This window comes from Bacteroidia bacterium, assembly GCA_033391075.1.
Taxonomy (GTDB): Bacteria; Bacteroidota; Bacteroidia; order J057; family J057; genus JAWPMV01.
Window position 1 is genome coordinate 1555376 of sequence record JAWPMV010000001.1, and the last position, 57671, is coordinate 1613046.

Below are 57671 nucleotides of genomic sequence, written 5' to 3' on the forward strand. Positions count from 1 at the left end.
AATCCCACAGTAGGTAAAGTATAGGTAATCTCCTCCAGTCAATTTCTCTTTCTGTAAATTGTCTTCCTCTTCCTTTGGAGTGCGAACATTGGAGGCTTCTCTTTCTCCTTCCATAGAAGCCAGTTGGGAGCTTCCAAATTTCTCCCGCTCAGCTGTGAACATTACTCTCCAGATTTTGCCTTTTTCCGTTTCTGTAAGATATAAAGATCCATCCGGTCCTTCAGCAATTCCCATGGGACGGTAGACGGCATCATTTACATTGACAATGGGATCTACGCCTGCAAATCCATTGGCAAAGACTTCCCATGATCCACTGGGTTTCCCATCCTTGAAGGGAACAAAGGCCACAAAATAGCCGGACTGAGGATACGGGGCTCGGATAGTTGATCCATGCATGGCTATGAATGCCCCATGTTTATAGCGGGCAGGAAATTGATCCCCCTGATAAAAGTACAGATCATTGGGAGCCCAATGTCCGGGAAAGCCAATGAGTGGCTTTTCGTAGTCTCCGCATCTTCCTACCATTTCTCCATCTCCCCCATACTCCGGGGCCTGAACTTTTCTGCTGATCATTTGATCATAATAGCAATACGGCCATCCGAAATTATCTCCTTCCTGAACTCTGACAAACTCCTCAGAGGGAAGCATAGCACTTTCCCAGGGAGAATATAGTTCGGGGAATAATCGAACCAGATCATCTCGTCCATGGATAACCACATACAGATTTTCATCCTGTTTGTTCCAATCCATAGCTACCACAGAGCGAATGCCACTTGCGAACCTGCTTCCATCCTTTTGGGTTTGCCCCGGAGTTTCAGCGTCAAACTTCCAGATCCCCGCATGATCCTCCAATTGGGGACAGGGATCAAGCCCGGGCTGACCCGGTGTGCGTTTGGGCTCCTGACAGGCATTGGAAGGAGCTCCAAAGGGTACGTACATATTGCCATCATTGTCAAAAGAAACCGGTTTGGCTATATGCTCGTGCTCCTTATGTGCATGATCATCGATGACCATGATTTCCTTTGTAGTATCAGGAAGCAGTTGGCCAGGAATGAGTTTACTCCGGTAAACCGCCAATTCTGAACTATAATAAAGGTAGTCTTTGTAAATTCTGCTGGCAGATCCAAAGCCCCATTTCTTGCGATAATGTCCAAATGCTTTGAAGATATCTGCTTTACCGTCTCCATCTGTATCACGGAGCGCTATATTGCCCCCTTCAGGGGTCCTCTTTCGCATATTTACATAGATATCCCCATTTTTCCGTATGGCTAAATGCCGGGCCTGTCCGGGCAATTCTTCTGCAACAACCACCGCAGAAAATCCATCGGGAAGCCGTAAACCTCCGTTATCCGGATCAGCTGGAGGCAGCTCATAGGAAAGAGGGCTTTCACATTGTAAAAGGAATAAAGGCAGCAAAACTGCCGCAACGTAGTAGTAGTTAGTAAAACGCATGGTGTTAAAACATTAGGAAGTGGCCAGCATGCAAGGCTCATTATAAATTACCAGAGTTTTTAGTTCGGACAAAGTATTTCTGTAATTATTCTCTCTACAGGGATTTTTAAATTTCCTCAGGAATTAGAAATTGAAAGATTATATTGAACTTATCTACTGAAATTACTACAAAATATGCGATACGGATACCTGCTTATGCTGGCGTTCATGCTTTTCGCCTGCCAGCAAAAACAAGACCCCAAGCCTTCTATGCCCAATATCCTCTTTATCCTGACTGATGATCAGGGCTGGGGAGATTTGAGCATCAACGGCAATACCAATTTATCCACCCCGAATATAGATCAGCTCGCAAGGGATGGTGCTATGTTTGACCGCTTCTACGTGAGTCCGGTTTGCTCCCCAACGCGAGCAGAAATTCTGACGGGCCGCTATCATGTTCGAAGCGGGGTGTACGCAACTTCCGCAGGGGGGGAACGCATGGATCTGGATGAGACGACCATTGCCGAAATCTTTCAAAAAGCGGGATATCGAACGGCAGCCTATGGGAAATGGCATAATGGAATGCAATATCCTTATCATCCCAATGCCCGAGGCTTTGAAGAGTTTTATGGGTTCTGCTCCGGACATTGGGGCAATTATTTTAGTCCTATGCTGGAGCATAATGGGAAAATTATCAAAGGGAATGGCTTTGTAATAGATGATTTTACAGAACAGGCCATGACTTTTATGGAAGAGAATAAAGAGCAGCCATTCTTTGTCTACCTTCCTTACAACACTCCACATAGTCCTATGCAGGTCCCGGATGAATACTGGGAGAGGTTTAAGGATAAGGAACTGAAGATGCATAATCGGGAACCCGATAGAGAAAACCCGGATCACATAAAAGCTGCTTTGGCTATGTGTGAGAATATTGACTGGAATGTGGGCCGCCTTGTCTCGAAACTTCAGGAATTGAAGTTGGAGGAAAATACCATTATTGTTTACCTCTCAGATAATGGTCCCAATGGCGTTCGTTGGAATGATGGGATGAAAGGTCGAAAGGGATCAACAGACGAAGGAGGAGTTCGATCTCCATTGATTATGCAGTGGAAAGGAAAGATTAAGCCGGGAATAAATATTCCCCAAATTGCCAGTGCTATTGATTTTCTGCCGACCCTAACGGAAATGTCCGGGGTCGAATTTACAAGTGAGAAAAAGCTGGATGGGAAAAGTCTAGTCCCGCTCTTAATGGGCGAAAGTAAGGCATGGGAAGACCGCTATATTGTCAACCATTGGAGAGGGCGAACAAGTATACGCACGCAAAACTTTCGATTGGGATTTGAAGATCAATTGTTTGATATGCTCAATGATCCAGGTCAAACCCAGGATATTGCCGAAGAAAAAGAGGATACCTATACCGACCTGTTTGAATTCCGAGAAGAGTGGAGGAGGAATGTTTTCTCGGAGCTACCAGAAGAGGACAATCGTGCTTTTGTGGTAGGACATCCGGATTTTAAATACAATCAATTGCCAGCCCGCGATGCCCGGGTCACAGGAGAAATCCAAAGAAGCAATCGCTATCCCAATTGTTCCTTTTACACCAACTGGACCAGCACAGAGGAGAAAATATACTTCCCTATGGAAGTCTTGGAATCCGGCGAATTTGAAGCTATTCTCTATTATACCTGCTCAGAAGAAAATGTGGGATCGAAAATCAGACTGAGTTTTGGTAAGAGTCAGCTTGAGGGGCAAATTACGGAGGCCCATGATCCTCCTCTTTTCGGTATGGAAGAAGACAGAGATGAACGAATAGAGTCTTATGTGAAAGACTTTAAACCTATTTCATTGGGAAATATTTATCTGGAAAAAGGCGAAGGGGAACTTGCATTGGAAGCCCTTGAGATTTCTGGCAAAGAAGTACTCGATTTTCGCCTACTCATGCTTAATCGAACTGATTTATAGAAGATGGGAAAATATCAAGCGATTATAGATAAACTTCAGCAAGCGAGTCATTCACAATCCTGGGAAGATATGCTTGAGGCTGCCTCGGCTATTGACGAGGTTGATGAACTCAGTATAGATTTTCAGTTTGTCAAAGCCTTGGAGGAAGTTGGGGAATTATTTCCAGAGGAAAGGCTATCAAAAGGAAGTAGGAAACTCCGACATGCGATCTACCTGCTTAAAGAGGAACTAAAAGAGCCTGCATTCGAAGATCTTTCTCAATGCGTGGCTCGGCATGCAAAGGATCGCCCCGATACCCTCGCCATCAAAGACGATCGAACAGAGCTCACTTGGGCTAGCTTTGATACGCATGCTACCCAGGTGGCAAATGCCTTGTTGGCGCTGGAGATGAACAGCAATCAGAGAGTTGGGGTAATCGGCCATACCTGTCATGAATTCCTGGAGCTTTTTATTGGAACCTTGCGTGCAGCTCATTGTATAGTTCCCCTTTCGACTTTGGCCAGTCCGGGGACCCTGAAACTAATGGGAGATGATGCTGGTATTCATATCTGGTTTGTTTCAGAGCGTTACAAACATTTAGTAGAGCCATTTAAAGCGGAACTGAAACATAAAATTGCCCTGGATTTTGAAGAAGAGGGGTGGGAATCTTATGAAAGTTGGAGAGGTGGGGCTTCAAAGGAGGAAGTTCAAATAGCCTACGATCCAAATGCTGAATTCGATATCATGTATTCTTCGGGTACTACAGGCATTCCCAAAGGAATTGTTCACTCTCGAAGAGGCCGGCATAGCAGATATTCCAAAGGCCATAAATTGGGCTTTTGGACCGAAAGTATCAGTTTGATTTCGACTCCCCTTTACTCAAATACCACCATGGTCTCTGTACTGAGAACCCTGGCTCATGGAGGGCAATTCGTCCTGATGAAGAAGTTTCGGGAAAAAGAACTGTTGGCGCTCGCCGAAAGGGAAAAAACTACCCATGCGGTTTTGGTTCCTGTCCAATTACAGCGTCTCCTGGCTCATCCAGATTTCGATTCCTATGATCTGAGAAATTTCGAATTGGTGATGACGACCAGCGCGCCCTTGAGTGTTTCGATCAAGCAAGATATGGTCAGGCGTTGGCCGGGCAAGTTTATAGAGATTTATGGTTTGACGGAAGGAGGCCCGATCACGGTACTTGTTACCAATGATCATCCTGATAAATTGCATACAGTTGGCCAAACGGCTGATAATTCTGAGATCCTGGTAGTCGACGAAGAAGGGAAAGAAGTCCCCCGAGGAAGCATAGGAGAACTCATAGGTATTTCTGATAATCTGATGGATGGATACCACAATCGGCCCGATGCAAATAAAGAAGCTTTTGGCATTCAATTGCACGGCAGAACCTGGTTTAGAAGCGGAGATTATGGAGCCATGGATGAAGACGGCTTTATCACTTTGCATGGTAGGAAAAAGGAAACCATCATTTCTGGGGGATTCAATATTTATGCTGTTGATTTAGAGGAAATGCTCAAGCGGCATGAAGCTGTAAAAGAAGCCGCTGTATTTGGGATAGCGAGTGAAAGATGGGGCGAAACGCCGATGGCCCTGGTGGAAGTCATAAAGGGGAAAGAGGCTGATCCAGAAGAAATCCTTGCCTGGGCCAATGAACGACTAGGCAAAGCCCAGCGCATTTCCGGCCTTGAGATTCGAGAGGAACTGCCTAGAAGTCCTATTGGAAAGGTGCTGAAGAAGGTCTTGAAAGCTGAATTTGGGTAGGGAGATAAAGGGTGTTCACCTATTCTCGTGTTCTGGTGTTCGCGTATTCAGCTTTTGCAGAGTTCAAGAACACCCGAGCACCAGAACACTTCCCTAATCCGGCGCCTGTGCTAAATCCTCTTCCAAATACCTCGAACTGAGGTATAAAAAGATAGAAGCTATCAGGCTAAATCCTATCCCCAGACTCAATGCCCAACGGATACCTTCTGTACCCATATCGGCAGTGAAAAGATCACTGATAAACCCAAAAAATGTTGGACCTAATCCCAGACCAATAAAGTTGAGTACAAGGAATAGGACGGCAGAAGAAAGGGCTCGCATCCTAAGGCCCACCATGCCATGTGCCATAGCAATACAAGGGGCCAGATACATGGACCATAGGGCTTTGACTACAAAGTTTGTACTTACGACTACCAGCTTATTGGCAGAGAAAAGGACAATGAGGGTTAGCGGTATAGAGATCAATATGGCGATTGAAGGAATTAGCATATACCAGCTCTTTTTCACTTGCCCAAACTTATCTCCCAAATACCCTCCTAACCATACTCCTAAAGCCCCGCCGCCTCCTGATCCAATGGCTAGCCAGGTGCCAATTTCTCCTTTCCCCATTTCATGAATTCGGCTCAAAAAAGAAGGAAGGAAATTGCCCACTCCATAAACGACAAAAGCATTGATTCCTGCTGCAAGTGCAAGGAAGATGAAGGCCTTTCGATTCAGAAGCAATTTGAAGACATCCATCATGCTGTGTTCTTCGCCCGCTTCTCTTTTCCTTTTTTCAGAATAACCTCTGATCGGTTCTTTTACGGTGAAGTAGAAAAAAATCGCATAGAGGATGCCCGGTAATCCCAAGATGAGGAGAGAATTTCGCCAGCCGATATATTCATCCAACCAACCTCCGAATAAATAGCCAAAGAGAATCCCTATATAAATCCCCATCGAATAAACAGATAGAGCTGTAGCTCGCTTCTCTTCCGGATAATAATCGGATATCATAGAATGCGCGGGAGGACTTCCTCCAGCTTCACCAATACCAACCCCCATCCTTGCCAGGAGAAGCTGGATAAAATTTTGGGCCATGCCAGATAAAGCGGTCATGGCACTCCAAATTGTAAGAGAAATGGCGATGATGTTTTTTCTATTGGCCTTGTCGGCAAAGCGGGCGATAGGAAGTCCCAGGGTTACATAAAAGACCGCAAAAGCAAAACCTGTCAACAAACCCAATTGAAGATCGCTCAATCCCAGATCAGCTTTTATGCTTTCCTGGAGGATTACCAGAATCTGTCGATCAATAAAATTGAATATATAAACTCCGGTCAGGGCCAGGAGTACATAAGTTCGGTAGGAAGGACTGATCTGTTGATCAGCCACTGGTGCTTCGGGCTCTTTCATCCTTCAGAGTAGTAGTTTTCAATAAGATACAGCTTCACAGCTAAAAGCCCAATTTCGTTTGGCCTTGCTGTTTGTTTTATCATTTCTGCCAGATTCTATATAGCCGTAGGGTTTTCCTATTCAAAAGCCTACTATGAATTCCGATCGCAATTTTAAAAAGAGTATTAGACATAATGTAGACCAAATTTGAGTGGGATCTCCTACAAAGCTGCTGCTTTCCATTATCCCGGGCAAAAGCTATTCGAATGATTGAATTCAAAGTGAATAATTCAATTTCTGATAAACGATATGTCTAAAACTGATTACCTTAACTTGTTTAAATTTTTGAAAACTTTCCTGCTCCTCTTTCTCTCAATCCTTCTTTTCGTTCCCTCGGTTCTTGCTCATGGCACCGTTATTTCTCCACCCAGCCGGGTTTGGAATTGCTATCGGGAAAATCCGGAAAACCCTTCTTCTGCAGCCTGTATCTCAGCCGTTGCTTCACATGGTACTCAGCCCCTCTATGATTGGAATGAAATCAATCAGGCCAATGCAGATGGAAATCATAGTCAATTTGTGCCGGATGGAAAATTAGCGAGTGGGGGCAGGCAAAAATATGGAGGCATGGATCAGGTCAGGTCGGATTGGGTGGCGACTCCGGTTACTGCTGGACCAACAGCTATCATATGGAAAAATACAGCTCCCCATGCTACAGCCTATTATGATGTTTATATTACAAAAGAAAGCTGGCAACCCGATCAGGCCCTGCATTGGGACGATTTGGAATTGCTCGTCAGAACGGCTCCCAGTCCTGCTGAAAGTGAGGTGAGTATTCCGGTTACGCTTCCTCCCAGAGTTGGAAGACATGTGATCTACAGCCTTTGGCAGCGCTCAGATAGTCCCGAGGCATTTTACTCTACCAGTGATGTCGATTTTGGTGGAGGAACAACTTCTGTTCATCCCGAAGCCAGCCTCTACTTTGAGCTGGAGCAATGTTTTCCCAATCCCTTTAAATCTGCCTGTAAAATCATGTATCAATTGAAAAAGAGTGAATCCGTCAGTCTGAGGGTTTTTGATGTTGCAGGACAGGAAGTAGCAATTCTGGTAAATGAATTTCAGACTCCAGGAACGTATGACCTGGAATTTGATGGGTCAAATTTGCCTGGAGGTATATATTTCTATCGATTGCAGGTAGGAGATATGCTTGAAACTAAGCGGATGATTTTGGAGAAGTAAGGGAGTGATGTTTTCCTTTCCCTTTTTTTCTAAACGACAGTCTTGGCGAGCCGGAATCTTTGGCAAAGCAATCTCCTGGATACAAGCATTCATGTTAATCAAGGAGATTGCTTAGCTTGTCATTCAAGCTCGTAATAACAATTCTGTTGGAAGCTTTTTATATGCCTTACATCCCCAAGCGCTCTTGCAGCATATCCCGGATTATTTGCTCCTCTTTTTCCAAATTCCAGAGAAAGCCATTTACCAGAACGTAGGTGATTTTTCCTCCTTTTTTGAATAAAAGACTGGGTTCATAGCCTAAAGCTATCGGGGCCCTTTGACTAAATGGACCAGAAATATGTAGGGGTAAAGCTGCCGTAATCCAGGGATCGAGACTTTCTTTTAGCTTAATGCTGGTATAGCCTTCTTTCAGAAGTTCAATCGGATCCAGTTTGCTTAGTTTCTTCTGTTTCTTGATGAGTTTGGGGTAGCTCTTTCCCATTTCGACTTCATATCCTTCTGCATTAAATTCCTCATAGGCATGTGAAGTAGAAAGATCGCCGATATCTTGTATGCTGCTCCTCAAAAAGTATTTAGAGTTTCGATCATAATCTACTTCGAAGCGTCTAATCCCTAAATCCAAGGTATATGTTTTGCCATCTTTGGGTACGGCTACTTTGCGAAGGATGAGGTCATGAAGATGATTGTAGCTATTAAAAGGGATGCTTTCGTACACCCGTAATGGCATATCCCGATAGCTTCCTTCTGAAATGGAAGAAAAGGACTCCAATAATATGAGGAAATTCATTTTGCGCAGGACCTGTTTCTCCGGATCATTGGGATAGCCTCCGCTTTCGATCAGAATGGTTCTCGTTCCCCATTTCTGGATATTATCTCCAAACGCCCGGGGCTCAAAATCGTCATTGTATCGACCGATTCGATTGGGAATATGTGCTTGCAATACTTCATGCATGATTCCAATCAGCTGCATGGCATTGGCTCGATTTCCATTGATGTCTTTATTGTAATTGAAAGCAGGGGCAAGTACAGAGATCGAGGCCGTATAGGGACTTGGGCCAGCTGCATAGTATTTTCCCTGATCATGGAGGTTGAATCCCCAATCTGCATCCAAGCTATCTCTTACATCCTTGAGAATTTGAGCTTCCGGGTTTTGCAATCGAAGGGCATCTCGGTTCAAGTCCACTCCATTGGCGTTCCTTCTTTGAAATCGCTCCGCCCCATCTGGGTTTAGCATCGGTATAAAATGCAAAGTCAACTCCTGCTTTATGCGGGCTTTCACCTCCTCAAAATCATTCTCCTGACGAAAGAAATTAAAGATGTCCATGATCGCCATACTTGCGGTAGGCTCATTTCCATGCATTTGGGACCAAAGCAGAACCGAGGTTTCTCCACTGCCAATCGAGACCATAGAAATAGACCGCCCTTCAATAGATTCTCCCAGTTTCTTTACCCGAAATCCTTCTTCTCCTTTCACCTGCTCAATCAAGGGCTGTAAATCCTGATGTTTAAATCTTCTATGCCTAATGCTGCTTTCTTTAAACTGCTCATAGTTTTCAGAAAGACGCTCATGTAAAGGTGCCGACATATCCTGGGCCATAAGTGAGAATGAGAAAATACATAAGAAAGAAAGAGTAATAGTAGTGCGCATGGGGACAAATTAAGGGGAAATCGGATTATTTTCGTAATTGTAATTCTGGAATGAAGCTTTCGCAAACCAAACCGACATATTTGATGAAAAAGACTACCAAACTACTAATTCTATTAGGTTTATCTAGCATTATCTTTTCCTGTAAAGCTCCAGATCCCCTCCTGGAATTGGAAAGGGATATCAAAGAAGAGTTTTCGAATGGGACTGGTGATTTCGCCCTGGCTTTTAAAGACCTAAACGTGGGAACCGAGCTACTGATAGATGCTGGTGAAAAATTCCATGCAGCCAGTACGATGAAAACTCCTGTGATGATTGAAGTATATAAGCAGTCGAAAGAAGGATTATTTGAATTGGATGATTCTTTAGAGGTGAAAAACATCTTTTACAGCATTGTCGATAGTAGCCGCTACAGCTTGAATTCGGAGGACGATAGTGAACATGAACTCTATCAGGGCGTAGGCGAAAAACGGAGCATCCGGGATCTGGTGTATGATATGATCATTGTGAGTAGCAATCTGGCAACCAATATCGTGATTGATTTGGTGGATGCGCGGAAAGTTACCCAAAGTATGCGTGAGCTGGGAGCTATGGATATCGAAGTACTAAGAGGGGTAGAGGATATCAAGGCTTATCGGGCAGGTTTAAGCAATTCGACTACCGCCAAAGATTTGATGATCATTTTTGAAAAGTTGGCTAAAGGTGAAACGGTTGACCAAAGAGCTTCTTCAGAAATGATCGAAACCCTCCTGGATCAGAAATTCAATGACATCATTCCTGTCCATTTACCGGATGAAGTCAAGGTGGCACATAAAACGGGGAGCATCACAGCCTTACATCATGATTCCGGAATCGTCTTTCTTCCCGATGGTAGAAATTATGTATTGGTATTGTTGTCAAAAAATCTTGAAGACTTCGAAAAAGGGACCCAGACGCTGGCGAGGGTTTCTAAATTGATCTATGAATACATGACAAGAGAGCTAGAATAATATCAAGCAAAATTCGACTCCCTGACTTCCTGTTTTTTTATTTATTGCTCAAACTCTCAAATGGCTTGGCATCGCTGCGCTTGCCAGAAGTTTGGGATGACACATACCACTTGGCACCCAAATCCTTTCCCAAATAATTCCTATTTTGATCAAATGATCCTCGATAGAAGAAAATTCATGCTGGAAGAAGTTCCGGCTCTCCTTTCCAAGCTCACTCCAGATACCGAAGCCCGTTTTGGACTAATGACTGCTCAGCATATGGTAGAACATATCCTAAACGATGGCAACTATATGTACCATCGTTTGGGAGAAGTCCTAAGTCCTCCAACAGAGAAACAATTGGGCTTTCAGAAGTTTATTGACAATGGGGTGCAGATGAAACATCGACCCAGCGATAAGACCAAAGCAGATCTTCCGGAACTGAAATTTGATAGCCTGGAAGCTGCAGTTGCTGAAGTCGCTGCACTGACCCAAAATTTTTACGCCCATTTCGATGAGAATCCGGATTTTAAGGTCTACAATAAATTCATGGGAGAATTAGGCTTTGAAAAAGTCGAACTATTCTTCAGCCAGCATTGGCGATATCATCTTTGGCAATTCAAACTCCTCGATCAGTTTTCCTGATAAAAAAAAACCTGCTCAAATGTACCGCACACTTTTCATTTCACTTAGCCTGCTGTTCCTTTTATCCTGTCAATCGGAAAAAAAGGAAAAAGCCCGTCCCAATGTCTTATTCATCTTGGCGGATGATTATGGGTTTCACGATTCGGGTGTGATGGGCAGTACCTATTACGATACTCCCAATATAGATGCGATAGCCCTGAATGGGATGATCTTCGAAAATGGCTATGCCGCCTGCCAGGTATGTAGTCCTTCCCGGGCAGCTATCATGACGGGTAAAGCTCCGGCAAGATTGCGGATTACAGACTGGATAGGTGCAAGAACAGGAGAAGAATGGCGGACCCTCAATCGCCATAATAAATTGCTTCCAGCAGCAAATAGAGATCAACTCTCATTTGAAGATTTGAGTTTAGCTGAAGCCATGAAAGAGGAAGGTTATAAGACCTTTTTTGCTGGCAAGTGGCACCTGGGTTCAAAAGGTAGTTGGCCTACAGATCATGGTTTCGATATCAATAAAGGAGGATGGGAGAAAGGTAGTCCTATGGGAGGCTTTTATGCTCCCTGGGATAACCCCAATCTGGAAGCAAAATACGAGGGGGAAAGCCTTCCCATTAGGTTAGGAGAGGAAACTGCTGATTTCATCCGCAGTCATAAGGACACCAATTTCTTCGCCTTCCTTTCCTTTTATGCCGTCCACGGTCCCATTCAAACCACAGAAGAAAAATGGAAGAAATATAGAGATCGAGCAGAAGAACAGGGAATCGCTGAGAAGGGATTTATGATGGAAAGGCGTTTGCCAATTAGACAAGTTCAGGACAATCCGGTCTATGCAGGTTTGGTGGAAAGTATGGACGATGCCATAGGAATTGTGTTAAATACCCTCAAAGAATTGGGCCTCGATAAAAATACCATAGTTGTTTTCACTTCTGATAATGGAGGAGTAGCTTCTGGAGATGCTTATTCTACTTCCAATCTTCCCTTGCGAGGAGGGAAAGGCTATCAATGGGAGGGGGGAATCAGAGAACCCTATTTTATTTCTGTGCCCTGGTTGAGTCATAAAGGAACAAGAACTTCTGTTCCCGCGATAGGAATGGATTTCTATCCAACCATCCTGGACCTCATTGGAGCAGAAGCAAGGCCAGAGCAGCACATGGATGGGACAAGTCTTTTGCCCGTTTTGATGGGCAATGAAATAGAAGAAAGATCACTTTTCTGGCATTATCCTCATTATGGAAACCAGGGGGGAGATCCTTCTAGCATAATTCGTGCGGGTGCCTGGAAAATGATTCATTATTATGAAGATGGAGTAAAAGAGCTTTACAATTTGAGGGACGATCCAACAGAAAGTAATGATCTGGCGTCCCAAAATCCAGAGGTCTTAGCAGTATTGGCAGCCGAAATGGAAGCCTGGTTGAAGGAGGTGAATGCCGACTTCCCACAAAATGATCCTCAATTCAAGGAAAAACTTTGGAGAGAAAGGCAGGCAAAAATAGTGTCGGAACTATTACCCCGATTGGAACAAAGAAGGACAGACTATTTATCTAAAGACTTTGACCCTGAAAATAATTGGTGGGACAGTGGATTAAGAGATTAGGTGTATGCAAGAACAAGAAAACACAGAAAAGAGTGAACTGGATTTGACCATTGAACTCACTAAAAAAGCCGAAGAGTTTTTGGCCCTTGCCAGTAAATGGGCCAGAATCATCGCTATTATAAGTTTCATCTTTATTGCTAGCTATTTGTTATTTGCACTCATAGGAACACTCAGTACTTTCGGGGGAAATGAAGGAAGTGAAAGAGGGGGCTTCTTGCTATTGGTGGCGATAATTCTGGGAGGAATTTATGTTATCCCAAGTCTCTATCTCTTCCGCTTTGCCAGATCAAGCAAATCAGCCCTCGAAGCAAAAGATGAAATAGATTTAGAGAAAAGTCTACATGCACTAGGGATCAGTTTTCGGTTACTTGGATTCATATTGATCCTCTTCGCTATCCTTTATGTAGCAGGAATGCTAATTGTCATAAATGATATTAGCATGATCCTTAGATAGGCTTATTCAGAAAAAAATCTTTCCCGATTCTGTATATTTAGGTCAATAACCTAACTATTCTTTATCCTATGAATAAGCTTTTCCCTATACTCATATCTATCGTTTTATTGACAAATCTTTCCGGTATTGCCCAAGATGTCCCGCCTATAGATTGGGCAGAAGTAAACCGAACCCAAGCCTTTAAGGCAACAGAAGTTTGGGAACCCGTTCCCAGGAAAGTAACTCCAGCACCTTCTTTTTCCGTACCAGCACCTTCAGACGCTATCGTTCTTTTTGATGGCTCTGACCTTTCTGGATGGCACACCCCCAAGTATGGCTATGGTGCCCGTATGGATAATGTTGAAGATATTATCAGGGTAAAGAAAGAAAATCCTTCCTTCTCTGATGCAAAATGGCTAGTGAAAGATGGCTATATGGAAGTAAAGCCCGGTTCTGGTGCCATTGAAACCAAGCAAGCTTTCGGAGACATCCAATTGCATATCGAATGGCTTAGTCCTGTGATGCCGGGCAAAGCAGATCAGGGATACGGAAATAGTGGCGTTTTTCTTATGGGCCTTTATGAAATTCAGGTCTTGAATTCCTATGAAAACATGACCTATCCTAATGGACAGGCAGGAGCCTTATACAAGCAAAGCATTCCTATGGTAAATGCCTCTCGCCCTCCGGGTGAATGGCAATCCTATGACATCGTTTTCAATGCGCCTCGTTTTGACGATGAAAACGAATTGATTCGCCCCGCAACAGTCACTGTCTTCCACAATGGCTTACTGATTCAGAATAATTTCCAATTGGAGGGACCTTGTATCTTTTTGGGTAAGCCCTATTATACGCCCCATGATAATAAGCTGCCGATCCTGCTACAGGATCATGGAGATAAGGTTCGTTTTCGAAACATTTGGGTGAGAGAGCTTTAGTAAGCCTTGCACTTGCTTTTGATACTTACATTTGAACTTTTATGGGATTGAATCCAGGATCAAAACAAGTTCAAGTGCACGTATCATATTCAAACACAAAACATTTGTCATCCAGACCTTTGTGGAGGGGCCTAAATTCCCTTTATCAAAAAAAATGTCATCCCCGACTTACCCATGGATCAGGGCTCTCTCGCTTAGTTAGGGGTCAGCAGGTAAAGCGGACAACAGATATAATCCAGAATAACATTTCCGATTCAGAAAAAATGCTGAAATTGGATAAGCATTTATCCAGAAGCTATATGAATCGCATACTACTACTACTTATCCCCATCCTTCTTTACTCCTGTCAGGAAAAAGAAACCGAAAAAGCCTCCTCTCCCAACATCATCCTCTTCTTTGTTGATGACATGGGTTGGCAGGATACTTCTGTTCCTTTTTGGACGGAAGAAACCCCTTTCAATAAGCGCTATCATACCCCGAACATGGAACGCCTAGCTAGTGAGGGGATGAAGTTTACCCAGGCCTATGCAACGGCAGTTTGTTCACCCACTCGCGTAAGCCTACTATCGGGTATGAATGCAGCCAAACATCGGGTAACCAATTGGACCCTGAGGCCTGACAAGATTCAACCTATGGAAAGCAATCATGAGCATCTTAGCTTTCCCTTCTGGAATGTCAATGGTTTAAGTCCGGATACCAATACAGCTCATGCGGTTCATGTTACCCCCTTTCCACAGATCCTCAAAGATCATGGCTACCGAACCATCCATGCAGGCAAAGCCCATTTTGGAGCCATAGGAACTCCGGGTTCTGATCCGCTAAATCTGGGATTTGAGGTAAATATTGCAGGGCATGCAGCAGGAGCGCCTAAAAGCTATTTGGGTATTGAAAACTTTGGCAATACGCCTAAATTCGAGGGAACTCCCTGGCCCGTTCCTGGCCTTGAGAAATACCATGGAGAAGACATCTTTCTGACAGAAGCATTAACCCGAGAAGCCAAAAGCGCAATCGAAACAAGCCTGAATGAGGAGAAGCCTTTCTTTCTCTACATGGCCCTATACGGTATTCACACCCCCATCATGCCCGACAATCGTTTTGTTCAGAAATATTATGATGCAGGTCTGGATACGGTGGAGGCTAAATATGCTTCGATGATTGAGGCTATGGATAAGAGTTTGGGAGATTTGATGGATTTGTTGGAAGCAAGGAAGGTAGATGAAGAAACCATCATTTTATTCATGTCGGACAATGGAGGACTTAGTGCTCATACGAGGGCAGGGGAGAAGCATATCCACAATCGCCCTTTGTCAAGCGGAAAAGGATCGAGCCATGAAGGAGGAATAAGAGAACCCATGATTGTAAAATGGTCAGGAAAAGTACAGGCTGGATCGATGAATCCCAATTACCTAATCATTGAAGATTTTTATCCGACCATATTGGAGATGGCCGGAATAGGAGAATTTGAAAGTTTACAGAAAATAGATGGGAAGAGTTTTGTCGTAGAATTGGAAGCCCCAGCTTCCGGAACACAAGAGCGAGCCCTTTACTGGCATTATCCCAATGAATGGGGCCCAAGTGGTCCGGGCATAGGTGCTTTTTCTTCTATCCGCAAAGGGGATTTTAAACTTATTTATTATCATCTGGACCAAAGTTTTGAACTCTTCAATATCAGAGAGGATATAGGGGAAAGTAGAAACCTCTATCCTGATGATCATCAAAGCTTCGGACAGCTGGCGAAAGAGTTGGGAAACTATCTCCGGGAAAGCGAAGCCCAGATGCCCTCACTAAAAAGTACGGGCATCCAGGTTCCCTATCCGGATGAACTATTGTAGCGCATGCTGATTTACTATTGAAGACAAGACAAACTTTGTCAGAGTGAGAGAAGTCGAGCTGTCTCTTACCCTTTTTCTAATCAATCTGCTGTACTGATTGCAAAGGTTCAATTTTGTCTTTTCTCTTAAATCTTAAATGCATCTAATGTGTATTTACTTACTCTCAGGAACCGCTTCCATCAATAATTTAAGCGCTACATTGAGATCTTCTCCACTCTTCTCACTCCCACTATAGTGACTCAACTTCACCACCACCAAATCATGAGATGGAACTATGATGGTAAATTGACCTCCGGCTCCAGCCATGAAATATGCATCTTTGGGAACCGCAAAATCTCCTTCTCCATTGATCCAGAAAAAGCCTCCATAAATCGGCCGCTCATCCGCTTTCCAGGCAGGAGCCAAATGACTAGCGAAATCAACAAAGCCTTCTGCTAAAATGCGTTCTCCATTCCATACACCATCTTGTAAATAGAGCATGCCGAGACGATTCCAGTCTCTAGCGGTACCAAACTCATATCCCTGCAAGAGAAAATTTCCGTAAGGGTCCGTTTCCATAACCATATGCCTTACGCCAATTTTATCAAATAAAGCTCGCTGTGGATAGGATAGATAATCTTCACCCATGCCTTCAACTCCCAGTCTTACCAGATAATTGGCCAGTACGGGATCAGAATTTCTATAGCGCCCGATGGTATTGGGAGGCCACTGTTGAGGACGAGTAGCTGCATAGTGAAATGAATTGACTCCTCCTGTATATACATATAGGTGATCGGGATAGCCCATATCGGGATCAAAGTCAGGGTCCTGGGGAGCCCGGAATCGCAAGCCGCTGGACATGCGTAGAATATCGGATATGCGAATTTCTGCACGAGGATCATTCCCTTCCTGCCACTCCGGTACGGGAGCTTTTTGGTCCAACTCATAAACTCCTTTCTGGATTAAGCTTGCCATGAGGGTAGCTGTCAAGCTTTTGCCCATCGACCAACTTTCCAATTGGGTATTCATATTTAATCCTTCGCGATACTTTTCCGCTATAATCCTTCCTTTCCAACTCACCACGAAAGCTGCAGTAAGGCCTTCTGGAGTTGCAAAGGCAGCAGCTTCAGCTGCTTTAATTTTTTCAACATCCAATTCATCGGGCAAGGGCTTATCTTCAAGTAGGTCTCCCATAGGCCAGGGCAAACTGTCTGCGGGAGGAAGAGATGAAGAGATTGCTTTCGGCTGATAATGCAATTGATCCTCTCCTTCTCCAAGGCAAATACATCCCTGATCACCCACATATATAGCTTTGCGTTTTACGCCATTTGGCAATTCTACCGTTACAGATTTTTCCTCCTCATTCAGACTTCGGCTGCTAAACTTTTTCCTTTCCTCATAAGGAGCGGAGAAATATCCGATATGTTCAGCTGCAAAATCAAAATCAAGGCCAGTGATAAAAACAGCCGAACATAGAATTTTTGCAAAGCCCGAGGCATGATGGGACAAGGCATCTCCCGGAGGTGGAACATAAGGAGTATCCAGTTCGAATTCTTGCGCCCGCTTACTTAGATGAGATTCCTTTTCTTTACAGGCAAAAAGGAATACAAATATCAGGATAAACCCGATTTGCTGCTTCTGAGTAGTAATAGTCATCGTGTGTTTTTTATAGAAACTAAGAAATACCTGGGATAAATGAAATTGAAGGCAAATCACTATATTTCCTTTCTTTTGAAATCTGTTCTCAGGAAAAACAGAAGATGCGCGTATTATTGTCTCTACCCCCAAAGCTCTCACATGATTTTCATCAGATAGAAAATAAGTCTCAGGAAGACTATTTTTGTGCGCATGATCCGCTGGGAGCGAAATTAGGCTCTGCAGGGGCAACCGTTCATATCATGGAATCAGCCTGGAGAGATAGCGGGCGGACTGAGAACTTGAGTAGCTGGTTACCTTCCCAAAAAAGAATCATCATTCATGCAGGCGGTCAGAGTCGAAGATTGCCCGCTTATGCACCTTCCGGAAAAATCCTGACTCCTATGCCTTTGCTTTCCTGGGCACGGGGACAAAAATATGGCCAACACCTGCTTGATCTTCAATTGCCTTTACTGGAGGCATTAATGAAGAAAGCACCTCCCAAACTCAATACCTTGATTGCTTGTGGAGATGCCTTGATTCGAAATTCCGGAAAATTGCCTCATCTACCAGAAGTGGATGTTTTATGTTTGGGATTGTGGGCCAAACCAGAAGTTGCTAGTCGGCATGGGGTTTTTTTTACTCCGAGAAACAATCCCAATGAATGGGCTTTTAGCCTGCAAAAACCTAAGCAAGCGGAAATTCTCGATCTGATAGATGAATACCATTATTTAATTGATCTGGGAATCTGGCTCCTTAGCGATAAAGCCGTAAAACTTCTTTTTAAAAAATGTGGATGGGAGGGGAAAAGCCAGGAGTTTAAACAGGTACACCCGAATTACTATGACCTATACGGAGAATTTGGTTTGTATTTAGGAAATGAACCCCAACTCAAAGATCCAGAAATACAAGAGCTTTCCTGTGCAGTAGTCAGGCTTTCTGAAGGGGAGTTTTATCATTTTGGGCGAACGGATGAACTGATTCATTCTTCCATTGCCTTGCGCAACCTTCATCCGGTTCCGGATAAAGAAAAAATCAAATCCATCAAGAATCCTCGTGTCTTTACCCAAAATTCTCGGATTGATATTCCCCTGAATAGCTTTCAGGATAATATTTGGATAGAGAATAGCCATGTTTCTGAAGGATGGAAACTGGGGCGACGGCATATGATAAGTGGAATTCCTGAAAATGAATGGACCCTGCACTTTCAGGACGATGTTTGTCTGGACATTGTGCCCATAGGAGAAAATCAGTTCTGTTTGAGGCCCTATGGATTTTCAGATCTCTTTAAAGCTCGAATAAAAGAGGCGAATTGGATGGGAAATAGTCTTTGGTACTGGTTGAAAAAAAGAAGCATTGATAAAAACCAGCTGGATTGGGATTTGGAAAGGGACATCCAAAAAACGGCCCTTTTTCCTTTGATAGAAAGAAGTGAAATGGATGCTGACTTCATTCAATGGATGATTGATCCTGAACCCAAGGTAAATGATGCATTTACCGCATTATGGTTAAGAGAACGATTGACGGCTGAGGATTTGAGCAATCAGGCAAATTTAACGCGCCTGTACAATCAGCGGGATTTGTTCAAAAAGGAAAACCTCGAACAACTACTGAAAAAAACTTCAATCCGCTGGATCAGTCGATTGGATTTGGCGGCATTGGCAGAAGAATACAAAAGATTGGGGATAGTGCCTGATGGGACGGAGGCTTTACCCAAAAAAGCGGGCATGGATAAGATTCATACCGCTATGTTCATGTATCAATATCTCAGGGATAAAAACGAAGATCAGGCCAGACTTTGGGAAGCAGAAGCTTTTGCTGCTTTAAGAGGCTTGATTAAAGGCAAGCACAAGAAGAATCGGCAAAACCCTAAAAGAAAATTGCTGGAAGATCAGCTCATCATTACTCGTGCTCCCTTACGCATGGATTTGGCAGGAGGATGGAGTGATACTCCCCCTTATTGCCTGAATTATGGAGGGCAAGTACTGAATGTAGCCATCAATATCAATGGGCAAGCTCCTATTGAAGTGATCGTAAAAGCAAGTGGAAAAGACCACTTTAAGCTCAATAGTATTGATCAGGGTTTGCAGGAAGAAGTGGATTCATTTGACTCCTTGAGCAAATACGATCAATTGGGAGAAGCATTCGCTATTCCCAAAGCTGCCCTTGCGCTGGCTGGATTTCTTCCTGCATATGCCAAACATCCCGAAGAGAATCTCGCTTCACAAATCCAGCGGGCAGGAGGAGGGCTTGAGATCAATTTACTTGCTGCTGTACCCAAAGGCTCAGGGCTGGGGACCAGTAGCATTCTGGCTACAGCAGTTCTTGCGGGTATTTCTGAAGCCTACAAACTGGGATGGTCGAAAATGGAAATTGGGAACAAAGTTCTCATCCTGGAGCAGATGCTAACAAGCGGAGGCGGCTGGCAAGATCAATATGGAGGCTTATTCCCGGGAGTAAAATACCTGGAAACCAGACCTGGAAAAAATCAGAGCCCGGAAATTCATTATGTTGAAGGGAGTAAGTGGGAAGAGGCTGAATACTCGGATCGTTTACTGCTTTATTATACCGGCATTACCCGAATTGCACATAATATCCTGGGAGAGATCGTAAGAGGCATGTTTTTGAACTCCGAAGAACACCTACAGCATCTTCACCGGATTTTTCAACATGGGAGAGAAACCTATGAACTGGCGATTCATGGCAATTATGAAAGATTTGCGAAAATGGTCGCTAAATCCTGGGAATTAAATAAAGCCCTGGATTCCGGAACCAATCCTCCTCAGGTTGAGCAGATTATGAAACAGATTGAGCCTCATATCTATGGAGCAAAACTCCTGGGAGCAGGTGGCGGAGGCTTTTTATTTATCATGGCAAAGGGAAAAGAGGAAGCTGACAAGGTCAAAGAAACACTCCAAAAATCTCCTCCTAATAAACAGGCGAGGTTCGTAGATTTCTCCGTTTCCAAAAAGGGATTGCAGATAATCAGAACTTAATTACAGAATAGCTGCAAGAAGGCTTTCCTTTTATCCTTCAAATTGATAATTTCCCTGAGAAGACTACTACTATGATTCAATTTCTCAGCTTTCTGGCATTTACAGCCTTCGTTGCTGCATATGCTACCTGGAAATTGCGCAAGGATCCGCTTAATACCCGAGATGGCTATTTTCTGGGAGGAAGAAGTTTGACGGGCATTGTTATCGCTGGATCCATGTTGCTGACCAACATTTCTACTGAGCACCTCATCGGTATGAATGGTTCCTCTTATAAAAATGGTGCAATAATCATTTCCTGGGAAGTTACTTCTACTCTGGCTTTGATTGTGACGGCCCTTTATTTTGCCCCTCGCTATTTGAAGATGGGGCTCACTACTATTCCAGAGTTTCTGGAGAAACGCTTTGATGGAGTAACCCGTACCCTGATCGCCTTATTACTGATTATATCTTTTGTATGTACCCTGCTCCCCATCGTTTTATATACGGGAGCTATAAATATTGAAAGTATTTTCGAGCTCTCAGACCTTCTGGAAATTAGTAAAAGCCAGGGGCTTTGGGTAACGGTTTTAGTCGTAGGAACCATCGGAGCCATTTACGCCATTTTCGGTGGCCTGAAAATGGTCGCATATACCGATACCTTAAATGGATATGGATTATTGATTGCGGGACTTGCAGTACCCTTTATTGCCCTTTGGAACATTGGGGAAGGAAGCATACTGGAAGGTTTGTCAAAGGTCTATAATCATGCCCCCGAAAAATTCAATGTAATTAGCAATGAAGTTTCAGTTGGCGAAGGCTCTAGGGATTCAATCCTCCCTTTTGAGGTATTATTCACCGGTCTTATCATCAACCAATTGTATTTCTGGTGTATGAATCAGACCCTGGTTCAGCGAGTGTTTGGAGCAGTTAGTTTAAAAGAAGCCCAAAAAGGGCTCTTGTATACAGGAATTCTCAAAATTTTGATCCCGCTTGTGATTGTATTGCCTGGCATCATCGGATATTATTATTTCGGAGATACCTATTACGGTGATCAGGATAGTATTTATCCCTTATTGGTAAAAAAGGTCTTACCGCTTTGGGCGACAGGATTTTTCGTGGCAGTTATTGTCGGGGCAATCCTGAGTACCTTCAATAGTGCCCTCAATAGTGCGGCCACGATTTTTAGTCTGGATCTGTATAAGAAGTATGTTCAACCAGATGCCTCCGAAAGTCGCATCGTTTGGATAGGAAAAGCTACCTCTGCTGTATTGGCCATATTTGCTATCGGGATTGCCCCTTTAGTTGCCAATGCCCCGGAAGGATTATATCAACTTCTCCAACAATTGAATGGCATATTCTTTATCCCGATGGCCAGTGTTATTTTGGCAGGATTTTTCTTCAAAAGAGTATCTGCAGGTGGGGCTAAAGCGGGCCTGATATTCGGCCTGACTTTCTATGTAATGATGTATTATGTCTTTGAGGTAAACATGCATTTTATCCATATCTGGGGGATAGAGTTTTTGTTGAATGTGCTGGTTATGCATCTCTTCTCCCTCATTTATCCTCGTCAAAACAATTTTGTGATTACAGATATAGGAGTGGTGGATATTGCAGAATGGAAATATGCCAAAATCGTAAGTGCAGTATTGGTGGTAATTACCCTATTGATTTATGTCTTACTCGGTACCAATGTCTAAAGAGGATTTATATGAAAACAGAAAGACTCACTGTTGCCCAGGCTACCATAAAATTTCTTCATCAGCAATATGTGGAAAGAGATGGAATGTCAGAGAAATTTTTTGCAGGATGCTTTGGTATTTTTGGACATGGAAATGTGGCAGGTTTAGGGCAAGCCCTTCAGCAATATCCTGAATTTCCCTACTACCAGTGCCGAAATGAACAGTCCATGGTTCATTCAGCCGCAGCCTATGCCAAGGTGAAAAACCGTCTTTCCACTTTCGCCTGCACCTCATCTATAGGTCCGGGAGCCACCAATATGCTGACCGGAGCTGCATTAGCTACGGTAAATCGCCTGCCGGTTTTACTCCTGCCCGGAGATATTTTCGCCCGCAGAAATGTAGCGCCCGTCCTGCAACAAATTGAATCCGCACTTTCACAGGATCACTCAGCCAATGATTGTTTTAAGCCCGTGTCCAAATACTGGGACCGCATCAACCGAGCAGAACAATTGATCACTGCATTACCGGAAGCTTTGAGAGTGCTTACTTCTCAGGCAGAAACAGGAACAGTTACTCTGGCTATGCCGCAGGATGTTCAGGCAGAAGCTTTTGATTTTCCAAAGGAACTTTTCGAAAGGAGAACCTGGCACATCAGCCGTCCCAGACCGGATATTGCCATGCTTCAAAAAGCCGCTGCCTGGATTAAATCGAGTAAAAAACCCCTCATCATTGCAGGAGGAGGAGTAATCTATTCAGGAGCTGATCAGGTTTTACAGGAGTTGGTGAATAGAACGGGAATTCCTGTAGCCGAAACATTTGCGGGCAAAGGATCCTTATCTTATGATAATCCTCAAAATTTAGGAGCTATAGGAGTAACAGGAACTCCCGGAGGCGTAGAAATCCCGGCTGAAGCAGATATTATCATCGGAATTGGAACCAGATACAGCGATTTTACTACCTCTTCCAAATCTCTTTTCCGAAACCCTGATCTGAAGTTCATCAATATCAACATTGCTGACTTTGATGCCCATAAGCATGCTGCGCTTCCATTGGTTGCAGATGCCCGGGTATGTTTGGAGGAATTGATGCAGCTTTTACAAGGATACGAAGTAGAATCTGCCTATAGGTCGAAAGTCCGGAAATTCAACTCATCCTGGGATGCCAAAGTGGATGAGATTTATAATCTCAACCATCCGGGCATAAGCCAGGGAGAAGTGATAGGCAGGGTAAATGAACTTTCCGATCCAGGAGCCATCATGATTTGTGCTGCGGGTAGTATGCCGGGAGATTTGCACAAAGCCTGGAGAGCGAGGCACACAAAAAACTTTCATCTGGAGTATGGATACTCCTGTATGGGATATGAGATTGCAGGAGGTCTGGGAGCAAAAATGGCAGCACCCGAAAGGGAAGTCTATGTGATGGTAGGAGATGGAAGTTATCTGATGTTGGCACAGGAAATCATTACCTCCATACAAGAAGGTATGAAGCTTATCCTCGTCCTGATCAATAATCATGGATTTGCCAGCATAGGCGGATTGTCGCGCTCATTGGGAACCGAAGGCTTTGGTACCCGCTATTTATATCGTGATCAGGAGAAAGACAGGATCGCTGGAGATGAGATCAGTCAGGAGGAGGCCAGGGGACAATATCTTCCGGTCGATCTCGCAAAAAATGCTGAGTCTCTAGGCGCCATTGTCTTGCGAGCAAAAGATATTCAGGAATTCGAGGCACGAATGAAAGAAGCTAAAACTACCAACCGAACTACGGTCATTTATGTGGAGGTAGATCGATATCAGGGAATGGAGGGCTACAGTTGGTGGGAAGTTCCGGTCTCAGAGGTCTCGGAAAGAAAGGGAGTGCAAGAGGCCTATGAGGAATATGAAAATCAAAGAAAAAATCAAAGATATTACCTAAAACCGCCCATTGATGCTGAATCCTGGGCTGATTGAATACTATGGATGTAAACAAAATCAGGATAGGAGCTGCCCCCATTATCTGGACCAATGATGATATGCCGGAATTGGGAGGTGAAATCCCTTTTGAACAATGCCTAAGTGAAATGGCCCTGGCAGGCTATGAAGGCTGTGAAGTGGGCAATAAATATCCCCGGGATACCAATGTGCTTAGAGAAGCACTTGACTTGCGTGGCTTAAGAATATGCAATCAATGGTTTAGTTATGAATTGACTACAAAATCTCTGGAGGAAAACAAACGAAATTTCTCTTCTCTACTCGATTTTCTACAATCCATGGGAGCTAAAATAATTGGAGGAGGAGAGACAGGAAATAGTTGCCAGGGGCAATTGGATGTGCCGGTATTTGAAGGCAAAGGAATGTTGGAGGGAGCAGATGCCTGGAAAGACTATTGTAGTAAAATGAATGAGTTGGGAAAAATGGCGCATGATCGTGGGATGAAGCTTGCCTTTCATCACCACATGGGTACAGCTATACAGAGCATGGAGGAAACGGATCGTTTTCTGGATGGAACCGATCCTCAATATGTTTGGCTCAATTACGATTGTGGTCATTTTACTTTTGCAGGAGAAGATCCGGTAAAGGCCCTGGAAAAATACTTGCCTCGCACGGCTCACATCCATCTCAAAGACGTTCGGCCAGGGATTCTTCAACAAGTAAAAGATGAAAAGTGGAGCTTTCTGAAAGCGGTCAAACATGGAGTTTTTACTGTGCCCGGCGATCCCGAAGGATGCATCGATTATGATGCCTTATTTTCAGTATTGAATAAAAGCGATTATGAAGGCTGGATTGTAATAGAAGCCGAGCAGGACCCGGCCAAAGCCAATCCGCTGAAATATGCAAAAATGGCAAGGGAGTTTTTGAGGAGCAGGATTGGAAAATAAAGGTCCTGGTGTATTGGTGTTTATTCAAAATCAATTCCAAGATGTCAGCACGCCAACACAGCAATACGTTTAATATGAACAAAATCAACATAGGCATAGTCGGTCTGGGACGTTTAGGAAAATCCTATGCGGAAAATATCGCATTCAAAATTAGGAATGCGGAACTGCTGGCTGCCTGTAGTTTGAATAAAGAGGAATTGAAGTGGGCGAGAGAGGAAATGGGAGTAAGGCATACTTTTGAGCAGTATGAGGATATGCTCAGGCTCGATCAATTGGATGCCATTTTTGTGATCAGCTCAACCAATATGCATGCACAGCATATGATCAAAGCTTTGGAAGCAGGCTTTCATGTTTTTAGTGAAAAACCATTGGCCATAAGTATAGAAGATTGCCAGCGGGTGGAAACAATTGCTGCCAGGTATCCGAAACAAAAAGCGGTGGTTGGCTTTGTGAGAAGGTTTGACAAGAGTTATCGATATGCCTGGGAGAAAGTAAAGTCCGGCGCTATAGGAGAGGTATTTATGGTTCGGTCTCAGACGGTAGATAAAGATACCCTGGCCGGTTTCCAATTGGAATATGCCGGAAGTAGTGGGGGCCTTTTTCATGATTATAATGTCCATGATGTGGATTTGGCTCGCTGGTATTTACAGGACAATGTAAGCGAAGTTTGGGCTCTGGGTGGTGCCTATAAATATCCCGGCTTTGCAGAAATTGGTGATGCGGATAATGTGAGCAGTACCTGCCGCTTTACAAATGGGGGGATGGCCATTCTTCATGCTTCCCGAACAGCCATGCACGGACATGATACATATACTGAAATTACGGGGACAGAGGGAAGTTTGAGAATAGGAAGGCCTGCAGGAATAAACCGGGTAGAAATATACGATAAACATGGAGCCCGGAAAGAATGTGTAGAGACCTTCTGGGATCGATTCGAAGAAGCTTTTTTACTCATGGCTCAGGATTTCATAGATTGTTTGCAGAACGGAAGAGAACCAGAATTGAAAATTTCGGATGCAACAGAAGCCACGCGAACTACTACTGCCATGACCAACTCATATCATTCCAATCAAGTAGAAAAAATCATCAGATAAATTTGCCATGACCCGATCAGAAAAAAGCCCCCTGCTTGCCAAAGCCCAAATGGATAATTCCAAAGGGATTTACCAGGACCTCCGGAAAGAAGAAGCCGATTGGGAGTTCCTCAATTTTCAGGCAAGGAAAATGAAAAAAGGAGAAAAGTGGAGACATGAAACCGAGGACAATGAATATGCAATCATCTTATTGGGGGGAAACTTCTCAGTAAGCTCGGATAAAGGAAACTGGTCCACCAAAAATGGGAGAAAAGATGTATTTAGTGGAATAGCACATAGTCTTTACCTACCAAGAAATACTACCTTCACCCTTACTGCGGATAGTGATGAACTCGATATAGCCATAGGATGGTGCGAAACAGATCAGGATCATCCGGCTTATCTGAAACGCCCGGAAGAATGTGCCATCGAAATTCGGGGAGGCGATAATGCCAATCGTCAGATCAATAGTCTGCTGGAACCCGGTTTTGATTGCCACCGCTTGGTATGTGTGGAGGTTTACACCCCCTCGGGAAACTGGAGTTCATTTCCTGCACATAAACACGATGAACGTATTTTGGATGAAGAAGGAAATGTGCTGGAAGCTCGATTGGAAGAAGTGTATTTCTATAAAATAGATAAACCTCAGGGCTATGCCATTCAGCAAGTATATACCTATGACCGAAGCCTGGATGAAATGGTGAGGGCCAGAGACAATGATATAGTCCTCGTACCCAAAGGTTATCATCCGGTAGTTGCTGGCCATGGCTACAATGTCTATTACTTAAATTTCCTTACCGGTAGCGATCAATCTCTGGCGAATACGGACGATCCGGATCACAAATGGATATATGGAAGCTGGAAAGGCCAGGATCCTCGCTTGCCTATAGTAACTGCAAAAATGAATAAACCCTCCTGATATGCCTAGAGCCTATGACGTACTCACATTTGGCCGCTCCTCCATCGATCTATATTCCAATGATCTGGGAGCTGCATTCGAGGAGATCTCCTCTTTTGGAGCCTTTGTGGGTGGCTCATCGACTAATATAGCCGTGAGTTGCAGTCGACTAGGATTGAAAACGGCGCTTCTTACAGGATTTGGAGATGATCAGGTAGGAAAATTCATCAAAAACTTTCTCGATAAGGAAAAGGTGGATACCCGATTCATTCCTGTCATTCCGGGCACGAGAAGTTCAGCTGTTATTCTCGGGATAGAACCCCCGGATAAATTCCCCCTGGTTTTCTATCGAAATAATGCGGCCGATTTATCGGTCAATATAGATCATGTTCAGGCGATTGATTTTACACAATTCCGAGCCATCGTTCTCTCAGGAAATGCCTTGAGTTTCGATCCAAGTAAAACCGCAACCTTCTTTGCAGCTGAGCAGGCTGAGGCGGCAGGAACGAGAATATTTCTCGATCTGGATTTTCGGGCTGATCAATGGTTTGATACCCGGGCTTATGGAGTGATGTTACGGGCATTATTATCCAAAGTGGAAATTGCCATCGGGACGGAGGAAGAGGTACTTGCGGCCAGCCTTGAAGATGCCTCGCAAGTAGAAATCAAGCATCAACAGGTATCGGCCCCGGAGATCAAAGGAAATCTGGATAAAGCCATTCAAAGAATTTTGGACTTGGGGGTGAAAACGTTGATTGTTAAAAGAGGGGCAGAGGGTGCTTCGATTTTTGAGCGCGGGAAAGCTGAAGTGCGGGTACCAGGCTTTCCGGTTGAAATACTCAATATTTTAGGAGCTGGGGATGCCTTTGCAGGAGGATTTGTATATGGCTGTATGCAAGACTGGGATTTATACAAGGCGGTACGTATGGGCAATGCCTGTGGAGCCATTCTGGTCACTCAACATGGTTGTGCCAATTTTATGCCTCGTCTGAAGGAAGCCTTGGATTTTGCTAATGAAAAAGGGGGCTTATGAATATGATAAAGATTGCCAATCAGAAACACCCAGCTTAGCTATCATTGCGAGCCGGCGATTCCGGCGAAGCAATCCCCTTGAAAATGAGAAATTATTTCAGCTAAGGAGATTGCTTCGCTCTTTCCAAGAGCTCCCAATGACCATGTTGTTTAGGAATAATTTATTAAAATTAAGGATGCGACAGCACCCATTATTAGAAAACCATCAAGCTAATGAAAAAAATAAAAATAGGTCTTACAGGCCTGGGTAGAATTGGAAAAGTACATTTGGAAAGTCTGGTTTTCCGTCTGCCGGAAGCTGAGGTCCTGGCCGTATCAGATCCCAATTCAGAAACCCGTGCTGTGGCAGAATCTTATGGCGTGGATAGCTTTTACCAAAGCTATGAAGAACTGCTTGCGCATCCGGGAATCGAAGCGGTAGTGATTTGTTCTCCAACCGGAACCCACAAAGAATACATTGAAAAAGCAGCAGCAGCCGGGAAACACATTTTTTGTGAAAAACCCCTGGAAATGACGGTAGATAAGATTCAATCTATCGATGAAACAGTCAAAAAAGCGGGCATCAAATTGCAAGTGGGATTTAACCGACGCTTTGATGCTGATTTCGCTGCGGTTAAGGAGCAGGTACTCGCAGGGAATATAGGGGAGCCGCATATTTTGCGGATTACCAGTCGCGATCCCGGACCTCCTCCGGTATCCTATATCGAAGGTTCTGGAGGCTTGTTTATGGACATGACCATTCACGATTTTGATATGGCTCGATACATTGTTGGTTCAGAGGTGAAAGAAGTATATGCGAAGGGAGCTGTGCGGGTCGATCCTGCCATCGGAATAGCTGGTGATGTGGATACCGCTACCATTCAATTGACTTTCGAAGATGGAACCTTGGCCTGTATTGATAATAGTCGAAAAGCTGTTTATGGCTATGATCAGCGGATGGAGATCTTTGGTTCGAAAGGTATGTCCCAGATCAAAAATGAATATGCCAATACTCAATATTTCTATGATGAAAAAGGCAGTCACGGCCCTCCGGCATTGAATTTTTTCATGGAGAGATATACCCAGGCTTACTATGTGGAAATGCGGGAATTTATCCTGGCTATTTGGGAGGATAAAGCCGTTCCCTGTGATGCTTATGATGCGCTAATGGCAACAAAGATTGCAGTAGCAGCCAAGCGTTCAATGGACGAAAACAGACCTGTTTTACTTTCGGAGCTTTAACCTCTTTTACATGAAATTCCTCAAACTACTGTTGCTATGCTGTTTCCTCCCACTCTATAGTTGGTGCCAGGACAAACCCAATATTCTTTGGCTGGTTTCAGAGGATAATTCCATCCACTACCTGGATATGTATACGAAAGGAGCTGCTAAAATGCCTCACATAGAAAATCTGGCAAAAAAGGGCTTGACCTTTACCCATGCATTTTCTCAGGGACCCGTATGTTCTGTGGCGAGAAGTACTTTGATCTCTTCTTGTTACGCTCCTCGAATCGGGGTACAATATCATAGGAGGACCCAGAAAGCTCCTATGCCTGAAGGGATTCAGATGTTTCCCTATTATCTACGACAGGCTGGCTATTATACAAGCAATAATGCGAAGGAAGATTATAACATCATAAAAAGCGAAGGGGTTTGGGATGAATCCTCTCGTAAAGCGACCTATAAAAACCGAAAGGAAGGCCAGCCATTCTTTCACGTACAGAATTTTGGAACGACCCATGAAGGAAGACTCCATTTTAGTCGGGAAGAAATGGCGGCTAATCCCACAGAAAAAAATCCTGATGACATCACGCCATTCCCCTACCATCCCAATACAGAAATCAGTAGATATACCTATGCCAAATACCATGACTTGCATGCAAAGGTAGATCAACAAATTGGTGCCTTCCTCAATCAATTGGAAGAAGATGACCTAATGGATAATACCATCATTTTCTACTATGGAGATCATGGAGGAGTACTGCCCAGAAGCAAAGGATACATTTATGAAAGTGGATTGCATGTGCCCTTGGTAGTCTATATTCCCGAAAAATGGAAAACCCTGGCACCCGCAGATATGGGAAGCAAAGTCGATCCTTTTGTGAATTTTATGGATTTTGGACCTACGGTACTCAATTTGGCTGGCGCTGAAATTCCGGAAGGCATAGATGGTAAGCCTTTTTTGGGAAATGGAGTGAGTAAGGAAGACTGGGAAAGAAGAGATTATGTATTCGGCTATGCAGATCGTTTTGACGAGAAATATGATTTCGTCCGCAGCTATCGCAAAGGCAATCTCAAGTACATCCGTAATTATCAACCATTCAATTATGATGGTTTGCACAATTTCTATCGCTATCGAATGCTTCTCTATCAGGAATGGAGAGAGCTTTACCAGGCAGACCAACTCGATAAAGTCCAAAGACAATTCTTTGAGCCCCGTCCTGCTGAACAGCTATTTGATCTCAGTAAGGATCCGCATGAGGTAAACGATCTCTCCAATGATCCTGAATATAAAGATGAATTAATAGCTATTAGGCAGGCCTTTACGAAGCATATGGATCAAATGATTGATCTTAGTTTTATCCCGGAACCATATTTTATTGAGCAGGGCATTGGAAATCCCGTCGCTTTCGGGCAGCAAAACAAAGAATTGATTCAGGAGCTTCGGGAGATTGCCGATTTGCAATTAGTTCCATTCAAAAAAGCCAAAAAGCGACTCAAGGAAATCTTCCGTTCGTCTAATCCCTGGAAAAGATTCTGGGCGAGCATAGTCCTGAGTTCTCATGGGAAGTCCGCCAAATATTATTATTCTTTGGCCAAATTTCTGGCTGTGGCAGATGAAAATAATCTGGTAAGACTGAGGGCTACCGAATTTCTTGCCCTGACCGATGAACAAGACCCGGAAAAAAATATCCTGCAAATATTAGAAGCTGCTAAAACAAAAACAGAAGCCAATCTCATATTGAATACAGTAACCCTTCTGATGGATGCTAAAGCCTATTCTTTTGATTTGAGAAGATTGAAATTTAATGCCAAATGGCTGACAGAAGGAGACGCATTGGTGATGAGAAGATTGGAATACCTACTGGATAAATAAGATCGAAATGAGAAGACTAGTTCTGCTTTTTCTCCTGATTCCCGCTATTCTGAATGGCTTGTTAGGGCAAGATATTCATGCGATACAGTATCAAAAGATTAGACCTGTTTTGCTTGGCAAAGAGCATAATGTGATTCTCTATCTGGAGCTGGAAAATAAGGATGCAGAAAAGCCTTTCGTGCTGGAAGAAATTTATTTAAGCAATTCCGGGACAACTGCGCCTGAAAAGATTCAAAGCATGCGTATTTATTATAGCAAGGATACGCTTTTGCCTGCCTCCCAAGAGCAATTCTCTTTTACTCGCTCAGGAAAAGAATCTATGGTATTTGAAGGTAGTCTGAAATTGGGGAAAGGAAAGCATTATTTATGGATGAGTGTTGCCCTGGATAATGAGTATCCTTTGGATGGGTGGCTTAAATATTCTTGCCTCTCTTTGGGTTTTGATCATGAAATACTTTCTGATATTAAAGAAAAAACTCCCCTTCAGAGACTAAGCGTTGGACAGCTAATTCGAAAGCAAGGACAAGAAGGAGTAGATACCTACCGTATACCTGGACTCGCGACTACCAAGAAGGGAACTCTGATTGCTGTCTATGATACCCGGCGGAATAGTTCGACCGATCTTCAGGAAGACGTGGATGTAGGTATGTCCCGTTCTATGGATGGAGGAAAGACGTGGGAGCCTATGAAGATCATCATGGACATGAAAAGATGGGGAGGAAAGCCGGAAATTGAAAATGGAATCGGTGATCCCTCCGTTTTGGTAGATCGGGAAAAAGGGGTGATTTGGGTTGCAGCAATTTGGGCGCATGGACATCCCGGCAAGAGAAACTGGTGGGCTTCAAAGCCTGGAATGGAACCCACAGAAACCAGTCAATTTGTCCTGGTGAAAAGTGAGGACGATGGAAAAAGCTGGTCAGAGCCTATCAACATCACTTCTCAGATTAAGGATCCTTCCTGGTATCTTTTACTGCAAGGACCGGGAAAGGGCATCCAGTTGAAAGATGGAACCCTGGTTTTTCCCGCACAGTTTAAAAATAAAGATCAGATTCCCCATTCGACTTTGATTTATAGCAAAGATCATGGAAAGACCTGGATAATCGGAACTGGAGCCAAATCCAAAACTACGGAATCACAAATCGTGGAATTGAGCAATGGCGACCTTATGCTGAATATGAGAGATGATCGGGGCAGGGAGAACCCTCAGGGAGGATTTCGTTCAGTGGCGATCACCCGCGATTTAGGCAAAAGCTGGGAAGAACATAGCAGTTCAGGAAACGCCTTACCTGAACCTGTCTGTATGGGCAGCCTCATTAGCACAACTTATAAAGGAGAGGAACTCCTGCTTTTTTCTAATCCAGCAGTCTCCAAAGGCCCCAGAAGACGGATGACCCTCAAAGTCAGTAGAGATCAGGGGAAATCCTGGCCGACTAAGTATCATCTCTTGCTTAATGAAGACAATTCATATGGCTATTCTTGTTTGACGATGATAGATGAGGAAACTATTGGCATTCTTTATGAAGGCCAGAAAGAGATGTTTTTCCAACGGATTTCTTTAGCAGACTTAATTTCAGAATAAGATGGACTGGATGGATGAAAGTCAAAGTATGATTGGAGCCTATGGAGAATGGGCTGCTGGTCTTTATGGTGATGCTGTTCCGGAATTATCATTTCGCAATGATCGATTTACGGATTTAGGAGCATGGAAGAAAAATGCGAAGGCTAAGGTTCTGGAATTACTCAGAATTCCGGAGATGGATTCCTATAGGGATCTGAAAATAGAATCAAGCCATACATTTGAAGGCCTCCATATCGAAGAACTTTCCTGGCAATTGCCTTATGGCCCCCGAACAAAAGCGACCTTTCTGAGACCCATCAATTATTCGGGGAAACTTAGAGGTGTATTAGGCTTGCATGACCATAGCGGAATCAAATATTTTGGTAGGAGGAAGATCATACGCACGAAAGAGGGTTTGCATCCCATGATGAAGGAATTGCAGGATCGATCCTATGGAGGTAAAGCCTGGGCAAATGAACTGGCACAAAGAGGCTATGCAGTATTGGTGCCGGATGTGTATAGTTTTGGAAGTAGGAGGATTTTCCTGAAAGATGTGCCCGAGAGGATCAGAGGCAAAATATCAGATCCGGAAGAAAGCGATTTAGCAGGAATCAAAGCCTATAACAGCTGGGCGGGCAATCACGAAAGCATCAATGCAAAATCTCTGTTCTCCGCAGGGACTTCCTGGCCCGGCCTGACATTCTACGAGGACCAACAAGCTCTCCATGTATTGGCTAATAGGGTAGAGGTAGATGAAGATCGATTGGGATGCGGCGGCCTTTCGGGAGGAGGACTTCGAACAGTTCTTCTTTCGGGTTTGGATGAACGCATAAAATCTGCGGTATCTGTGGGTTTTATGACTAGCTGGAAGGACTTTCTCCTACATAAAGCTTATACCCATACCTGGATGATCTATATTCCGGGCCTTGCACGCTTTTTGGACTTCCCGGAAATCATGGCCTTGCGTACGCCCTTAGCCTCTTTGGTTTTGAGTAATACTGAAGATCCTTTGTTTAGTTTGAGAGAAATGGAAGAGGCTGACCAAATCATGAAAGATGTCTATGCTAAGGCAAAGGCTGCGGATCGATATCGGGCTTCTTTCTATCCGGGTGGGCATAAGTTCGATCAGTCCATGCAGGTGGAGGCTTTTGAATTTTTTGATCGCTTTCTTTAACTCATGATAATCCTTAGCTCTGCTTATTTGATCGTTTGGGCACTGGGAATCTTTTTAGAGAAAATGGTTATTTCATTAGGAGTCTGTTTTTTGACTTTTCACAGCTTCTTTACGGAAAAATCTGCCCAAAAACCGGCAAGATTTTAAACCAGCCCGACAAGCCGCCCCGACCACCATATCTTGCGGCCCTGCGCACCTGGGTAGTGGCAGGTAAGGTAAGTGAGACGTCTTTTGCGTTTGAGTTTTATCATGTTGGGTAAGTCGTATACTTTAATTGACTCAAGCCTACCCAAGCGCGGTGGCCTTGCAGAGCCCATCGGGAGAAGGGGTGGCGTGCAGGAATGGTTCTGGGCTCTGCGATTTTTGCCCCCCTTTTTCTAAAAAGGGGGGAAATGAAACAAATAATAGAAAAGGAATTTATACTAAATAAGAATAGATGTTTGAAAGCCTGAAGATCGAAATAAGCGGAAAAATCGCTCATTTAATTCTCAATCGCCCCCAGGCCCTGAATGCCTTAAACAAGCAAGTATTAAAGGAATTGGTAGAAGCCTGTGAGTACCTGAATAAGCAAAAGGAAGTAAGAGCAGTCATCATCAAAGGAGAAGGTAAATGCTTTTCGGCAGGAGCAGATCTAAACGAAAGTATGGATACAAAGCCTGAGCAAAGCGATTGGCTGGAAAGGCGTGAGCAGGGGCAATTGGGCTATCGGATGTGTGAGGCAGTCCAGAATCTCAAAGCAGTGAGTATCGCGCAGGTACATGGATTCGCCATAGGAGGAGCTTTTCTTTTGATGCTGGCTTGTGATTTTCGATTGGTGGAGGAAAGTACTTTCTTCTCGATTCCGGAAGTTGATCTGGGCATACCCCTGACCTGGGGAGGGATTCCGAAATTGATCTCAGAAATAGGTCCCTTGAAAACAAAGGAGCTGGTCATGACTTGCAGGCGATTTGATGCGAAAGAGGCCATGAAACTGGGGCTCTTAAATCATATTTTCCCCAAAGAAATGCTGGAGGAGGAAAGTCTGAATTTAGCCCAAAGCCTTTCAGAAAAACCTGCCTTAGCCTTGCTCATGACTAAAGAACAGATCCATGCACACGCCAGCCAGATGACTCAATCCTATCTGGGCAGCGCAGAAGGAGATATGTTGATGTCTGTATTAAAAGATCCGGAGTCTAAAGCAGCTGCTTTATCCTTTCTGAGCCGTCTTAAGGAAAAAGATAAATAATCGGGAGGACAGTCTTTGACATACCCTCCCGATTTTATATTGAACTTTCTATCGATTCAACTTTACTGCATAAATCGTAGAATTGACTTTGGTAGGAAAGATCATGCTGGAAGTTGGTTTCTGAGATTCAATTCCCCCAAAAAACCATCCAATGGTAGTAGAGCCAGCAGGTACTTTTGAAAGATCAATGGAATTTCCTTCATAAATGTACTGTTGATCCGCAAAGAAAATAGCATTTGAGCCTAGGAGTTCGGGCAGTTGAGGCTCGTTTGGAGGCATTTGTACTTTTTGAGTCAACTGATTGTTCTGCCAACTCATTTGGGTAATGCTTTTTACAAATGGAAGTTTGGCTCCATTATCTCCCTTTTCCCATTTCCAAACTCCGGAAGAATCAACCAATTGGCTTTCTCCTATCCCTCCCAGGATCACATGGGTATTGCTAGCCGAAGCCTGATCAACCACGGATACAAGGGGAGCTGTATATTGGTTACTGATTTGTTGTAAACTATTTTCAGCATAGGTAAAGGCCCCATTATTAGCCATCATACTTACAGGAGTTACATATCCTCCATCATTGGGAGTAAATACCCCTCCATATGCTACGATATTTGCGCCTGACTGCAGGTGCAGTTCTGTAACATTGATATCTCTTCTTCTAAATACCTGATTAGAATAGCTGCTCGTATCATAAACCAGATGCTCTCCAAATTTAAACACTCGGGTAGCCCCTGTATATTTTCCCGTTTTTCCGGGCACATACACGCCATCATAGTTCTGACCAAACATGAGGTAAAAATACTCCCCGTTTCTCTGCAATTCTCCTCCGGATACCTGAACAAAAGGAGTATTATCAGCAATCTTCATTAAAGACTTGAAAGGGTTGACGCCTTGTTCTACCTTTTCAATCATGGTAGATACCTGCAAGGATAGCATGCGAGGAATGGTAACATTGCTTTGAATATCCTGGGCCAGATTTCTTCCATAGCCACCCGCGAGAAAAAGGGTATCTCCATCCTGAAGAAAGGCCATATTGCTGGAAGAGAACTGGAGATACATGGGGTTATTCCACTGGATATCATAGCTACTTAAGCTGTACGTATCTAAATCGATAACGTGGATTCCTGAATTAGCCTTGCTACTTTTAAAAACAGTATCTCTTTGAGAGAGTCCATGAAATCCATTGGTTCTTCCTCCGATCAATAACATTTTATTGCCTTGCCTCGCCCAGGCAAAAGAGTGAAAGCCCGGGATTGGAGCCGGAGGATTAACCGGCTCAATACTGATGGTGAAATTGGGTACGGCTGCTAAATCTTCGATTTCTACTTCCGGTTCTGTACTACCGGATGTGGATTGATCAGAACTGGGACCACATGAGATCCCTATCCAGCTCATGAAGAAAAGGTATATGCATATTTTAAAGAATCTCATAACTAAGTTTGATTAGAGTTTGGATTATTATTGATGTACTTAACCCAGGCTTCCAGGAGCCTTCTTTGGGAATCACTTAGCTCTCTTGATTTGGGCATATAGAGCACATCGTTCCATATATCAAGGCTGGTTCTCTGCAAAACCAAGCCTGCCATAGTGCCATTTTGCCAAACCTCTTTAGTAAAAGGATGAATAGACGCCATAACAGGATAAACGACATCATAAAGCTTGAATATTTCCTCATAAACAATGTCGAAAGTTACGGGTAAGCTTCCATTCTCGTACTGACTATAATCCTTGAATTCATGTACTCTCAGACAGACAAAACCCCCGGTATCCATAATGGTATATCCTCCTGATGCATTGGTATAGGGAGGAATTTGATTATTGGGATATTGGCCCTCATACACAAAATAGTAGGACGCATTATCTGTTAACTGTACCGGGCCATTTACCAGATTTACGATATCATTATCCTTCAATTGAAGGGTAACAGTGCTGGCATTTTCACCATAAGGTGTCATGGGATCATTCGCCGCTTCCGGGGCCCTGAATTTCGCTACAATTACATTTATAGGCTCTGTAACTGGGAATCCTTTTTGCATGATTCGTAGCCTACAAGGTATTCTTTCCTTGTCATAAACCCGATAACCCAAAGAGGCATCATCATTTTCATTCGTATATAAACCCTTAGTATCCGAAATCATCATATATTCGGATTCAAGAAGCACACTTTTATTTTCAGAACCAGTATTGAGGCTTACCTGTATAAGATTTTGCTGAATCTGATTGATTAATTGGTCTCCTTGTATCAGAAAATCAAAGACACAGCCTTTGGCGAAAACATCCAATCGCGGATTTGCGGATTCATTCACCTCTATTGACGCAAAGATATTGCTGGGCTGATCTTTGGGATGAAAGTTAAGCATCCCCAATTCCCATGTATGAAAATTTGCCTCCCCTCTATAAATGGGCCAGGTATTATCTTCTGGCCAGGGTAAGTTTTTGTCAATGGCCTCTGGCCAGGTATTCCCCATATCAATTGAAAACAGAGCTGTATCTGCATCCAGTCTTTTTAAGCGAGATATGGCCGGAGCCAAAGGAACTGAGCTGACCTGAGAGTTTGGACCGGTTCGTGTAAAGCTCTCCTGGCCCAGAGATATGAGATTCCTTCCCAGTACTCCTGTCTTCATATCCCCTTCGTACCAGGGGGTAATATTTCCCACTGTTCTGGCTGTTGCAGGATTTTGGGGAAATTTAACTCCTTTTGCTTGTTCTTCGAGGTACCAGCTTTGGTTGATCCGGTTTTCAAAAATTTCGAAGGTAGTAAAACTCACAAACACGCCTTTTATCGGGCGAGGGTCATCCTTGTTTGCATTAAAGAAAGCCAGCAATTGCGATTGCTCCTGATCCGGTATTTCTTCCAGGGGTATAGAGGATACCCAGCGAGCAGAGCCCGCCATAGGAGGAAACCAGTTTACCGTACGCCAATTGGCATAGAGTAGGGCTGAGAAACGGAAAGGCTTACCAGAGAGGAATACATTGTCCGGGTTTTGAGTTTCAAATAGATTCGCCTGGCTACAGAATATATTGGCATACACGGATTGGTTGGAGATCGTTTCGACCATAGATGCCGTAGATATTCCACTGCCCGGAACAGTATCCAGATCAAAAGAAGCTCCCAAAAATGGTTTGACATCTGGAGGTGCGTTGGTAATATCTGAAGGTTGCCAGGTTACCGGTGGCTTATTGCTTTCAGGATCGAAAGTTGTTACTCCTGATACATGGACTTGACTCATTCGCACACTCATATCCCCCCACATATTCCAATAGCCTGTTACATCTCCTTGAAAAGGAGGTCGGGGACCACCTGCCAGGTCATTTTTTGAAGCCTCATAAAAAGGGAAATAGCCTGCATCAGGAGAATTATTATCTTGGCCTACAGGGGTAATACACCATTGTCGCAGCTTCTCTATGGTATCAATAGATTTAATTTCAATAAACCATAGCGGTAGATTTGTAGAACTATCTATCAGATATGGATCCGCTTGAGGATCCGGGTCAAATGGAACCGAGACTGCATCTATTTTTTCTTTAGTTGTAAAATAGAGTCTGGGGGGAAAGAAGGGTCTGGATCGTGTTGCATCATACAACGTAAGCGGAAAGGTGTAAGCATTGTTTATAGTCGGAACATGGATGTCAACATTTCCATGAAAATTAATCCGGGGGAGATCAAAGAGTCCCATAATTGTTTGTGTTAAGTAATAGAGTGTCTTCCCATTTTATTGGAATGGGCTTATCGTTTGGAGTATGTGTGGAAAAAGTTCTTAGAACGGGATTTATTGCTAAATCGCTAACTTTTCATGTTTAGTTTTCAAATTGCTTAATAGGTACTTCAATTTTCATTTCAGTACCTTCTCCTGGCTGGCTGCTAACGAGGATTTTTCCTTTATGATTCTCGATGATACCATAACTAATGGATAAGCCAAGTCCGGTTCCTTCTCCCACATCCTTGGTAGTAAAGAAGGGTTCAAATATTCTTGATTGGATTTCTTCTTTAATGCCAATTCCATCATCCTTGATCTTGATCCAGGCATTCTTAGCATCTGTCCCGGTTGTAATTCGAATATTGCCTTTATCTCCTATGGCTGTAATCGAATTGTCCAGGATATTCATAAATACCTGATTGAGTTTGCCAGGGATACTCTCGACCAAAGGGAAATTGGGATCGTATTCCTTGATGATGGTGATATTGTTCAGTTTATTATCGAGCAAGGCAAGGGTAGAATCCAGTCCTTTGTGAAGATCAATTTCTTTAAACCCATCTTCATCAAGACGAGAGAAATTCTTTAGACCAGAAACAATATCCCGAGTCCTCTTGGAACCTTCTTCTATTCCTTCTACCAATCCCTGCATTTCTACAAAGAGGAAATTGAGGTCCATTTCTTTAGCATAATCTGAGGCTTCTTTTAGCTCATTTACAATCTCACCCTCTGATTTAATGGCCTGGTATTTTTCGACAACCTGCTTGACTTCCGAAAGATCCAGTTTCAAAGAATCTATATTAGAGATGATGAAATTTACAGGATTATTGATTTCATGGGCGATCCCTGCGGTAAGTTGTCCGAGGGAGGCCATTTTTTCAGACTCTACCAATTGGGTTTGAGCCGTTTTCAATTTCATCAGGGTCTCCTGAATTTCCTCTTTTTGTCTGACAACTTCTTTCGTACGTTCAACTACTTTTCCTTCCAACTCCTGATTGGCCCTAAGTTGGATGGTCTCATTTTCTTTTAATTGGAAAATGATCTCTTCCTGTTTTCTGGCATTCTCTTCTTTTAGCACATTGATTCTGTCCGCCAGGGCAAAGGAAAGAAGGATAACTTCTGTCATGTGGCCAATGTATATGCCACTACTTGTAAAGGAATTACTAGGAATTGCTCCTCCAATACTTAATATAAAAATGATTACAAGAATCAGGAATAAGGTCCATGCGATCAGGAAAAACTTGGCGGACCTGTCTCCTCTTATCCATCCCCTTATCCCCAAACCAATATAAAAAGTACAGGAAAGGGTGCTGAACAATTGTGCTAATTGATCAGCCGCTGCATGATTTCCACTCAAATTTACTCCGGCCAGTACAATGAACAATCCAATAAAGCCTATGCCAATCCGGTAAGGAATTTTATCTTCAGAACTAATATTCAAAAACCTGAAGGTGAACAACATCACCGGAATATTGGTGAGACAAATGATCATCGGTAAATAGAAGTTCATCCCTGGATTATTGGGCCAAAGGAGTTTGAACGAACTTCCCTGCAATCCCAAATAAAAGATGGTGGAACCCAGAATATAAATAATGTAGTATAGGTAGGTCCTTTCTCGGGTCGAAAAGAAGATGAAAAAGTTGTAGAGGAAGGCAAAGATCATGATACCTATATACAAACCCCAGAAGACATTTTCCTGTGTTTTACTACTGGCAAAGGCTCGCGCTTCAGATACATTTATTGGCATCAGGAAAGGATAACCTGTTCTTGCCTTGAGATAGTAACTTCTGCTTTCTCCTTGTTTCAGTTCGAGATTGAAGGTCCAATTCTCGGCCAATATGGGTCGATGGTCAAAGACATTGCCTATTCCACCGCTGTATAATAGGCTTTCTGTACTATCCCCGATTTCATAAACCTCTATCTCTTCCAATAAGGGGCTACCTATCTCAAGGAAGAGAGAAGAATTACTTTCGTTGATTAGGCTAAATCTTACCCAAACGGGATAAGGGATGCTTGCCAAATTCAGCACTCCGCTTTGTAAATCCTGAAATTCAGCTCCTTTCAGGCTGCTAAGATCAGCGGTAGAGCTGGAATCGACATAAAATTCTAGCCCTTTTCCAAAGCTGTAGGATTGCCCTGACTTGATCGCTATGGGAGATTGGGCAATTGAAACATTACAGAAAACTGCAAGTCCAATCAGACAAAAAATCTTAATAGGGTTCATACACAATTTTGGTTTCTTTGAAGAGAATTTTTTGATCCTTCATCTCCTTCATTTCGGCATCCGGTCCAATGGATTGTTGGTAGCGAAAGAAATTGTCAGGATCGTACTTATTCTTAATAGTAACCAGTTGTGTGTAATAATTGCCCCAGTAGGCCCATCTGTAATCTCGCTGATTTCTGTTGGGATAATTTTGATAGGAATGTCCATTTCCATATTGAGCGAGGAAATTGAAAAATCCTTCCAGCCAGATCTTATTGGCTTCTCTGTCGTTAGTGATTGAATTATAGAGTGCGTCGCAAAAGAAGTCCATTTGGACATTACGGTGTATAAAAGCAGAGTTTTCAATCGGGAATTCATTTATTCTTCCTCCATAGAATTCCAGATCAATCATGGTATAATCGTTGGGAGCGGTTTTCATGAAATAAGAAAGAATTGCCTCCCAGTCGCTGGTGCCTAATTGATGATCTATATACATGCTTCGTGTGAAAGCATTTGTTTGCACGGTATGTGGAATATTGGGAACTCCTTCTAATAACCATCCATTGATGGTGGAGTATTTGCCATTTTTTATTTGAATATCACTCGCCCCATTCAAAGAGGTCAGAGGTTGTATTGCCGCCTCAAGACTTGCCTGATCTCCAACCCATGTGCCTCTGAACATAACTTTTCTATGCCTATCCGTATCCATTGTAATCGGAATTTGCATACCAAAGTTTGGGTATTTATCCTGCGTAAGTAACTCATTTTGCATGGTGTAAAGAGCTCTTGCAGCATCAGGTAAATTATCGTTTATATCCCAGTCAATCTTTACTCCAAATATGTTTCCTAATTCGTAAACCCGATAGGTAATATTCAGTAATACCCCAAAGTTTCCTCCGGTTCCTCCTCGGATCGCCCAGTACATGTCTTCATTCTGAGATTCATTGGCAACCACTATGCCTCCATTTGCAAGCATAACTGTTACTGCAAGCACATTGTCGCAGTTCATGCCAAATGTCCGGGAGGTTAATCCATATCCTCCCCCCATCATATAACCAGCTACGGCAACAGTTGGACAACCTCCTCCTGGTAGATGAAGTCCGTAAGATTCCAAATGACCATTTAAGTTTCCAAAGAGAACCGCTGAATCGACCGTTACGGTTTTATTATTATAATCTACATATATGCTATTCAGATTTCGAAGATCTATCACCAGTCCATCACAAACAGAGTAGTCCGCAAGGCTATGCCCTCCGGATCGAATAACGGTCCAGAGATCTATCGAATTGGCAAAACTCAGGAGTTCGCGAATGTCATTGTAATTTTCTACCAGTGCAATGATTTGAGGATCTGTTGGATAGGTATTGCTAAAATCGTTTTTGTATTGATTGTAATCCGGAGACCAGGGAAAGATCAGTCTACCCTGAATTTTCAGTTCGAGTTTTTTGAGTTTAGTTCTGGAAATCTTGCTCTTGGAAGGGATTAGAGATCTGCTACTTTTTTTCTTCAGTAAAGAGATAGATTCTTCTTTGAGTAATTGAGTGGGGGTTTTGCGGTGGCTCATGAGGGTCTTAGGTTATAAAATGTAAACTGAATATAAGGTCAATTTATTTTATTTCAATACATAATAATGTCAAATATCCCCAATAATACAAAAGGAGTATTTAGTTTCTGTGTGGAATTAAATTACGTTCAGGATTAAGCCTTTTTGTCAGGAGATGGGTAGGTAGGTATCAATATAATGATTTCCTGCAAAAAATTTATATATCCTGTCGTTTTTATGAGAAATGATTTGAAAGGAGTTGCTGTAGCTGGGGGTCATTGTAGTTTTTTATGTAGAACAGGATATTGGAGAAATGTTCAAATTCTTCCTCTTGATGGGTAGTTGTAACAACCACAACTTTTGCTCCTGCATTCAGGGCAGTTTCTACTCCCGTCAGGCTATCTTCAAATACCAGGCAATCTTTGGCTTGAAGTCCCATACTGCCTGCTGCCATTTCGAATATCTCTGGATCTGGTTTGCCTTTTTTAACACTACGAGAATGGAATATGCCCTTGAAGTAAGGCGCAAGCTGTAAATTATCCACTACAAATTCTACATTTCCGGGAGGTGCTGCTGTTCCCACTGCCATCGGAATTTCCCTGGCTACTAATTTGTCGAGACACTCAGCCAATCCCTCTATTAATTTGAGTTGCGGCAAAAAGATTTTTCTATACTCCGCCTCTTTCTCGGCACTGATTTTTTTTCTTTCCTCCGGCGTAAAGCGATCTCCAAATAGTCGGGCAATGATCTCCTCATTGATCCCATGTACTTTTTCCATGATTTCCTCCAGACTCATTTCGAGACCCAGACTGGATAGCTTTCTTTTCCAGGCGTGATGATGAACCATCATATTGTCGATCATCGTGCCATCCATATCGAAGATTATGCCTTTGAATTGCTTGCTCATACATTTACTATTTGCGATTTCCTTTGTCTATTGGCGCAAAAGTCAAAGAAAATCTCCTCAACTTCAAGTTTGCTTCAGTTTTGTGTCTGACTTTTTCAAGAAAACTCAAATACTTTAATCTGTTGTAAAATGAGAAAGAATTTTTTTCTCTTTTTTCTTGTTCTTGTTTTTTCCCCCTTCTTCGAAATTTCAGTTCTACTTGCCCAAAACAATGGCCCCGGAAGTGGTCGCAGAGACGGGCGGGTAAATGGACGGAGAGTTCGAATACAAACCCGTAATATCGTCGATACAAGCCAATGTGCTCGCATGGAATTCCGTACGATAGATGGTACTTGTAATAATCTGAGAAGTGCTGAAAGTATGGAATTTGGTGCCCGTGATATTGTATTGCGGAGATCCCTACCTCCAGCATATGGACTGACAGACCCTTTCAATGCTATGGGAGGTGATAATCGCTTCTCAGCCCGTGCTATTTCAAATATTGTTTCTGCCCAGACGGGCCAGGAGCCAAGCAATCAAAACCTCAGTGCCTTTGTGTTCAGCTGGGGGCAATTTCTGGATCATGATATCAGCCTTACTCCGGAAGCTCATAACGAATTTGAACCCATCTCTTTGCCCGCAAATGAGCCTCTTTTTACCCAGGAAATCCCCTTCTTTCGCTCAGAAATTTTTGCTAATACCGGCCAAGTAGAAGCTCGGGAACAATTGAACCTGATCACAGCCTGGATAGATGCTTCCATGGTCTACGGATCAGAACCCTTGCGTGCCGATTGGTTGAGGACTCATCAAAATGGAAAATTGAAAGTTTCCAGTGGAAATCTATTGCCCTTTAATACGCTCGACGGAGAATATGGAAGCCCAATTGATACAGCCGCTCCCAGTATGGCGGGGGTAGATGCGAATGGAAGAATGTGGGTAGCTGGAGATATTCGTGCGGGGGAACAAACAGGCTTGACTTGCTTGCATACCCTTTTTGTTCGGGAGCATAATCGGCTTTGTGATGAGTTGATCGGGCAGGGTTTACAGGATGATGAAGAAATTTATCAGAAAGCCCGTGAACAGATCATCGCACAGATACAAAAGATCAGCTATGATGAATTTTTACCAGCTATGGGAGTATCTCTGGATAGATATGAAGGATATGATAGTCGAGTTCGACCCGATATCAGCAATGAATTTGCTACGGGGGCCTATCGTTTGGGGCACACAATGGTTACCGGAGGAGTACGCCTGGTAGATGCAAATTGTCAGCCGATGCCTGACTCTTTGGTGAGCCTGATAGAAGCTTTTTTCAATCCCTCTATTATTCAGAATAATGGGATAGATCCCTATTTGAAAGGATTGAGTCTTGAGGTCCAGTCGGAGGTTGATTTATTGATTGTCGATGAGCTCAGAAATTTCCTCTTCAGTGATCCTAATAGCTCTCCAATCGTAGCAGGTTTTGATCTGGCGGCCTTGAATATTCAAAGAGGTAGAGATCATGGCTTGGCGGACTATAATAGTGCAAGGCAGCGTTTCCGGGGACGAACTGCACGAGACTTCTCAGATATCAGTCGAGACTCATTGACAGCAGCTCGCTTATCCGCAGCTTATCAGGGAGATATCAACAATATTGACCTTTGGGTTGGACTCCTGGCTGAGGATAAGGTAAATGGGACTTCTTTAGGACCCACGCTCTTAGCCATGCTCAAAGATCAGTTTGAACGATTGAGGGACGGGGATCGCTTCTATTTTGAGAATTCACTGGGCCGAAATGCGCTTTCAAATATCGATAATACAAGCCTTTCTGATATCATCCAGAGAAATACCCAATTGAGTGATCTTCCCTCAAATATCATGTTTGCTTCTACTTGCAATGGAAATGTGCAAAACAACAATCGACTTGCCAGCCAACTGGATATTTTCCCTAATCCCTCCGAAGGAGAAATCAGGATCAAAAGAAGTCGAAAAGATATTCGAATAGAGGCCTTTAGCGTCATTGACCTAAGGGGTATGACCCTTATCAATCGAAGGGCCTATGAGCGCAGAATAGATCTCTCATTTTTACAGCCCGGCACCTATTTTATACAAATTTTCACCAACAAAGGAATGGCAACAAAAAGCCTGGTAATGGAGTAAGATGTGATTTTCTAATCGAAAAAATTATGGATACCTAAAGAAGGAATGCATGTAACAGCAACGTCTAAGGCTTAAACAATGTCCATAGAACGGGTCCAAAGGCCAAAGTTTCCAGAGATTAAATGGGAATTTGAAGCTTTTCAATCAGTGGTTCGATACCGGCTTGCGGATCCGTTCGTTTTACACAAACAAACAGTCTTTGACATGAAACTTCTGTTGGTGTCAAGTGAAGAGAAATTGGCAAACATGCTTCAGACACAGCCTGAGGAATATTTCTTCAGTTTTGAAGTCTCTTCAACTTATACAGATGCAAAAGAGCGACTAAGCTCTTCTGCCTTTGATGTATTGATTCTCGATGCTTATCAGGCCAAAAACTGTCCTGTTAAATTTCTATCTGTGCTTCGTTTAAACAATGAGCTGCTTCCTATCCTTTTCGTACAATCCCATGAAAATCTGGAAGAAATGCTCCGTGTTTTTGATGCAGGGGCTGATGATTGCCTCAGTCGGCCTTTTCATCCCGATGAATTTTATGCCCGTATTCGAGCACTTTATCGAAGATATCGATTTCACGGACAGGAAGAGTTGAATTTCGAAGAAATATACCTGGATTTGGGAAGTCGGGAAGTCAGAATTTCAAGCCAATTGCTCAAACTTACCCGAATGGAATATGAGTTATTGCTTTATTTCCTTTCAAACAAAAACAGGGTGTTGGGAAAAGAAAAAATTGCAGAATATCTCTGGGAAGATCAGACAGACTCCCTGATAGATTTTGATTTTGTATACCAACACATCAAAAACCTGAGAAAAAAGATGAAAGCCCTTGGGGCCAAACCTTATATTCAGACCGTTTATGGGCTCGGATATCGTTTTAATTCAAGGATTTAAGTCGCTAAATGAGATAAAATGATATCATTTCTAAGATGCGTTTACAAAGATTTTTATTCTAGGTATCCAGGCCCTATTTGGTATACAATCCCCTGGCAGTTGGAATTTGTCAAATTTAGTTGACTTTCTTACCTCCATTCAAAAACTGCGATTCTGAACCCTTTGAAGCTATTTGTACCTTTGCAGCTCCAAATGAAGACCATCGTTCTTTTGCGGAAATCACGCCTTGCGTAAAGCGAAGTTTTATTTTTCCAACAGAAATCCAATTCGCTTAAAGCATTTCCCCAGCTTTTTGTTTAGGTAAATGAGTCGGCCCGAGTCAGAATTTCGATTTTATGGGGCCGACTCAATCTATTTTTACAAAATTATCCGACTTAGCCCTGGCTACGTTTCAAGACCTCTCCGGCAGGAAGAATTTCCAAATAATCTATAGTTGTAAGTCTCTTAAGCTCTTTCTTCAAAAAGTTCGTGCTAATTGGTCCCCATCCTTCTGTATCCAGGCCGTGAAGATTTAGCACCAGCCAGCCTCCCTCTTCTTTGGCCAAAAAGTCATCAATCTGCTTTTTTACCCAGCTGTCAATAATATTTGGTCCATTTGAGGAACAGGAAATGAGGACAGGGCTTCCATCTTTGGGGATAGGATTTATGGCTCCTTTCCCAAATGTTCGGATACCTTTCACCCGACTAAGCGTAAATTTTTCCAGTTCTGGAGTAGAGGAATTGAACGGGAAATTGAATACCGCATAAGCGGGATCATAACCTTCGAGATATTCTTCAAAATAATCCAGACACTTAGCGATCAGGCGTTTGGATTTGCTCAGGGGTTGGCGAGCGAGGTTTAAGTGCTTCCAGCTATGGGGCATGACTTCATGACCTCTTTTAATCAGCTTATTCCAGTCCTCAAAATCACCCATCAGATCAGGTAATATCCAATCATCTACTTGCTTAAACCTACGAAGATGCCCGGAAGCAATTACATTTAGACATGCCTGCAATCCATAGCCCTCATAAATATCAGCGATCTTGTGAAAAGAATCCCGAAACCCATCATCGAAACTCAGGGTCAGAATATGACTTTTGCCTTCAGACCATGGCCATTGTCCGGCAGCGGTAGCCAGAGAGGCCATGAATGCATTTTTGCTAAATTTTCTTCGGTTCATCAGCGTGTATTTGTGGATGGTAAAGGGGAAAATGCATTAGTATTCTCCACACAAAAAACTATAAGAAATCAAGGGAAATACTTCACTTCATTTGTAATGAGCGCTTGTTTTACACAGCTCTTGCTCCATTCCGAGGGAACAGATGCAATCTCTTCGAGATCGGAATGCCTATTTCGTAGTACTTAAACGGGGCCTAAGACTTAGCCATATCAATATAAGAAAAAGGCTTCACATCGAATTGTAAAGCCTTTTCTATTTTGTTTGTACTAATTGTTTCTTTCTGGTATATCCCGTTCAAAGTACAGGTAGAAATAGACTGCTGCGCCAAAGTCGGTAGCATCTGTAGAAACTAGCCGCCAACCTCTTGAAGCGTATTCATCTAGTTTGGCTTGAATATCTTTGCCAGAAGACTTGATGATATGTTCGCGGTCCTTGGTTAATTTGGAATAGTAGATGAGCGACTCAAGTTTGTATTCTTTCATAGGGAATATTATAGGAGCTTATTACTTTCTTTTGAATGTCTGGATAACTTTCTGGGCATCTTCCCAGGCTTTTTCTTCAGAAGCTAAATAGGTAGCAAATATGAGAAAATAGCCTACCTCTTCATCAAATAAAAGAAGCTGATAAGCCTTCTCAGTCTCATCATCCCGATTATCTGCTTTAAGCCCATAACCCCTAATCCCATCCAACTCAACTTCCTGGATTCCATAATCCAAATCCAATTGATAATCATCCGGATAGTTTTTTAGTCGTTTCAAGCAGAAAAGTTTGGGATCCGGGATTTCCGTATTCTGAAAGGATTTATCAATGATCAGACTCAATTTGTCTTCACTTTCTGTCGGAGCTTTGCCATCTCTATTGAGAATGACGGCATTTCCCATTACCCTAAAGACCTGTAAGCCTCCAACTTCCGGATCAATATTAAAAGAGAGAGCGGCGATGGGATCAATTTTCATCTCTTTATTGACGAAAATACTACGGACGCTTTCTCTGATGCTATTACCCAGCTTCACGGAATCTTTCAAATAGACTCCATTGATCATGATGCTGGTGTTTTCATCTCCATATACCAGGGTGTATTTGGCAAAGGTATATCCATTTGCTTCCTGCTCAATTTCCAGTTCTAAACCCTCATCTTCCTGGACCTTTATCTTATGAATAGAGAGCACTTTCATCCCTTGTGATTCAAATTTCTCAGGGCTGAGTTCAGAGGAGATTTTCTCTATTGGTCCCGGGATTTCCATCAGCATGATCATGGAAGTCGGATCGCCAGGATTGCTGAAGCCTTTCATACTTGAACTCACTTCAAAGTTTTGAGGCGGGATCAAATAGACAGGAGTTCCTTTGATTTGAATATGCCCATCGGTTGGTTCCTGGAATTCGTTGATCTCCTGTGCTTTTATACTAAAGCAGCTTAGGAGTATACCGCCAAAGAGTAGTAATTTCTGGAGTTGTTTCATTGCTATTGTTTTGTGTGCTTAATGCGTAAATGAGCTATCGGATCATAGTCATGGTCTTGGGAAGTTTCTCTTTAAAAAGTGCCTTTAATTCTTTTTTGTACGCATCATCCATAGCCGTATTCATCAAAAGCACTTCTTTTAGCTTAGTCAAGCCAAAAATCTCTTCGGGAACAGCAGTAATCGGGCTTCCGGAGAAACTGATTTCTTTTAAGTTTTTGAGCTGACCTATTTCAGAAGGGATAGTGGTAAACTCATGATCCGTCAGGTATAGGATTTCCAGATTTACCAATTCTCCAATACTAGGCGGAACTTCCTCAAGCGACTCATGCATATAAGCATTGATCTTAAGTGTTTTTACTTTGGCAGGTTCTTTTAAGGCTTCTTCCAGGGAATTGCAGTCAACGCACTGTGCATACAAAGAAGAGCTAAATAAAAGGATGAGTGAGAAAATAAATGATTTCATGGTAATAGATTTTGATAGTAAATGAAAGATCCCAGAGGGGACCTGATTAAAAAATTCTTTATTAGGGAATCAAGTATAAGGTGGGCTGGTTTTCATGTCGTGTTTCTAAAAGTAAATATGGGGAAAATAGAGAAAATTGCAAAAAGGAATCTTTTCAAGTGGGTGGGCTTTGGATTCTGGTATTCCTGACTTAAGCTTTATGAAGGAAGATGGTAAATATTTTTTCATGTGTTTGAAAAACGGACGTTCAAAGTTTGATATACCAGGCCGCGACCATCCAATAGCTTTGACGAAAACCGGGAGTAGAAAATCTGTCAAGTCGATAATCGATTCCTATTTCAAGTTTATTAGTATCGGTGAAATTAATACCAAGTACGGGCAAGAGTCGTATTTCCATGCTTCCTACAGCAGCCTGCAATTTGGACAGGTATTCATTTCCAATTTTTAGGTAAAGCTCTCCACGATCTACTTGTTGTCCCCTAATGGGGAATTCTGCATTGATCCGGTACCTGAATCTAAAAGCAGGGCTAGCTCCCTCTACAAAGGTCTGATCAAAACCAAATCTATGACCGAGTCTGAACACAGGATACTTTTGAACAACTGAAAATTGCTGGATGATGCGATAAAACCACTCGTCATTTCTCCTCCTGATTTGCATGCCGCCTGCAAAGGAATTCCTGATGCCTGATTTATTTGACAAAAGGGCAGCAAAGTCTGTTAGGCTATAGGCGTATTGCCAGTCATTCTCTTCGCCAAAAATTCCCGATCGGAGAATTTGACGGGATTCCAGTTTGAGGTTTAGGTTAAACCCTTGGGAAAGGCCTTTATTGAGATTGAATTTAGGCAAAAGACCTAGCTGATACATATTTTGTGAATGAGCGGGGTAGGCCAACAGGAATATGAGCCATACACAAACGTATCTTTTCATCATCAAAAATCCATATTATCTGTATTCCGGGTTTTGATCTTCGCGATACGCTCTATTTTTAGTTGTTCATCAAATAGAATCTCATAAAGCGCATGGCTCTTTTCTTTTTTTCCCTTGACGATCAATTCATATTTTCGGGTTTTTCTTAAAACAATATTCTCATTGCGGATAAGATATAGCAAACTCTTTCTGCTGCCTGTCCATTGGACCTGAATTCGTTGAATGCGGTACTTCTTGAAAATCTTTTCTAACTCTTCTTCGAACGCTTTTCGAGTATTCGGATCTATTTTCTGGAGTTTTATGTCCACTTCAACATCCTGAATTTCTCCCCCTGTCCCGAACTCAATACTAAAAAGTATTCCCGCTTCACGAACCTTTGCTTCTACAGAATTACCTGCTTCACTTTCTTCTTTATACCATTTTATTTTGGAGGAAAATTTGCAGGAATCCACAAAACTTCTGGCCATCGGAGGCACTTCCGATAGGTTCAATTTATATTCTCGTTCATACTTGATTTGAGCATGAACGGGAATGCCCTCAAATAGAAATCCCCAAGCAAGGAGGATAAAAAGTTTTTGCCTCATTTTTTCTTTACCTGAGCATTGAACTCAAGGGCTTTTGAAATCCAGAAATCCATATCTTCATCTAAATCATAGCCTTCAGGATCAATAAAAACAAAGCCACGCATGACTGTGCCCGTGAAATCCATTTCCCGCACACCCTTTTCCTCTAAGGCAGCTGCATATGCTTCTTTGCCTATTCGGGCCATAAGTCGATCTTTTTGGGTTTTCTTATCAATATCTACGCCTACACACATCTTTCCATTAACCATAAATATGAGACCGCCCATCATTTTTTTTTCTTCTACTTCTATTTGACTACTCAGACCTTGTCTGACTCTGTCTGCTAAGTGTTCGCTATATGCCATAATCAGTTATGTTGATTCCTTATTTATCCTTATGACGAAGGTAGCTCAGTAAATGGGTACAATTCCAGACATTTACTAAAGATTTTCGAGCATAAAAAAACAGAGACCCAGGAAGGGGCCTCCGTTTTATCGTATACTTTCGCATTTACATTTTCCGAGTGGCAGTTACGGGAAATTCGTAACCTGCTACAGAAATATTGCCTTTGTAGGTGTCCCCTTCAAAGGTTCCTTTCATTTCAATATCATATCCCTGAACAGAGAAAGTAGCAGTAAGGACATTGTCTTCAATAACGAGGTCTTCCAGGTCAGTTTCCCCTGCATCACTTGCAATGGATCCACTCATTCCATCAGTCGTCTCCATAATGGTCATAGTACCACTCTGATCTCCATCAGGTATACCTGTAATCATGTACTCCCAGGTACCTGCGGGAGTATATTTTTTGGCCTTTGAGGCAGTAGCTTTTGTGCTTTTGCAGGAGGAAAATGCAACTGCAAAGAGTAGAATCAGAAATAGATTTAAATAGTAGTTTTTCATTTTGGTAGAGAATTAGCTTTTGTTTACTCTGCTTAAAATCAATGTGAGTACACTCAATATAAGGAGAATGAATAAATCCATCCTTATTCCGAGTAAATTTGAAGGGACAATTTTGAATTGAGAAGCCACGAATAAAAGGATGCCTATCATGGTGATTATAGGCAGGATTTTTAGAGAAGAAGCTTTTTTGTGGAAGATGCCGGCAAATATCATGGGAGCGAGTAAAGAAGTTCCCGCAAAACTTGTTCTGGCCAGTGCTACTAATTCATCACTTGTCAGCAAGGCAAAAATCAAGGCGATGATCGCAAAAGCCATAATTGACAAGCGGGCAATCTTAACCATATCCTCATCCTTCCCATTGAGAATCGACCTCATTTCTGCTCCTAAGGCAAAGATTTGGGAATCAGAGGTTGAAATTGCTGCTGCTAACAAACCTACCATCACTATCGCCCCAATAATATTTGCCTGGTCCTTGATAAACATCAGATTGAGGTATTCGGGGGTTGATGCATCGGGATAAAGCATGGCTCCATACATCCCCATAAAGGCTGTAGGAAGGATGACCAAAATGGCAAAAAAGCCTATACCTACTGCCATACGATGCAGGGATTTTACATCCTTCATGATTACTACCCGGGTAGAGATTTGGGGTTGGGTATAGGGCAATAATGCGATGGCAAACATCGATCCCAGCAGAAACTGAAAATCAAATAGACCTTTGGGGCCAGGAGTTGAAAGCAGAGCTTCATTTTTCTCGGCTACCTGTTCAAACATCTTACTCATACCTCCGAAATGTTCCAGACAATTATAGCCAACGATCCAAATAGCGATCAGGAGAAGGATTCCCTGCAAGACATCACTATACATGATAGCCTTTAATCCTCCAACCTCACTGTATATGATCATGATAACTACCATGATCACCGCCCAAGCCCACATTGGCAAGGCTTCGGGAAAAGCAGCATGAAAGAAAGTTGCTACTCCCCTGATCTGTATAGCCACATAGGGTACAAGGAAAATGAAAGCTCCTCCAAATGCGACTATTCCCGCCCATTTGGATTGATAGGCCTCCTTGAGAAAGCCGGCCATGCCGAGGTACTCCTTTTCTCTGGCTCGCTTTCTCAGTTCATATCCCAACCAAATGATCCCAAATACCATGACTGCATCCGAGATCATGAGAAATATCCAGGCCCCCACTCCGTGTTGCCTGAAAAAATCCGGCATACCCAATAAGGTAAAGGTGCTGAATAAGGTGGCTGCGAAGGTGAAGAATCCTAAAACAGCTCCTATGCTTGAACCTCCCATCAAGTATTGCTTGGAGCTTTTTTCCTGGCTGCGACTCCTGATGGCAAGGAAGGCTAGAATTCCGATATAAATGGCACCAATGATGCCTAGTGTTAGTAGCATGAGTTCAAGTTTTGAGGCTTAATTTTTATTGCTGGGATGCAAATGGGTACCCAACCAGGTCAATCCGACCAATACGAGAGATTGTAGAATGCCGGTCCATAAGGTATAAGGCATACCCATCCAGCTCGGTTCCCAAATTCCCTTTGGGGTGATTAGGGGAGTAAAAGTCAGTAGGGCTACAATGAGCGCAGCAGCGCAGCACAGCCTCCAGCCAAGTGTTTTATTCATGAGTAGTAGTATTTCTGTTCAAATGTGTTTTAGTGTTGTTGTGTTGTAGCTCTCTATCTTTAAATTACAGCAGAACTATAACACTTCCGAGCGACAAGCCCCTTTAATTCCTCAAAGCCTCCCCATCGCCAATCCTCCATCCACCATGATGACCTGGCCGGTAGAGTAGGGGAAGTTACCTTCAAGTAGAGAAGCCACTGCTTTTCCTACATCCTCGGGATAGCCCCATCTTCCCTGAACCGCAAGCCCTTCTTCGATGAGTAGTTTGTCGTATTTTTCTTTGACCGCAGCAGTCATATCAGTCTTTATAACGCCCGGTCGAAGCTCATAGACCTGAATGTTTTCGCTCGCCAATCGAGCAGCATAAAGCTGAGTCATCATAGCCATCCCGGCTTTTGAGATACAATATTGTCCTCGATTTACAGAAACCAGGGTAGCAGAAACAGAAGACATATTGATGATATATCGAGGGGCTTCTTTGCCCGCTTTGATCATTTCCTTTGCTGCCAGTTGGGACAAAAAGAAAGAGCCCTTAAGGTTGATGCTAATCACGCGATCAAAACTCTCCTCGCTCATGTCAAGCAAATCTTTTCTCTCTCTGGGAGCAACCCCGGCATTGTTGATTAGGGCATCGAGCTGGCCATAATGATCGAGGCATGTCTTGAGGATTTGAATGCGCCCTTCCTTTTCGCCTATATTTCCCTGACAATAGATCACCTCTACCTCCTGAGCTCTCAATTTTTCAAGGGTCTCTGTTACGGAAGCTTCCTCGCGCATTCCATTGATTGCAAGATGCCAGCCTGCTTCAGCCAAAGACATTGCTATGCCCAGACCAATTCCTCTGCTTCCTCCGGTTATGAGTGCTACCTTTTTCATGCGTTTAAATCTTCGAGATCTACCCAGGCTCTTTTTTCCCAACTTTCAATGCCTTTTTCAGCCAACTGAATGCCTTTTGCTCCTTCTAATAAATCATTGGGAAAATGGCCTCCCTGATGCACATATTTCAGGAAGAGTTCCCATTGAACTTTGAAGGCATTATCATAGGCTTCCTGCTGAGGTATTTTGCTCCAGTCTTCATAAAAATTTATGGGCTGGGGTACATCCGGATTCCAAACAGGTTTTGGAGTATTTCCATAGTGCTGGATGTAGCAATCGCGAAGACCTGCTACGGCTGATCCTTTGGTCCCATCAACCTGTAGGGTCAATAAATCATCTCTCCTTACCCGCACCGTCCAGGAAGAATTGAAATGAGCGATAATGCCTCCTTCCAGTTCGAAAGTTGCATAGGCTGCATCATCAGCAGTGGCTTTGTAGGTATTTCCGGATTCATCAATACGCTCATGAATATGAGTAGCTCCCATACAGGAAACCGATTTTACCTTGCCAAAGATGTTATCCAGAACATATCTCCAATGGCAGAGCATATCGACGATGATTCCTCCATCATCTTCTTTGCGATAATTCCAGGAAGGTCGATTAGCCGGAATGCTATCCCCTTCAAATACCCAGTAGCCAAATTCTCCTCTAATAGACATGATTCTTCCAAAGAAACCATTCTGAATAAGCCTTTGGATTTTCAATAAACCGGGCAACCATAACTTATCCTGAACAACTCCATGCTTTACTCCTTTCGCCTCCGCCAGTCGATACAACTCCAGACCTTCTTCCAGGCTCGCCCCTGAAGGTTTCTCGCAATAGATATGTTTCCCGGCTTCAATGGCCTTTTTCACCGCAGCAAATCTTCTCCCGGTGATCTGGGCATCAAAATAGATCTGGTAAGCATCTTCTTTCAAAACGGCATCCAGGTCTGTACTCCATGAATCCATACCTGAGAGTTCGCACAGATGTTTCAGCTTGTTCTCATTTCTGCCCACCAGAATGGCATAAGGCATGATGCATTCATTGGCATTCAGCTTTACGCCCCCTTGCTCACGGATCGCAACAATAGACCTGAGCAAATGTTGATTGGTTCCCATGCGGCCCGTAACCCCGTTCATGATGATCCCTAGTTCGTGTACTTTCATATTACTTAGCTAATATTCAGGAGTTGTTTTTATACGTGTGTATGATTTTTTTGAGATATTCTGTTTGATCCATAGCCCAGTATTTATGGCTGAACACTTCCACTTCATGGAAGCCTCTAAAGCCTGCTTCCTCTACCCAGCTTCTGATTTTTTGTAGAGGAATACAGCCATCTCCCATCAGCCCACGATCATTCAGCATATCTTCTGGTGGATATTTCCAGTCGCAAATGTGGTAGGCAAATAAATTGCCCATTCTACCTGCTCTCAATATTTCCGCTTTCAGATTTTCCTCCCACCAGAGATGATAGACATCTGCGACCACGCCCACATATTCATTATCCAGCCTTTCTGCTATATCATTTCCCTGTTTTAAAGTGTTGATTGCTGATCGGGTATCGGCATACATGGGATGGAGAGGTTCTATCCCGAGTTTAACCTTATGTTCCTGGGCGAAAGGCAGGAGATTTTCAATCCCGGATTCAATTTGTGCGCGGGATTCTTCCAGACTTTGCTGAGGTTCTGCCCCACAGACCAGGACCAGCAAGGGAGCTCCAATTTCTGCAGCTTCCTCTATCATTTGTTTATTATGGGAAAGGGCTGCTTCTCTTTTTTCTTTGCTGCTGGATGGAAAAAAACCACCCCTTACATAAGAAACAACTTCAATGTCATAACTGCTCAATAGAGCTCCTGCTTTCTGAGCTCCCATTTTTTCTATGGCATTTTGCCAAACACTGATTCCTTTTACGCCATGAGAAAGATATTGATCAAGGGCTTCTTCCAAAGACCAGCTTTTGGTTGTAATAGTATGAACACAGAGTTTTTGAAGATCAGGACTTTGCATGAAGGATTATTCTTGGATACAGCGGAAAAAAGTATAATAAGGTTCATCCTTGATGATCCTTTGAAGGTAGAGGGCTAATTCGCGCAAATGATAATCTCCCCACATGCAAGACTCTCCATGTGGAATCTTATGGCCGGTAGGAATATAATCCCACCCATTCGGATGGTGATAAATACTGTGAAGGAGCAAGCCATGATGTTCCGGGTCCATGCTCAAATAAGGCTCTGAAAACAGACTTTTACTCACCGTCAAACCTGCTTGCCAATATTTCTTTGCAGCTTCAGGATCTGAGTTTTGTAAAAATTTCCCCAGCCTCAAAAGGCCCTGAGCTCCTATAGCTGCAGCAGAGCTATCAATGGGTTCGTGTTCATTATAAGGATCGCTGGGACGATTTAAATAATCTCCCATTTTATGCAAATTTGGAGCGCCTGTATCCCAATATGGAATTCCATCAGTTGGAGTATTGTCGATGAAGAAATCGCAGCTAGCTTTTGCTGCTTTCAGATAGATAGCCTCAACACTCTTTCTGCCTCCAAATGCTTCTAGCTCTTCATCCGTTCGGCTTTGTAGGTATTCCAGTTGCTCTGGAAATCCTGCCATGGCCCAGGCAAGTCCCCGGGTCCAGGTACTGAAACCTGTATAACCTTGTTGGGAATTGGGGCAACGGAAGTTCCCATCATTAGTATTGAAAACACTTTCATGAGCTGCCCTTCCCCAAACGTCATAAGAATCTCTGCCTTCTCCGTAATAAATCGAATATTCGGCTGTAGCTATGGCATGCTGGATGGCACGACCCAAAAGATTTATTCGAGTATCATGTTCATCTGATATGGCAAATCCCAAAGAGTGACTGACTACCAAGGCCCGAACAGATCTGATGGTATCTACAAATAGGCTATGGGGGCCGTTAAAGGAATAGATAAATCCTTTATTCTCGCCGGTTTTGGTCCATCTTTTTGCCTGGACAGATCCGGAAATCTTTAGAGCTAATTCATAAAAATGTTGCTCCCAGTCATTTTGGGGTATTTTTCCTTCTTTCATCAAGCGAAGGAGATTTCCATAAGTGCTGACATTATTGAAGCCGTGATCATGTACTCCAAAGTGGCCAACATGGGGAGCCATTTTCTCTACAGTGGCATTCCTCCCATATGCTAAAAAAGATTGATCGCCCTGCGCATCAAATTGTAAGACGGCAGAACCATATTGAAAGCCCTGTGTCCACTCAGTCCAGCCTCTGGTACTGTATTTTCCTGCCATTGTAAATACAGGAGCACCTTTATCGGTGTCATACTCTTTTTCGATTCTGCGAATTTTTTCTCCGGAGATATCCCAACATTTCTCTATTTCAGATTGGAGGTCCTTCGCCTGGATAGTAGAATTGATCTTC

General features: G+C 43.1%; 46 protein-coding genes (2 of these 46 running past the window's edge). 23 read left to right on the top strand and 23 right to left on the bottom strand.

Annotation, left to right across the window (positions count from 1 at the left end):
* Nucleotides 1–1452: the 5' portion of a PQQ-dependent sugar dehydrogenase gene (locus R8P61_06230; GenBank protein MDW3646636.1), read on the bottom strand. 288 nt of this gene lie to the left of the window's left edge; the window shows 1452 of its 1740 coding nt (coding positions 1–1452); it begins with the start codon at nucleotides 1450–1452; its stop codon lies beyond the left edge, outside the window.
* Between the two features lie 174 nt (nucleotides 1453–1626).
* On the opposite strand from R8P61_06230, the gene R8P61_06235 reads away from it, so the two are divergent.
* The gene (locus R8P61_06235) at nucleotides 1627–3393 is read left to right on the top strand and encodes an arylsulfatase (protein MDW3646637.1); all 1767 of its coding nucleotides are present in this window, start codon (nucleotides 1627–1629) and stop codon (nucleotides 3391–3393) included.
* Between the two features lie 3 nt (nucleotides 3394–3396).
* Nucleotides 3397–5148: a class I adenylate-forming enzyme family protein gene (locus R8P61_06240; GenBank protein MDW3646638.1), complete on the top strand. Its 1752-nt coding sequence runs from the start codon at nucleotides 3397–3399 to the stop codon at nucleotides 5146–5148.
* A gap of 93 nt (nucleotides 5149–5241) precedes the next feature.
* Here R8P61_06240 and R8P61_06245 read toward each other — a convergent pair whose 3' ends face one another.
* The gene (locus R8P61_06245; protein MDW3646639.1) at nucleotides 5242–6537 is read right to left on the bottom strand and encodes an MFS transporter; all 1296 of its coding nucleotides are present in this window, start codon (nucleotides 6535–6537) and stop codon (nucleotides 5242–5244) included.
* 324 nt (nucleotides 6538–6861) lie between these two features.
* Between R8P61_06245 and R8P61_06250 the strand changes: the two genes are divergently transcribed.
* Complete coding sequence (locus R8P61_06250; GenBank protein MDW3646640.1) at nucleotides 6862–7752, top strand: lytic polysaccharide monooxygenase; 891 nt, start codon at nucleotides 6862–6864, stop codon at nucleotides 7750–7752.
* 166 nt (nucleotides 7753–7918) lie between these two features.
* Here the strand turns inward: R8P61_06250 and R8P61_06255 are convergent, their stop codons facing one another.
* Nucleotides 7919–9400 (bottom strand): M14 family zinc carboxypeptidase, encoded by a 1482-nt coding sequence (locus tag R8P61_06255; GenBank protein ID MDW3646641.1) that lies wholly within the window; start codon nucleotides 9398–9400, stop codon nucleotides 7919–7921.
* Nucleotides 9401–9483: 83 nt separating this feature from the next.
* On the opposite strand from R8P61_06255, the gene R8P61_06260 reads away from it, so the two are divergent.
* The 6 genes from R8P61_06260 (at nucleotide 9484) to R8P61_06285 (ending at nucleotide 15801) form a co-directional block, all read left to right on the top strand.
* Nucleotides 9484–10386 carry a serine hydrolase gene (locus R8P61_06260; protein ID MDW3646642.1) on the top strand — a complete coding sequence of 301 codons (903 nt, stop codon included), beginning with the start codon at nucleotides 9484–9486 and terminating at the stop codon, nucleotides 10384–10386.
* A gap of 96 nt (nucleotides 10387–10482) precedes the next feature.
* A complete protein-coding gene (locus R8P61_06265; protein ID MDW3646643.1) occupies nucleotides 10483–11010 on the top strand; it encodes a hypothetical protein in 528 nt (175 codons plus the stop codon).
* A gap of 19 nt (nucleotides 11011–11029) precedes the next feature.
* Complete coding sequence (locus R8P61_06270) at nucleotides 11030–12601, top strand: sulfatase (GenBank protein MDW3646644.1); 1572 nt, start codon at nucleotides 11030–11032, stop codon at nucleotides 12599–12601.
* A 4-nt stretch (nucleotides 12602–12605) separates the two neighbouring features.
* Nucleotides 12606–13055: a hypothetical protein gene (locus R8P61_06275; GenBank protein MDW3646645.1), complete on the top strand. Its 450-nt coding sequence runs from the start codon at nucleotides 12606–12608 to the stop codon at nucleotides 13053–13055.
* 68 nt (nucleotides 13056–13123) lie between these two features.
* Nucleotides 13124–13969 (top strand): DUF1080 domain-containing protein, encoded by an 846-nt coding sequence (locus R8P61_06280; protein MDW3646646.1) that lies wholly within the window; start codon nucleotides 13124–13126, stop codon nucleotides 13967–13969.
* A gap of 299 nt (nucleotides 13970–14268) precedes the next feature.
* Complete coding sequence (locus R8P61_06285; protein ID MDW3646647.1) at nucleotides 14269–15801, top strand: sulfatase; 1533 nt, start codon at nucleotides 14269–14271, stop codon at nucleotides 15799–15801.
* A gap of 153 nt (nucleotides 15802–15954) precedes the next feature.
* Here the strand turns inward: R8P61_06285 and R8P61_06290 are convergent, their stop codons facing one another.
* On the bottom strand, nucleotides 15955–17436 hold the full coding sequence (locus R8P61_06290; protein MDW3646648.1) for a serine hydrolase: 1482 nt from the start codon (nucleotides 17434–17436) through the stop codon (nucleotides 15955–15957).
* Nucleotides 17437–17516: 80 nt separating this feature from the next.
* Here R8P61_06290 and R8P61_06295 point away from each other — a divergent pair, with 80 nt between their 5' ends.
* From R8P61_06295 to R8P61_06350, 12 genes are all read left to right on the top strand, one after another.
* A complete protein-coding gene (locus tag R8P61_06295) occupies nucleotides 17517–20411 on the top strand; it encodes a bifunctional fucokinase/fucose-1-phosphate guanylyltransferase (protein ID MDW3646649.1) in 2895 nt (964 codons plus the stop codon).
* A 71-nt stretch (nucleotides 20412–20482) separates the two neighbouring features.
* Nucleotides 20483–22087: a solute:sodium symporter family transporter gene (locus R8P61_06300; protein MDW3646650.1), complete on the top strand. Its 1605-nt coding sequence runs from the start codon at nucleotides 20483–20485 to the stop codon at nucleotides 22085–22087.
* 11 nt (nucleotides 22088–22098) lie between these two features.
* A complete protein-coding gene (gene iolD / locus R8P61_06305) occupies nucleotides 22099–24018 on the top strand; it encodes a 3D-(3,5/4)-trihydroxycyclohexane-1,2-dione acylhydrolase (decyclizing) (protein MDW3646651.1) in 1920 nt (639 codons plus the stop codon).
* Between the two features lie 5 nt (nucleotides 24019–24023).
* Nucleotides 24024–24926 carry a myo-inosose-2 dehydratase gene (gene iolE, locus R8P61_06310; GenBank protein ID MDW3646652.1) on the top strand — a complete coding sequence of 301 codons (903 nt, stop codon included), beginning with the start codon at nucleotides 24024–24026 and terminating at the stop codon, nucleotides 24924–24926.
* Nucleotides 24927–25000: 74 nt separating this feature from the next.
* A complete protein-coding gene (locus tag R8P61_06315) occupies nucleotides 25001–26020 on the top strand; it encodes a Gfo/Idh/MocA family oxidoreductase (GenBank protein MDW3646653.1) in 1020 nt (339 codons plus the stop codon).
* Between the two features lie 7 nt (nucleotides 26021–26027).
* On the top strand, nucleotides 26028–26918 hold the full coding sequence (iolB, locus tag R8P61_06320; protein MDW3646654.1) for a 5-deoxy-glucuronate isomerase: 891 nt from the start codon (nucleotides 26028–26030) through the stop codon (nucleotides 26916–26918).
* A gap of 1 nt (nucleotide 26919) precedes the next feature.
* Entirely contained in the window at nucleotides 26920–27930 is a 1011-nt protein-coding gene (gene iolC, locus R8P61_06325) for a 5-dehydro-2-deoxygluconokinase (GenBank protein ID MDW3646655.1), read from the top strand.
* Nucleotides 27931–28142: 212 nt separating this feature from the next.
* Entirely contained in the window at nucleotides 28143–29150 is a 1008-nt protein-coding gene (gene iolG, locus R8P61_06330; GenBank protein MDW3646656.1) for an inositol 2-dehydrogenase, read from the top strand.
* Nucleotides 29151–29160: 10 nt separating this feature from the next.
* The gene (locus tag R8P61_06335) at nucleotides 29161–31005 is read left to right on the top strand and encodes a sulfatase (protein ID MDW3646657.1); all 1845 of its coding nucleotides are present in this window, start codon (nucleotides 29161–29163) and stop codon (nucleotides 31003–31005) included.
* A 7-nt stretch (nucleotides 31006–31012) separates the two neighbouring features.
* Nucleotides 31013–32584, top strand: coding sequence for an exo-alpha-sialidase (locus tag R8P61_06340; protein ID MDW3646658.1), 1572 nt, complete (start codon nucleotides 31013–31015; stop codon nucleotides 32582–32584).
* A gap of 1 nt (nucleotide 32585) precedes the next feature.
* Nucleotides 32586–33737, top strand: coding sequence for a hypothetical protein (locus R8P61_06345; protein MDW3646659.1), 1152 nt, complete (start codon nucleotides 32586–32588; stop codon nucleotides 33735–33737).
* Nucleotides 33738–34173: 436 nt separating this feature from the next.
* The gene (locus R8P61_06350; GenBank protein ID MDW3646660.1) at nucleotides 34174–34962 is read left to right on the top strand and encodes an enoyl-CoA hydratase/isomerase family protein; all 789 of its coding nucleotides are present in this window, start codon (nucleotides 34174–34176) and stop codon (nucleotides 34960–34962) included.
* A gap of 48 nt (nucleotides 34963–35010) precedes the next feature.
* Here R8P61_06350 and R8P61_06355 read toward each other — a convergent pair whose 3' ends face one another.
* The 5 genes from R8P61_06355 to R8P61_06375 form a co-directional block, all read right to left on the bottom strand.
* Nucleotides 35011–36354 carry a hypothetical protein gene (locus R8P61_06355; GenBank protein ID MDW3646661.1) on the bottom strand — a complete coding sequence of 448 codons (1344 nt, stop codon included), beginning with the start codon at nucleotides 36352–36354 and terminating at the stop codon, nucleotides 35011–35013.
* 38 nt (nucleotides 36355–36392) lie between these two features.
* The gene (locus R8P61_06360; protein MDW3646662.1) at nucleotides 36393–38636 is read right to left on the bottom strand and encodes a hypothetical protein; all 2244 of its coding nucleotides are present in this window, start codon (nucleotides 38634–38636) and stop codon (nucleotides 36393–36395) included.
* 121 nt (nucleotides 38637–38757) lie between these two features.
* Nucleotides 38758–40878 (bottom strand): 7TM diverse intracellular signaling domain-containing protein, encoded by a 2121-nt coding sequence (locus R8P61_06365; protein MDW3646663.1) that lies wholly within the window; start codon nucleotides 40876–40878, stop codon nucleotides 38758–38760.
* The gene (locus R8P61_06370) at nucleotides 40865–42421 is read right to left on the bottom strand and encodes an FAD-binding oxidoreductase (protein ID MDW3646664.1); all 1557 of its coding nucleotides are present in this window, start codon (nucleotides 42419–42421) and stop codon (nucleotides 40865–40867) included. Before R8P61_06370 ends, R8P61_06365 begins: the two co-directional genes overlap by 14 nt.
* A gap of 214 nt (nucleotides 42422–42635) precedes the next feature.
* The gene (locus tag R8P61_06375) at nucleotides 42636–43307 is read right to left on the bottom strand and encodes an HAD family phosphatase (GenBank protein ID MDW3646665.1); all 672 of its coding nucleotides are present in this window, start codon (nucleotides 43305–43307) and stop codon (nucleotides 42636–42638) included.
* Between the two features lie 129 nt (nucleotides 43308–43436).
* Here R8P61_06375 and R8P61_06380 point away from each other — a divergent pair, with 129 nt between their 5' ends.
* Complete coding sequence (locus R8P61_06380; protein ID MDW3646666.1) at nucleotides 43437–45425, top strand: peroxidase family protein; 1989 nt, start codon at nucleotides 43437–43439, stop codon at nucleotides 45423–45425.
* Between the two features lie 204 nt (nucleotides 45426–45629).
* Nucleotides 45630–46310, top strand: coding sequence for a response regulator transcription factor (locus tag R8P61_06385; protein MDW3646667.1), 681 nt, complete (start codon nucleotides 45630–45632; stop codon nucleotides 46308–46310).
* A gap of 374 nt (nucleotides 46311–46684) precedes the next feature.
* On the opposite strand, the gene R8P61_06390 is transcribed toward R8P61_06385, so the two are convergent.
* The 14 genes from R8P61_06390 to R8P61_06455 all read right to left on the bottom strand — a co-directional run.
* Complete coding sequence (locus R8P61_06390; protein ID MDW3646668.1) at nucleotides 46685–47470, bottom strand: polysaccharide deacetylase family protein; 786 nt, start codon at nucleotides 47468–47470, stop codon at nucleotides 46685–46687.
* Nucleotides 47471–47736: 266 nt separating this feature from the next.
* Nucleotides 47737–47952 (bottom strand): DUF4177 domain-containing protein, encoded by a 216-nt coding sequence (locus tag R8P61_06395; protein ID MDW3646669.1) that lies wholly within the window; start codon nucleotides 47950–47952, stop codon nucleotides 47737–47739.
* Between the two features lie 21 nt (nucleotides 47953–47973).
* Nucleotides 47974–48930, bottom strand: a complete 957-nt coding sequence (locus tag R8P61_06400) for a hypothetical protein (GenBank protein MDW3646670.1) — start codon at nucleotides 48928–48930, stop codon at nucleotides 47974–47976.
* A 34-nt stretch (nucleotides 48931–48964) separates the two neighbouring features.
* Nucleotides 48965–49393, bottom strand: coding sequence for a hypothetical protein (locus R8P61_06405; protein MDW3646671.1), 429 nt, complete (start codon nucleotides 49391–49393; stop codon nucleotides 48965–48967).
* A gap of 247 nt (nucleotides 49394–49640) precedes the next feature.
* Complete coding sequence (locus R8P61_06410) at nucleotides 49641–50324, bottom strand: DUF2490 domain-containing protein (protein MDW3646672.1); 684 nt, start codon at nucleotides 50322–50324, stop codon at nucleotides 49641–49643.
* The gene (locus R8P61_06415) at nucleotides 50324–50905 is read right to left on the bottom strand and encodes a hypothetical protein (GenBank protein MDW3646673.1); all 582 of its coding nucleotides are present in this window, start codon (nucleotides 50903–50905) and stop codon (nucleotides 50324–50326) included. Before R8P61_06415 ends, R8P61_06410 begins: the two co-directional genes overlap by 1 nt.
* A complete protein-coding gene (locus R8P61_06420; GenBank protein MDW3646674.1) occupies nucleotides 50902–51249 on the bottom strand; it encodes a TfoX/Sxy family protein in 348 nt (115 codons plus the stop codon). Before R8P61_06420 ends, R8P61_06415 begins: the two co-directional genes overlap by 4 nt.
* A 145-nt stretch (nucleotides 51250–51394) precedes the next feature.
* Nucleotides 51395–51784, bottom strand: coding sequence for a hypothetical protein (locus tag R8P61_06425; GenBank protein ID MDW3646675.1), 390 nt, complete (start codon nucleotides 51782–51784; stop codon nucleotides 51395–51397).
* A gap of 12 nt (nucleotides 51785–51796) precedes the next feature.
* Nucleotides 51797–53191 carry a sodium:solute symporter family protein gene (locus R8P61_06430; GenBank protein MDW3646676.1) on the bottom strand — a complete coding sequence of 465 codons (1395 nt, stop codon included), beginning with the start codon at nucleotides 53189–53191 and terminating at the stop codon, nucleotides 51797–51799.
* An 18-nt stretch (nucleotides 53192–53209) separates the two neighbouring features.
* Nucleotides 53210–53419 (bottom strand): hypothetical protein, encoded by a 210-nt coding sequence (locus tag R8P61_06435; GenBank protein MDW3646677.1) that lies wholly within the window; start codon nucleotides 53417–53419, stop codon nucleotides 53210–53212.
* A 111-nt stretch (nucleotides 53420–53530) separates the two neighbouring features.
* Nucleotides 53531–54295 (bottom strand): 3-ketoacyl-ACP reductase, encoded by a 765-nt coding sequence (locus tag R8P61_06440; protein ID MDW3646678.1) that lies wholly within the window; start codon nucleotides 54293–54295, stop codon nucleotides 53531–53533.
* Complete coding sequence (locus tag R8P61_06445; protein ID MDW3646679.1) at nucleotides 54292–55443, bottom strand: Gfo/Idh/MocA family oxidoreductase; 1152 nt, start codon at nucleotides 55441–55443, stop codon at nucleotides 54292–54294. Before R8P61_06445 ends, R8P61_06440 begins: the two co-directional genes overlap by 4 nt.
* 16 nt (nucleotides 55444–55459) lie before the next feature.
* Nucleotides 55460–56284, bottom strand: a complete 825-nt coding sequence (locus tag R8P61_06450) for a sugar phosphate isomerase/epimerase family protein (protein MDW3646680.1) — start codon at nucleotides 56282–56284, stop codon at nucleotides 55460–55462.
* A gap of 6 nt (nucleotides 56285–56290) precedes the next feature.
* On the bottom strand, nucleotides 56291–57671 hold the 3' portion of the coding sequence (locus R8P61_06455) for a glycosyl hydrolase (GenBank protein ID MDW3646681.1). It continues 2 nt past the right edge of the window; only the last 1381 of its 1383 coding nucleotides appear in the window; the start codon is cut by the window's right edge — 1 of its three bases falls inside, at nucleotide 57671; it ends in the stop codon at nucleotides 56291–56293.

Coding starts and splice junctions, on each gene's coding strand:
- R8P61_06290 (MDW3646648.1), bottom strand. CDS start 17,436: ATGACTATTACTACTCAGAAGCAGCAAATCGGGTTTATCCTGATATTT.
- iolD (MDW3646651.1), top strand. CDS start 22,099: ATGAAAACAGAAAGACTCACTGTTGCCCAGGCTACCATAAAATTTCTT.
- R8P61_06265 (MDW3646643.1), top strand. CDS start 10,483: ATGACACATACCACTTGGCACCCAAATCCTTTCCCAAATAATTCCTAT.
- R8P61_06350 (MDW3646660.1), top strand. CDS start 34,174: ATGTTTGAAAGCCTGAAGATCGAAATAAGCGGAAAAATCGCTCATTTA.
- R8P61_06440 (MDW3646678.1), bottom strand. CDS start 54,295: ATGAAAAAGGTAGCACTCATAACCGGAGGAAGCAGAGGAATTGGTCTG.
- R8P61_06405 (MDW3646671.1), bottom strand. CDS start 49,393: ATGAAATCATTTATTTTCTCACTCATCCTTTTATTTAGCTCTTCTTTG.
- iolG (MDW3646656.1), top strand. CDS start 28,143: ATGAAAAAAATAAAAATAGGTCTTACAGGCCTGGGTAGAATTGGAAAA.
- R8P61_06315 (MDW3646653.1), top strand. CDS start 25,001: ATGAACAAAATCAACATAGGCATAGTCGGTCTGGGACGTTTAGGAAAA.
- R8P61_06235 (MDW3646637.1), top strand. CDS start 1,627: ATGCGATACGGATACCTGCTTATGCTGGCGTTCATGCTTTTCGCCTGC.
- R8P61_06370 (MDW3646664.1), bottom strand. CDS start 42,421: ATGAGCCACCGCAAAACCCCCACTCAATTACTCAAAGAAGAATCTATC.
- R8P61_06445 (MDW3646679.1), bottom strand. CDS start 55,443: ATGAAAGTACACGAACTAGGGATCATCATGAACGGGGTTACGGGCCGC.
- R8P61_06395 (MDW3646669.1), bottom strand. CDS start 47,952: ATGAAAGAATACAAACTTGAGTCGCTCATCTACTATTCCAAATTAACC.
- R8P61_06410 (MDW3646672.1), bottom strand. CDS start 50,324: ATGATGAAAAGATACGTTTGTGTATGGCTCATATTCCTGTTGGCCTAC.
- R8P61_06245 (MDW3646639.1), bottom strand. CDS start 6,537: ATGAAAGAGCCCGAAGCACCAGTGGCTGATCAACAGATCAGTCCTTCC.
- R8P61_06360 (MDW3646662.1), bottom strand. CDS start 38,636: ATGGGACTCTTTGATCTCCCCCGGATTAATTTTCATGGAAATGTTGAC.
- R8P61_06380 (MDW3646666.1), top strand. CDS start 43,437: ATGAGAAAGAATTTTTTTCTCTTTTTTCTTGTTCTTGTTTTTTCCCCC.
- R8P61_06260 (MDW3646642.1), top strand. CDS start 9,484: ATGAAAAAGACTACCAAACTACTAATTCTATTAGGTTTATCTAGCATT.
- R8P61_06340 (MDW3646658.1), top strand. CDS start 31,013: ATGAGAAGACTAGTTCTGCTTTTTCTCCTGATTCCCGCTATTCTGAAT.
- R8P61_06270 (MDW3646644.1), top strand. CDS start 11,030: ATGTACCGCACACTTTTCATTTCACTTAGCCTGCTGTTCCTTTTATCC.
- R8P61_06385 (MDW3646667.1), top strand. CDS start 45,630: ATGAAACTTCTGTTGGTGTCAAGTGAAGAGAAATTGGCAAACATGCTT.
- R8P61_06285 (MDW3646647.1), top strand. CDS start 14,269: ATGAATCGCATACTACTACTACTTATCCCCATCCTTCTTTACTCCTGT.
- R8P61_06450 (MDW3646680.1), bottom strand. CDS start 56,284: ATGCAAAGTCCTGATCTTCAAAAACTCTGTGTTCATACTATTACAACC.
- R8P61_06355 (MDW3646661.1), bottom strand. CDS start 36,354: ATGAGCTGGATAGGGATCTCATGTGGTCCCAGTTCTGATCAATCCACA.
- R8P61_06365 (MDW3646663.1), bottom strand. CDS start 40,878: ATGAACCCTATTAAGATTTTTTGTCTGATTGGACTTGCAGTTTTCTGT.
- iolB (MDW3646654.1), top strand. CDS start 26,028: ATGACCCGATCAGAAAAAAGCCCCCTGCTTGCCAAAGCCCAAATGGAT.
- R8P61_06275 (MDW3646645.1), top strand. CDS start 12,606: ATGCAAGAACAAGAAAACACAGAAAAGAGTGAACTGGATTTGACCATT.
- iolC (MDW3646655.1), top strand. CDS start 26,920: ATGCCTAGAGCCTATGACGTACTCACATTTGGCCGCTCCTCCATCGAT.
- R8P61_06425 (MDW3646675.1), bottom strand. CDS start 51,784: ATGAAAAACTACTATTTAAATCTATTTCTGATTCTACTCTTTGCAGTT.
- R8P61_06240 (MDW3646638.1), top strand. CDS start 3,397: ATGGGAAAATATCAAGCGATTATAGATAAACTTCAGCAAGCGAGTCAT.
- R8P61_06280 (MDW3646646.1), top strand. CDS start 13,124: ATGAATAAGCTTTTCCCTATACTCATATCTATCGTTTTATTGACAAAT.
- R8P61_06435 (MDW3646677.1), bottom strand. CDS start 53,419: ATGAATAAAACACTTGGCTGGAGGCTGTGCTGCGCTGCTGCGCTCATT.
- R8P61_06400 (MDW3646670.1), bottom strand. CDS start 48,930: ATGAAACAACTCCAGAAATTACTACTCTTTGGCGGTATACTCCTAAGC.
- R8P61_06420 (MDW3646674.1), bottom strand. CDS start 51,249: ATGGCATATAGCGAACACTTAGCAGACAGAGTCAGACAAGGTCTGAGT.
- R8P61_06345 (MDW3646659.1), top strand. CDS start 32,586: ATGGACTGGATGGATGAAAGTCAAAGTATGATTGGAGCCTATGGAGAA.
- R8P61_06335 (MDW3646657.1), top strand. CDS start 29,161: ATGAAATTCCTCAAACTACTGTTGCTATGCTGTTTCCTCCCACTCTAT.
- R8P61_06300 (MDW3646650.1), top strand. CDS start 20,483: ATGATTCAATTTCTCAGCTTTCTGGCATTTACAGCCTTCGTTGCTGCA.
- iolE (MDW3646652.1), top strand. CDS start 24,024: ATGGATGTAAACAAAATCAGGATAGGAGCTGCCCCCATTATCTGGACC.
- R8P61_06375 (MDW3646665.1), bottom strand. CDS start 43,307: ATGAGCAAGCAATTCAAAGGCATAATCTTCGATATGGATGGCACGATG.
- R8P61_06255 (MDW3646641.1), bottom strand. CDS start 9,400: ATGCGCACTACTATTACTCTTTCTTTCTTATGTATTTTCTCATTCTCA.
- R8P61_06390 (MDW3646668.1), bottom strand. CDS start 47,470: ATGAACCGAAGAAAATTTAGCAAAAATGCATTCATGGCCTCTCTGGCT.
- R8P61_06415 (MDW3646673.1), bottom strand. CDS start 50,905: ATGAGGCAAAAACTTTTTATCCTCCTTGCTTGGGGATTTCTATTTGAG.
- R8P61_06430 (MDW3646676.1), bottom strand. CDS start 53,191: ATGCTACTAACACTAGGCATCATTGGTGCCATTTATATCGGAATTCTA.